Source organism: Pseudomonas sp. PS01301, from assembly GCF_029960215.1.
In the GTDB taxonomy this organism is placed as follows: Bacteria; Pseudomonadota; Gammaproteobacteria; order Pseudomonadales; family Pseudomonadaceae; genus Aquipseudomonas; species Aquipseudomonas coleopterorum.
The window spans coordinates 1-40,526 of record NZ_JASCPM010000043.1 but is presented as its reverse complement, the minus strand read 5'-3'; the positions used below and the strand labels follow the sequence as shown (position 1 = coordinate 40,526).

Here is a 40,526-nt window from a genome sequence, read left to right as displayed (position 1 = left end):
ATCTGCCCGATCATCGAGGCACTGATCAGAGAGTAATGCCTGGCGGGTGAGCTGGAGATCGGAAAGCCCCTTTACGGTGGGATTCAGAGCTTACGTTGGTTTTTGGTTCCATTGCTCCCCAAACCCCGTCTGCAGATCGAGCGCCTGGCCGGGGAAGGTAAGACGCCAGAAGAAATTGCTGCAGCAATGGATGGTGTATTGGGAGGTCAGGTGTCGCCTGATGACCGGCTTAAACACGTCTCACGTGTGCTGGACTCGCTAGGTGTTCCCGATCGCAGCATTTACGGTGCCGGTGAAGCCGCATTTGCTCAGTGGCGTCAGGATCGAGGCCAGTCGACTCAGGTATACGCATATGACATCAACTTGCAGAGCCCTAGCGAGCTGGTCCAGCGTGAAGCTCAGTACCGCCAGAGTTCAGGCATGAATTTGAGAGATGCGGATGTTCGAGCATCGAGCTTCCTCATGGATATGCGTGCTCAGGACAATGCCATGTGGTTGGTTGCAACCCAAGACTCAACACCCGAGGCTACAGCCATGCTGACGGCGTACCTGCAGAACGATGCGTATCGAGAGGCGTTCAAGAGCACCATCGACAGCCTATACGTCCAGTACCAGGACTCTCCCGAAACCATCGCGTCGTTGGACACTACCCTGGCCGATGTTGTCGAGATCGTTCACGAGGTCGAAACACGCGGAACTGTGCCGGCAGAGGCTGCTACCCAAACATCACCCCCTCAGACCACACCTGTCCAGGCGTCGGCATCCAAACCGGCGATTGACCGTAAACAAGTGAAAGGTGAACTCGTCGATCATGGTGCTGCGCCCTACCAGCATCAGGAAGGCAAACAACAGAGCTATTTCGTCACGCTCAAGACGGACGCCGGGGAGCGTACGGTGTGGGGGGTTGGCTTGGAATCGGCAATGCAGAATGCCGGGGCTCAACCAGGCGAACAGGTCAAGCTGGTAGACCATGGAACCGTGCCGGTAGTGATACAGGTAATCGCAGAAGACGGCAGTGTGAGTGACAAAACCACACAGCGCCGCGAGTGGACTGCCGAACGCATTTCGCCCGAGCGTGACGTAGCTCATGCCGGACCGACAGCAGACCATCCTGGCCAGAACCAGGAAGAGTCTGGCATGGCCATGTAGTGAGCCTTGGGTAGGCCGACCATCGAGCACAGGAGTGAACGAATTGTCGGAATCGTGCAGGAATCATTGCTCCGGCCTACCCTATTTTTGCTGTTTTTCTACATGAATTTGCTTTTTCATGCATCCGCGCTTAGTCTTGCCCCGTTCTTACCACAACGATTCGAGGGTGTGATGGCCGTGGATCTATCAGCAATGCGCAAGCTGTACCGCGACGGTGCCTTGAAGGCAGCTACTGTTGCTCCGGCTCCTATGGAGAACGGTGCCTGGGTACTTATGGTTGTTCATACTGATGGAACTCAAGACTACATGACTGTTGCCCGGTCTGACCGGCAGAAGATTTACAAGAGTCTAGAGTCGGTGCACGCAGATGCGAAGCGTGTGGGCTTCACTGAAGTTACAACTCAGGTAGGAGCACTGCAGGTGGCATAACTGGAATAGCAGAAACCAAAAAGCCCGGCTGGTAACCGGGCTTTTTGGAAAATCTGAACAGGTCTTTCTCTTTCGACGGCGAAAACCTGTTCAACACATCGATTGGTGAGCCGATTATGGCGATCACTCTGGCTTTGTGCAAGCCGAAAAAGAGTGGGGTCAAGCGGTTTACCGCTGAACGGCGGTCTTATGGATAAGTTTTTTTCAACCCCTTTTGTTTCACGCTGCGCATTTTCTGTTAGCCCTTTCGGCCAGGATGCCCAGTCATGAGTCGGCTCAAAGCCGTACGGCTCTCCCCTTCTGATCCTCACTCGGCGCTGCGCCGCACGGCTCGGGCTCTGCCTGACCAGTACGCTGCACCGCGTCACCTCACCGAGCAGCAGCTCAAAAACCCCCTTATTCGCAAAGCCTACGATCGCCTGGGTAACCTGGTGAGCTTTCGTGGCCAGTACCTGCGCCGCCTCGATGGCGTGAACGGCGATCGCCGGACCCGCCGTGAGAAGTTCGTGGCCATCGAGCGCATTGCCGAGCAGCTGCTGGTACGCCTCGACCTGGCCACCAGTGTCCTGGGCTACCTCGATCCTGCCAGTGGCAGCTACGTCCTCAATACCCAGTGCAACATCGCCAAAGACGCAGGCATTTCGGCGCCGGTGCTGTGTCGTTTGTTCAAGACCCTGGATGACGCCGGGTACGTTTATCGCCGCATCGAGCGCGTGCGCCTGGATGAAAAGGACGACAACGGTCTGCACCTGGTGCGCACGCGCGTGTTGATCCGCTTTACGAAGCTGTTCTGGAATGACCTAGGGTTGGGCTATGTCTTTGACCGCGTGCAGAAGGCAGCCAAGAAGCGTCGCGAGTCTGAATTGCTGGAGATCGGCCAGCGTCGGTTGTCTGAGATGGAGCGTTATTCCCTGGAATTGAAGCGGCGCCAGATGTCCCGTCAGCGATGGGAAGCAAAGGAAGAACGCGAAGCCGAGGGTAATGACGGCAATGCCCAGCGCAGTTCAAGTGGTGCGCCAGTCCGTAAGAAGGCCAGCGATGTCATGAGCGCGCTGGAGAGGCTGGGGGCCTCATTCGCCAAAAAAGCCCAGTAACACCTGCAACCCCTCTTTTTCTGCATCCGCTCACGCGGAGGCCTTGTCACGCCTGCAATTTGAGGTCGTGCGACACGCCTGTGAAGCGATCGGGAAGAAGCCCGGGAGAGCCCCTTTTTCTACCCAAATCAAACGTCAAAACGGCCCCTCCCGGGCGGGTAGTCAATGGCTTTGAAATTAGTGGAATTTTATACCCCAATCAGTATCCCCCTCCGGGAAAAGCAGGGATTTACGAGGGGTGAACCCCTCATAGAGCATTACAGCCTGCGCAATTCGTACCTACGGTACGGCGCAGACGTGTGACCTGAAAATACGGGTTAAACCCCGTCTAAGCGGCCCAGGGCGATAGAGCCGCCCTGCCCTGGCCTACGGCCACCCTGCGGGCGCTAAGACCCGGATAAATCGCCCCCAGGCGGCTTCGCCTCCTGCCGGCTCAACCGGGCGCGCGTGCGCGCAGAGTTAAGAATGTCTGCAGTGAACATGACTACGCTTCGTGCCTTCAATGAAGGCATGCGTTTTGGTGATCATCACTGCTTGACCCGGTGTGTAGGGAATGGAGCGTCCAAATGAATGTTGAAACACCTTAGCTCTAGTGAACGGGATTTTTTCGAGAAGCCGCGTGGTTTAATACCTTTCCGGCATATTGCCGTTGAGAAAGCAAATAGCTAAACTACCTAAACGTCGAACATTCATGCAGAGTTTCAAGGTTTTACTAAGTGCTTATTACTCGCGAGCCATCATGGAAGCGTACTCAAAGGAGTGTAAATGGACAGATTGTTTGGTTTCAGCACTGACGAAGGCTATGTTCCTTTAGCCATTGAAGGTGATGCGCCTGAGTCACAAAACATATTTACTGTCATAGTGGGTAAAAATGGAGTCGGGAAAAGTCGCTTGCTTTCGGCGATTGCGAGAGATAACGAGCGTCGTTATAACCCGGTACTTTTGAATTTAAAATATAGTAGATTAGACGGCTTATCCAAAGTGATTGCTGTATCTACCAGCCCGTTTGATAAGTTCCCAGTAAATAGAAGGACGTCTAGCTTTCACGATACGGCAACAAACTATAGATACGTTGGGATGCGTGGCGAGGGTCCTTTTGGAGCTTCAAATGCTGTGTCGCTATTATCCTCGGCGGCTAGAGGTTGGCTTGAAAAATTGTCTACCTTTAGTACTGCGGCTAATCTAGTTGAGGTGTTTAGCTCATTAAACTTTGAGCCATACGCTGAGTTTGTTTTTAAACCGGGTTATATTGGTAAATCAATAAATAAACCACAAGCCCGACCTTATGGAAGTGAAATATCCCACGAGATCGAAAATCTTTTCGATGTCCATAATATCAGCTTCGACGAAAGGTATTTGATTCAGTTAACAAGCTTTAATCAGCATGAGCGTGAAGATATATATAGCGCCATGGTTGAACTCCAGCGTTACGAAACTTCACGGAAAGCTGTTATGCTGGCTGTAGATTTCAATAGCGGCAGCTTTTTTACTGGGGAAGATCATAGTAATGGTGGGCTCGCGAAAGCAATTCTTACCCTTCAAAGTGCAGGCTTGATGAGGCTAATGGATGTTCGCCTGATCAAGAAGAACTACGGGCCGATGTCCCTAAAGCGTGCCAGTTCAGGAGAGCAATGCCTTCTTGTAATTATGCTTGGAATAGCGGGACATATTACTGACTTTTCGACAATTCTAATTGATGAGCCTGAGATAAGTCTGCACCCGAGGTGGCAAGAAGAGTTCATAAGAATGCTCATCAGCGCGTTCTCATCATACAGAGGCTGTCAATTCCTTATAGCTACTCACTCACCTCAAGTTATATCAAGACTCAAGAGGGAAGGATGTTATATAACATCATTGACGGATAATAAAATATTCAAAGGATCTGAGTTTAGTCATCGTTCAGCGGACTATCAGTTAGCAGAGTTGTTTGATGCACCTGGCATCATGAATGAATATATAGCGAGAATTGCGTTTAGCCTGCTGGCTAAAGTTAAAGCTGCTAAATTCGTAACGCTGGACAACGAGCGTGAACTAGAGCAGCTGAAAATACTTATTGAGAATGTTGACTCAGATGATCCAACCTTAGACTTGGTAAATTCTGTGATTCAGGTATGTGAAATCTATGCCAATAATTAATCAAAGTATAGCCTTCACTAGTCAATCTTTGGCTTTGATAGCACAAAAGAAAATGGATCCTGAGTTTAATCATACAAAATGGTCGGAGGATGATCTTAGGGCTTTGCGTGCGGAAATTCGGGGTTATTATAGACATATACAAAGACTTATTTGCGTTTACTGTCAAGAGCCCATTGGTGTTAGAGCTGCCGAAGCTGCACCAGTTGAGCACATAGTTCCAAAGTCTCAATATTTGGATTTTATTTTCGAGCCGAAAAATCTTTGTGTGATTTGTGCCGACTGTAATCATTTCAAAGGTAGTAATGAGGTTATGTTTGAACCTGTTGTACGTGGACCTCGGCGTAAAAGATATCCTACTGTTTCGAGCGCATTTCAAATAGTGCACCCGCATTTTGATGAGTATGATCTCCATATAATAAAAGCGAATCGCGTTTACGTTGATCTTACATCTAAGGGGCATTACACAATAGGGATCTGTAAGTTGAATAGATTTTTTCATTTCTTTGGTGCTTGCGATGAGTTCATAAATGATGCTGCTCTTGTTGAAGCCAATGATCTATTTTTTTCGACTGGATCTGTTGAAGTGAGTACACTTGTAAACGGCGATATAGATTAATCAACATCTATATTCCAAAGACATGATGCTGCTCTACGCGTTTTCCACGTCTTGACTCACCAGACCGCGGATGCAGGATTGGGAGTATCAAGATGGGCGCATCTCTGTTTTGTGCTTTCGACGAGGCATGCACTTTGGCCATCGGGCGGATTCACTGCTGAAAAGTGTTGATCGACCAGCACTTTTTGAAATACTGTGCATCCATACAGTGTAAGGAGCCGCCATGGCCAAGAAAGCCCCAGCGGCTCCTGCATCGCCCAAGCCATACGAGGTGCTTGCCATGCGGCTACAACGAGCAATCAACACGCCTGCAGCGCAGAAATCCAAATCTGCACTGCTGGAGCGCTTGCCCGGCGATCGGGATGAGGACTGGACGCAGATCCTGGAAGAGATCGGTGAAACCGACAACGTGACCGTGGCCCACCGCGACGATGGCAAGGTCCAGTTGTTCGGGACGGTGCCTCAAGAAGACTGAACAACCGATGTTCTCATCCCCGCCTGGTGCGGGATTTTTTTTACCCTCACATTGCGGTGCCATCATGCCCACGACCGTCCTAGCCCGAATCGACACCTCCCAGATCAGATTGCCTCTATACTCGCATCGAGTCCCGGCAGGGTTCCCATCACCTGCGGCCGATCATCTGGAGAAGCACATTTCCTTGGACGAGCTGTTCGACATCCGGGCACCGCACGTGTACCTGGTGAAGATCGAAGGCGAAAGCATGATGGGCGCCGGTATCTATGACGGCGACCTGGTGATTGTCGATAGAGGTCGCGAGCCACAGCATGGTGACATCGTTATTGCCGCCTTGAACGGTGAGCCCGTGTGCAAACGGCTTCATCATCGTGGCCGGCAAGTCATCTTGCAGTCGGAAAACAAGGCCTATCCGGCGCGTTACATTCTGGAAGGCGATGTAATGGAGGTATGGGGAGTCGTGCGCTACAGCGTGCGTGATCATGCCTACGCCTAAACAAGTGTTCGCCCTGGTGGACTGCAACTCGTTCTACGCCTCCTGTGAGCGTGTGTTTCGACCTGACCTGGCCAAGACCCCGATTGTCGTTCTATCGAACAACGATGGCTGCGTGATCGCGCGCAGCTACGATGCGAAACCCTTCGTCAAAATGGGCGCGCCCTACTTCCAGATCAAGGACATGCTGCACCGTGAAGGGATTGTGGCGTTCAGTAGCAATTACGCGCTGTATGGCCAAATTTCTGAGCGAGTGATGACCATCATCGAAAGCATGGTGGCTGACTCCGAGGTGTATAGCATCGACGAAATTTTTTGTGATCTGACTGGCCGACGTGAGGATCTGACCACGCTGGGCCGCTCGATCCGAGACAGGGTACTGCGCTGCACAGGAATTCCGGTCGGTGTGGGCATAGCGCATACCAAGACACTGGCCAAGCTGGCCAACCACACCGCCAAGCGGCTGCAGGCTCAGACTGGCGGTGTGGTGGACATTTGCGACCCGTACAAGCGTGACTGGGTGTTGCGTAATACTGCAGTCGGAGAAGTGTGGGGTGTTGGTCGACGGCTCAATGCGCACCTGGAGGCCATGGGCATCCAGTCTGCCATGGACCTGGCCAAGGCCGATAAGACGATGATCGGGCGGAAATTCAGTGTTGTCCTGGAGCGAACAGCGCGCGAGCTTACCGGCGTGTCGTGTATGGAGCTGGATGAGCCTGACCCACCGAAGCAGGAGATCTGCTGCAGTCGGATGTTTGGCAAGCGCATGAGCGAGGTTGGCCCGATCAAAGAGGCGGTGGCCACCTACACGGCTAGGGCTGCAGAGAAGCTTCGAGCCCAGGGCTCAGTATGCAAAAAGATGCGTGTGAGCGTGCGTACAGGCATGTTCAATCCAGACGAAGCGAAGTATGCCAACGGCGTTGTGATCGAGCTGCCCTACCCTACGAATGACACCCGGCTGATGACTAACGCTGCTACCCAAGCGGTGGATCACATATTTCGTCCAGGGTACCGCTACAGCAAAGCTGAAGTGATGCTGCTCGATCTGCGTCAGCCTGGTGAATACACGAGCGATCTTTTTGCCCTCACCCAACCGCAAACGTCCGATCAGCTGATGTCGGTCATGGACTCGATCAACAGTCGATGGGGACGCGGGACGTTGCGCACAGCGACCGTGCCGACCAAGCCTGATTGGGCCATGAGGCGCGATTTGATGAGCCAGAGCTATACCACGCGGGTTGACCAGCTATGGGTGGCCATGGCTCACTAACGAGCGTTAGCGCTCGCTATAACTTGTTAATCACTTCCTCATAAGTGATATCAACCCATGTGTACAAATTGCCAATCGTTTCGGATGGCAATGCTTTGACTGTCTCTATTCCGAGTACAAAACCGTAAGCACGCTCAGCTGCGATTTCAGCAGCTGAGACAGTGCGTGCTCTGCGCATTGTCAGGTCGAAACCTTCCAGCATTATGCGAACAGGATCTGGGAGTACGGGTAGTGGTTTCACGGTGATGCTCCTAGCAGTTCGGCAAGCAGAACCAATCTGCGACTCAGCTGCGAGGATGTAAACCAATGCATGAATCAGCAGACCAGGAACCCAAAATATTGCGAATGAATGCATAAAAATATGAAAGTATATGCAACACTTATGCTGCCTTTGCAACATAAGTGTTGCATAATGCCTTTACCGAAACAGCTAGGGGATTTTCCATGAAGTGTAGTGAGTTTCGGCGGCGGATGAAGGCCCGTGGAGTCGAGTTCCAAAGCACCAAGGGCAGTCATTTCAAGGTTTCTTTGGAATGGCAAATCCACCATCTTTCCGGACCATGGCGCTAAGGAAATTGCCGAAGGTCTATGAAAGACCATCATCAAGCAGCTGGGCCTCAAGGATTGAGGCTTGGCTTTTACCCAAAGAGGTGGCCATGAACGACTACACGCTTGAGATCCATCACGATGAGAAGGCTGGGGTCTGGCTCTCTTGTGTCGAAGTCCCGGAAATGCACGCATCAGGTGACACCCTAGCTGATGCCTTGCGTGACGCTGCAGACGCCATGGATGCAGCGCTTTCGATCTACGTCGACCAGCGTCGAGCAATCCCTGCTGGTCGATGGCAGGGTGATGCAGCGACCCGCCTGCACCTTTCTGCTCTGACTGCTGCAAAAGTGGCGTTGTGGAATGCGATGATCGAGGTAGGTGTAGGCCGCGGTGAATTGGCGGGGCGTTTGGGGTGCTCTCGGCAGGTGGTAGATCGGCTTGTCGATATTCTCCACACTTCGAAGATCGATCAGGTGGAACGTGGCTTGGCGGTCCTGGGAAAACGTATCAATGTGAGTGTTGAAGCAGCTGCGTGATGCCCAAGCTGCCCAAATCTTCAGCCAATGAAAGGAGTCAACTTGATGAAGTCGGAAGACTATGAAGATCAGGACTATGAAGATCAGCCCAGTTTGGGGCTGTATGTGCTGTGTATTGCGGCCATCTTGGCGGTGCTGTATTTCGCCAAAGATCCCGCAGAGTCGAAGCAAGCTGCAGAGCAGTTCTTGGAGAAGTGCGCGCAGCCGGTGGAAAGCCCATTTAAAGAGAACTTTGCGTGTGTCAGCGCGCGGGCCAATCGCAAATGAAAAAACAGAACACCCGGATTCACCGCAAGAGCTGACATGAAACGCCCATTGATCTTTTAAAGGAAAGAAAATGCTTGAAGACCGCAAACTATTTGAAGATTTTCACGCCGATCCTCAATTCGCCGACCTTCGTAAATTAAGAAGCCAACTTCAGCCAAGGATGAAGGCCTTTCAATCTAACATCCAAGCATTTCGAAGCGCGTCGGTCTCACTCGATATGAAAGCAGTCATACGAATGCGGGACTACATGTTGGAAATGTATCAGATTGAGCACGCGATGATCAGTGCATGCAAAGACTTACCGCCTGAGTTTGAAAAAGTGAAATTGCGCATCCTGGAAGATTTTGATACAACTGATGCAGCAGCCTACCTTGCAAAAATGAATAGCTGGTTGAGGTTGATCGAAGGTGGTCACTGAACGAATTCACAAATAACAGTGTTTTAGTAGCAACAAAACGTTCGATCACATAGGATAAAACTTACTGCTTTCCCTTCTATGTAGGTTAAGACTTAACAGTGAGAAGCATAAGGTGATAAAATGAAGGTTATTTCAGAAGCTAAGTCAGATAAGTTTCGCGGCCAGTATATTCCGTTGTTGCAATTAGGTTTTATTGCAATTGGCATGGCTGCATCGTTTTGGTTATTATACCTTCTGTATGTTTTTTTTGCTTTTGACGGAATTCATCCTATCAATATAGTTTTTCGTTACCTCGGTGCCACGCCTGTTGTGGGTTTGAATATTCCGGACTTCATGGAGCTTAGTATCTATGATCTAACTCCTGTAATAATAAGTGCTGTGAGTGCCGTGGGGATTTATCTCGGGATGGCAGGGATAATTGCTGGGCTAACCTATAAACTTATATCGGATTATGCCAAATAGAATTTAGTGCTTACTCTTAACGTGATTGGTAGGGATATAGAACCATTGGTGCTTTTCTTAATTAACCTAGTAGTGCTCCACGCACCGACGAATTGAGCAGCATGCTTTATCAATTGCTCCAATACTGCGCAAGTGAGTGCGCAGTGCAGTTTTGGACCATTGGTTAAAGATATGAAATGTTTAGGTGACACATAAGCTTGATTGGACTAGTTATGCTATACTGCGCAAGCCGATGTGGTGGCTGATCACGCAGCTAATCACCTCACTACCAAATGATCGGAGAAGCGCCATGCGGTCCAAAATCACCCAGAAGGCTCGTCAAGCCGCAGTCAATAATGCTCTCGCAAATCAACGTCTGGAAGGCCTTGAGCCAGAAGCGAAGGTGGTAGAGGATCTGCAACGATTTGCGCGTGGGGAGTGCGATATCGGTGTCGTGTTGAGTGACTTCAAAGCAAGGATCGCCCGTGGCGAAGTATTCTGATAGCGGCAAAGATCCTTATGCCTATCCCGATTGTGACGTTCTTCGCAATCGCTTTGGAATCAAAGATCAGGGTCAACTCGATACTCTGGAATCTTCGTTTGCTGCCATACGTGCTGCTGAATTAGAGGTTGACCCTGTCGCTGGCTCATTTGATTTTAACCACTTACGAGAGACTCATCGCCGTCTGTTCGCTGATGTTTACGATTGGGCAGGTCAACTTAGGCAGGTAGATATATCTAAGGGAGATACACGCTTCGCCAATGCGGGTTACCTTGAAAGTGCCGGTCAAAAGCTTTTCCTGCAACTGGCTGAAGAAAAACAACTTCGTGGTCTACCACCTGATGAATTAAGCCAGCGATTGGGTGAGTATCTCGGTGAGATCAATGTCTTACACCCGTTTCGCGAAGGCAATGGGCGAACGCAACGCGAGTTTATCGGGCAACTAGCAAGAGAAAATGGATACCGAGTTAATTGGGACGGTATCAGTCAGAACGATATGGTTAATGCATCGATCGAAGCCTACCATGGAAGCTCTGAAAATTTGGGGAAGCTTATTCGAGCTAACCTTACCGATCTTGATGTTGAGAACGCAGTCAGAGACTCTGATTTTGCAGAGCCTTCACTATCACAGCAGCTAAAATCCCAAGCCGCTGTACTGAATGTTGAAGTAGAGCCTTCATTAGAGGATCAACTTGGAGCACAAGAAATCTCAGTGAATTCCAAAAACAAGGGCTATTTGGAAGAAGATGCGGATGAGCAAGGTATGGATATGTAAGTGCGCACAGGTCGTTATATAATATTCCAATAATTGTCCTTCTACCCTAAGCATTCCTTTTTTTATTACGACTCGCTACTGTAGTTTATAACTAGGTTTGCCCTCAAGCCGGTCCTGGCTGCAGTTGCAGATTTAGTCTTGCTGATGTTAACATGTTCAACTAATCCTTCACCTTGCTGATGCAAGTCTTATTGGCTATGCACGCCTTGACTTTTAAGTATTTGATTGAGAAAGTCGTAGTAACGAAGGTTATTTTAGCTATGATCTAATATTGTAGAGGTCTACTATGAATAAAGCGTTTTTAGATTATCTTAAGCTAAGTGTAGAAGATAAAAATAAATCAGATAAAGAAAGTATAGACATACCCGCACTGGTCCAGTTTGCAGATGATTTCCTACGACAAATAGTCGACAGTTTTAATAGAACATACTATGTCCCGCAGAATGGCCAACTTTCTTTACAATGGAGTACCGAATCTAGATGTGCAGCTTGGATCAATGCTGCCAAAGATAGCAGTGCCCCATTCCACACAATTTATATAACATATGAACTTCTAATCCAGCTGGCAGCTGATGGTTATGCTTTTACTAGGTATGCGATTCAATGGTTGAATCGACCGTTTCATGATGTCTTTTGGGAAAGTAAGGGTATAGAAAAAAATGGTATTGGTATATTTCCCCTTGGTATCGATCCACTTCAGAATAAAAGATTTCTGATGATGAATAGCTTGCACTGGATTGTATCGCATGAAATAGCTCATTCGTTGCAGTCACACGCAGCTGTTAGATCGGGGGTCCCTCATCAAGCTTGGATGGGGCCTTCACATGTTTCAGAAAGCCCAGAAGGGAAAGAACCATGCTCAGATGTAGAGGCTGAAATATTCCAGTGCACTGAATTAGCAGCTGATTTTGAAGCGTTGAGAGTACTTTTTATTACTCTGGTGACTAGTAAGCGTGCGCATTGTAAAGAAAATTCTATACAAGAAGATTCGCTTACAAAAAATGATATCTGGACGTTATTTCTAAGTATTGCATTGGTTTTTTTGAGATTCCACCATTTCGATGGCAAAAGATTTGATGGGATTGTTAAGGGTCATCATCCCCATCCATCTATACGTTACCTACTATTATCACAGTCGCTTATTGGTTTGATTGTTAAGACGGATTTAAAGGAGCTAGCGGGTTTAAATTTCAGTGAAGAAGAAATGTTCGAGGTCATGACTGGTACCTTTTGGGTAGCTCTTATATTTTGGGCTGAAAGATATGAAACAGATTACGAAGTGATAAGCTTTGGTGAGGTAGTAACTGATCCTGAAACTATTGAGGTAAAACGCTATTTATCTAAAATAGTCAGTCGGTGGGATGAACTCAGGCCTATAATAAGAAACATATACAAAAATGATTTTCTACTAATGGAATTTAACATATTTGCTCGGCGAGTCAGTGGAATCCCTTTACCTCAAGACGAGCAAGATGGCCATCATGAGATCTAATCTCCTATCTCCTATCTCCTATCTCCTATCTCCTATCTCCTATCTCCTATCTCCTATCTCCTATCTCCTATCTCCTATCTCCTATCTCCTATCTCCTATCTGCTAGGACTATGCGCTATGCGCGCTTCTACGTGAATTGAGGGATGCTAAGCACGACCAAGCCGCTGTGTTTTTTCGTACGAGCGCGGTGTTTTGGTGTATCCGAATCAGTACCTCACTTTATACGTAGGAGAATCTTCTGGCCGGTTCTGCCGCCGGTCGTAGATCCGGGTCGTGCTGATGTTGGCATGCCCCAGCCAGACCTCCACCTTGGCGATGTCGGTTTCGTGCTCCAAAGCATTGGTGGCCGCTGTAGCCCGCAGGCCATGGACACCCAGTTCCTCAACCTGGATGCTGGCCTTTTTGGCGTACGCCTCGACCAGTGTGTAGATGCCATTGGCCGTGACGCCCAGGCCTTTCGCCCAGTGCCGCAATGGAACGAACAACGGCGCCTTTGGGTTGGCCAGCCCATGCCCCGAGCGTTCCAGGTACGCATGAATGCGGTCCGCCGCCACAGGATGCACCGGGAGGTACCGCACCTTGCCGCCTTTACCGTGCACCATGAGGTGTCGAATGCCTCGCCGTTCCACCAGGTGATTGACCTGCAGCTGCGCGGCTTCTTCCCTACGTAGGCCGTGGTACAGCAACACAGCCAGGATCGCCCGGTCGCGCAGGCCTTTCAGGGTTGTATCATCCGGCGCATCGAGCAGTGCCTTGGCCTGGTAATCGCCCAGGGCCGGTGTCTTGCCTTCATTGGTTTCGATCCGGGGCCGTTTGACGCCATGCACCGGATTGCCACCGGCCACCACGTTGCTGTCCAGGAGATGATCGAACAGGCTGGCCAATGCCGCTAGCTTGCGGCGAACGGTAGCCCCGGTCAGACCGCGCCCTTCCAGATCTGCGCACCAGGCCAATACGTGCGACCGGGTGACCTGGCGAAAGTCATCGGCGCTGGCCAGTCCTATAAAGGAAGAGAAATCTGTCAGGTCATTTTGACAGGCACAGCGCGTGCCTGGGTTGTCGATGTTGGCAAACCATTCCACAGCAGCTGGTACCGCTGCCAAATGACCGATCCAGGTCAGGAACCGATGGGATTGTAGTTGGGTTGATGTACACAAGAACCGTGAGTAGCATTGCTGTCAATCAGCATCTAGGGGACGCCTGTATCGCCTATTGTAGTTGTTTTGGCTGAACCCTCGCACAGCAGCTCTATGGATTGACAGAAAATTTAGAGCCACTTTCTGAGATCTTGATTCGCCGTGAGCATGTGCTCGGACTATTGATCCGGTCCAATTCGGGGTATTCTGCAATGCAGTCTGAAAGGCTAGCAAAAACGTATGGCGTTTCCAAGCTGCGTCGTTACGTGACTCCATGAGTACCTGGATGCCTTGCACAAAGGCATGCAAAATAAAAGGATGTGAGGCAGCATGCTAATTACGAAGTTAAAATTGAAGAATTGGCGAAACTTTAGGGGCCTGGAAATTCCCCTTCATCATCGAACATATATAATCGGATCGAATGCTTCCGGAAAGTCCAATTTGTTGGACGTTTTCAGATTTCTTCGTGACATCTGCAAGCCTGCTGGTGGAGGACTGCAGAAAGCTATTGAAGATCGCGGTGGTATAAAAAAACTCCGGTGCTTGCAGGCTAGATCTGACATTGAAATTAAGATCGATATAGAAATCTCTGAAGAACCCGGTGGGCCTCCAATCTGGGAGTACTCTCTAGGTTTTAAACCAGAGGGAACCGGGGCTCAGCGGTTGTTTGTTACTCAGGAGATAGCTAAATTTAATGGCGTTACAGTCTTAAATCGTCCGGATAGGTTTGATAAAAAAGACACAGTACGGTTGACGCAGACAGCGCTTGAACAGATCAACGCCAACAAAGATTTCCGTGAGATTGCTGATTTTTTTGGAAGTACAACTTACTTGCATTTAGTACCTCAGCTGCTCAAATTTTCAGAAATGTCAGGAAGAATTTTAGAAGATGACCCATTTGGTCAGGGGCTGCTACAGCGTATTGCCAAAACTCCAAGCCGGTCCAGAGATGCAAAACTACGAAGAATTCAAGCAGCCTTAGAGAAAGCAGTACCTCAGTTTAGTGAGCTTAAGTTTGAGCTCGATAAGGTGAATGGCCAGCCTCACTTAATGGCATCTTATCAACATTGGAGAAATTATGGAGCGTGGCAAAGAGAAGATCAATTCTCAGATGGCACCTTGCGTTTGATTGGCCTTTTATGGATGCTTCAAGAAAACAATACGCTATTGCTACTTGAAGAGCCTGAGCTTTCGCTGAATGATGCTATCGTGGCACATATCCCATTAATGATAGACAGGATATTGCGTAAGCAAAAGGCACTCAGCAGACAGGTCATAATTACTACACACAGTGAAGCTCTTTTAAGGAACCCGTTAGAGGGTAATTCGATACTTCTTCTAGAAGCAGGGGCCGACGGTACTACAGCCCGAATTGCTAACAATTTTGAGCTGGAACTGATGAATGCTGGAATGACCCCTGCAGAGGTTATGCTACCCAAGGCGCGGCCCAGTAATATAGATCAGTTAGGACTTTTGTAATGCATGGACACATTGTGATCGTGGGAGAGGACCAACTATGTTGTGTTCTAGCTGAAAAGCTGGTCTTATTTCTGAATAGAGATACTACCATTCATACAACCGTTGCAAACGGGTGTGGTCCCTTTAAAGCAATGATTGAAAAGTTTAATTCCGTTGCGAAGTCAGTAACGCCTGTGTTCATGCTGGCCGATGCTGACCAAGCACCTTGCGTTGTGACCCAAGTAAGGGCTTGGATGCCATCTCATCCATCATCAAGATTCACCCTACGATTAGCAGTCAGAGAGGCGGAGGCTTGGGTTCTTGCAGATCATGAGGGATGGTCCTCTTTTGCTCAGTCGAGCCAGGCTCTGATGAGGCGTGACCCGGACTCCATTACAGATCCTAAGCAGGAGCTTCTACGATTGATACGTAAGTCTAAGCGCAGAGATCTAAGAATTGAAATGCTACCTGGGAAAGGTAGTTCCAATCAAGTAGGCTTAGGATACAATATTCATTTGACTGAGTTTGTTAGGGACCATTGGTCTGCTGAAAGAGCTTCCGAACGATCACCAAGCCTTTTGCGAGCTATTCCTAAAATTGCAAATCTTTTGTGACTTCTTAATTTAAATAATTCACAGTGGTTTGGATCGGTTTTATCTAAATTGGAGTGCGAGCTTGAGAGTTTCATTAGATACGAATATCCTACATCAAGAAGGGTATAATTCTCAGTCAATGAGGCTGCTACAGCGAGTTATCGCTGCAGGAGCTCTTGAACTGGTCCTGAGTCAGATCGTAATCCGTGAATATGAGACTAAAAGACTCGCCGATTTTTTATCTAAGCATCAAAGTGCCAAAGACAGTCTTCGGGAAATTTCTAAGATTTTTGGTAGGTCGGGACAAGAGATTCCAGAATTAGTTAGTCTGGATTCGCAGCTTTCCGAAGTATTACCTGAGCTTAGGGCGCGCTTAGACCATGCTGCTAAGACTTGGATGGAAGAATTTAAAGTCCAAGTCTTGGAACCTCATTCGTGTATATATAGTAAGGTCTGGGATGATTATTTTCAGGGCAAAGGTGCTTTTAAAAAGATTAAAAACCGTGACGACATACCTGATGCGGTTATAGGTCTTTCGCTGGAGAAGCTTCTCGATGATGGAATGCCGTTGATCTTTGTATGTAAAGACGGAAATCTTAAAGACTATGTAAAAAGCTTTCCAAAAGTTCTTGTCTTTAATGATTTGCCAGAACTGGTACGCAGCACTGAATTCGAAAGTATTCTTAGTGAGTTAGACGCACTTGATAATATAATCGAAGAATTCAAGAAGGTAATAGGCTCCGAAACATTTCTCGCGAATGCAATGAGTTATTTTTCAGCAAAGGATTCGGATTTTGACTATTCGTATTGGGAAGACGGAATGATCGAAAATCACGACGAGTTACCATTGCATGCATGGCGTGGGGTTAGCGTAGATGGACCGGTGGCGTCCAGTGTAAAGAATGTGAGATTTAGCACAGTTTCATGCGTCAATGCACGGCATTATGTTGTTACAGTGACGTTTGAAGCTTACTTTCCAGTTCGCTTCGTAGGTGACTATGCAGATTGGATACATGCTCCTGATGATGTCAAAAGAAGAGTTGAAGTCCTCTCGGCTAATGGTGATGGTGCATGTGAATTCATGACAAATAAATATGCAACGGCAGTTGGTGAGATTGTTGTGCATCTGCTTGAAAGCTTAGAGCCAAAAAGTGTTCTTATTCACTCGAAATATATTGGAAGTGAGAACTCACCGCTGGATGTTGAATTTGTCCCCAATAAAATTATTTTGTAAACAGGGTTGTCAGTGTGCTATCAGCATCCCTATTCATTTTTTCTCAAAAAAAACGCACACTTCGTGAGCAGTTGGTTTAATACTTCACTTTGTAAGTCGGAGAGTCCTCCGGCCGGTTCTGCCGCCGATCGTAGATCTTGGTCGTGCTGATATTGGCATGACCCAGCCAGGCCTGCACCTTGGCGATGTCGGCTTCATGCTCTAAGGCATTGGTTGCCGCTGTTGCACGTAGACCGTGGACCCCCAGGCCGTCTACCTTGATGCCGGCCTTTTCCGCGTATGTCTCGACCAGCGTGTAGATGCCATTGGCCGTGACGCCCAGGCCTTTCGCCCAGTGCCGCAATGGCACAAACAGCGCGGCTTTTGGGTTGGCCAGCGCATGCCCCGAGCGTTCCAGGTACGCATGAATCCGATCCGCTGCTACAGGATGCACCGGGAGGTACCGCACCTTGCCGCCTTTGCCGTGCACCATGAGGTGTCGAATGCCTCGACGTTCGACCAGGTGATTGACCTGCAGCTGCGCAGCTTCTTCCCGGCGCAGGCCGTGGTACAGCAACACGGCCAGGATGGCCCGATCGCGCAGGCCTTTCAGCGACGTCTCATCCGGCGCATCGAGCAGTGCCTTGGCCTGGTGATCGCCCAGGGCCGGTGTCTTGCCTTCATTGGTTTCGATCCGTGGACGTTTGACGCCATGCACCGGATTGCCTCCGGCCACTGCGTTGCTGTCCAGAAGGTGATCGAACAGGCTGGCCAGCGCGGCGAGCTTGCGGCGAATGGTAGCCCCTGCCAGGCCGCGCCCTTCTAGATCCGCACGCCAGGCTAAGACATGCGATCGGGTGACCTGGCGAAAGTCATCGGCGCTGGCCAGCCCTATAAAGGAAGAGAAATCCGTTAGGTCATTTTGATAGGCACGGCGCGTGCGTGGGTTGTCTATGTTGGCAAACCATTCGACTGCAGCTGGTACTGCAGCCAACTGCTGAAACTCGACCGCTGTCAGCCGCCTCTCCCCTTCTCGCAGCTGAACAGAGTTGTTATGAGCGTTTGTCATCTCTGTGGTCATCTTGGGAATCCTCCACGTATTTTGGTCATCGCTGTTACGCCCTGACGCCTATTCGTCCACCTTACCCGAAAACCGTCCATTACTGTTGATAACGTATTTTATCACCAGTAATTGACCGAAAGCCTTCGCATGCCTCGAAAGTCATAAATCAACCTAATTTGCTGTTTCAGTATTGACAAGAAGGGAAAAAAAGAGTCGTTCCTGAATCGTGCAGAATCCTAAAAGAATGTGTATATTCGTATATGTGAATATACGTATCCACTAGGAGTGCTCATGGATCTGCTACCGGCGACCGTCTTCAAATGTCTTGGCGACGAAACGCGCACACGCATCATGCTCATGCTCGCTGACCAAGACGAGCTCTGTGTTTGCGAGCTGATTTGGGCGCTGGATGATAGCCAGCCGAAAATCTCTCGGCATTTAGCCCAACTTCGTAATTGCGGGTTATTAGCGGACCGCCGTCAGGGACAGTGGATTTATTACCGCTTGCATCCACAGTTGCCCGAATGGGTTATGCAAGTGCTCCAGATAACACGCAGTGCTAATCAGTCCTGGATTGATCAAGACGTAAGCCGTCTTGCATCAATGGAAGGTCGTCCGGTCCGTCAGGCCGCGTGCTGCTGATTTCGCTGGAGCGTCTCCATATGGTTGCTGCAATCACAATATTCGCTTTGACACTTATGTTGGTCATCTGGCAGCCGAAGGGCTTAGGCGTAGGCTGGAGCGCCGCCGGCGGCGCAGTACTGGCTTTGCTTACGGGTGTGGTTGGTTTAGGCGACGTACCCACGGTATGGGCCATCGTGTGGAATGCAACGGCCACTTTTATCGCCGTCATCTTCATTAGCTTGTTACTGGATGAGGCCGGATTCTTTGAGTGGGCTGCCTTGCACATGGCCCGGTTGGGCCAAGGCAAAGGCATCCGGTTGTTCATCCTGATGATCCTGCTGGGCGCCGCTGTTTCGGCCCTGTTTGCAAACGATGGCGCTGCGTTGATCCTGACCCCCATCGTCATTGCCATGCTCACAGCCTTGCGCTTTAGCCCGGCGTCCACCCTGGCCTTTGTCATGGCTGCAGGTTTCATCGCGGATACCGCGAGCCTACCGATGGTGGTGTCCAACCTAGTCAATATCGTGTCAGCGGATTTTTTCCAAATAGGCTTCGCTGAATATGCTTCGGTGATGTGGTCCGTGAACATAGTCAGCGTGATGGCGACCTTGTTCATGCTGTGGCTGTGCTATCGGCGCGACATCCCTACTACCTATGATCCACAGCAGCTTCATGCGCCTGAGACTGTAATCCGTGACAAGGCTACCTTCGTCGCCGGCTGGTGGGTCTTGGCATTACTGCTTGTCGGCCTGTTCGCGCTGGAGCCGATGGGGATCCCCATCAGTGCGGTGGCAGCCAGCTGCGCACTCATCCTTCTGGGGATCGCCGGCAAAGGTCGCGTTATTTCTACCCGTACGGTTATCAAAAATGCACCGTGGCAGGTCGTGGTGTTTTCGCTAGGGATGTACCTGGTGGTTTATGGGCTGCGCAACGCAGGGCTGACTGACGCTCTCACGTCTCTGCTCAATATCTTCGCAGAACAGGGCCTGTGGACTGCAACTATGGGTACCGGTGTGGTGGCCGCATTGCTGTCGTCTGTTATGAACAACATGCCCAGCGTGCTTATCGGTGCCCTATCGATTCAGGACAGTCAGGCCACAGGCGTGGTCCATCAGGCCATGGTGTACGCCAACATCATCGGCTGCGACTTGGGCCCCAAGATCACTCCGATCGGTAGCCTGGCCACGTTGCTGTGGCTCCACGTACTGGCTCAAAAACACATCCGCATCACGTGGGGATACTACTTCAAAGTTGGCAGCCTGCTGACCATCCCTGTTCTGCTTATTACCCTGGCCGCACTCGCTTTGCGGCTCAGCATCCAAGCCTAGGAGCCACCGATGAAAATCCTTTTCATGTGTACCGCTAATAGCTGTCGGAGCGTGCTTTCTGAGGCGCTGTTCAACCACTTGGCCCCTGAAGGCGTCACAGCAGTGAGCTCCGGCAGCTTTCCGAGCGGACGACTCAATGCACAGGCGGTCAGTACCCTCCAAGCGCTCGGCATTGATACGTCAGTGCTACATAGCAAGGGCTCGGAGAGCTTCCAGGACAATCCGCCTGACGTTGTGATCACCGTCTGTGACAAGGCTGGAGGCGAGCCCTGCCCTGTCTATTTTGGCCCTGCTATCAAGAGTCATTGGGGGTTGTCTGATCCCTCGGATATCGTTGGCAGCGATGAGGAAAAGCAGGCAGCCTTTGATGGTACCGTGGCAACTATCCGGAACCGATTTACGGCCTTCTTTGCTTTGGATTTGGATGCGCTCAGTTCAGCAGAGCTCAAGCATGCGTTGGACAGGATTGGAGCGCTGTAATGATCGAGCCTACATCCGAATATCCGGAAGACTTTCCCAGCCTGGACCTAACCCTGCTCGATGTGCCTACGCCTGAGAAGCTTAGCCAGGGTATGCAGCCCGATCACAAGCCTCGCATCCTGTTGCTTTATGGATCCACCCGTGAGCGCTCGTTCAGTCGGTTGCTGACCCAAGAGGCAGCGCAACTCCTAAACCTCATGGGCGCAGAGACGGCCATCTTCGACCCTTCAGGTCTGCCGTTACCTGATGATGCACCGGTGGAACATCCAAAAGTGCAGGAACTGCGCGACCTGGTGTTGTGGTCCGAGGGTCAGGTGTGGTGTTCGCCGGAACGGCATGGATCGATGTCGGCCGTGTTCAAGGCGCAGATCGATTGGATACCTTTGGCGTTGGGCGCACTGCGACCCTCGCAAGGCAAGACGTTGGCTGTGATGCAGGTATGTGGTGGATCCCAGTCATTCAATACGGTCAATCAACTTCGTATCCTGGGCCGCTGGATGCGTATGGTCACGATCCCGAATCAATCCTCGGTACCCAAAGCCTTCCTTGAGTTTGACGAAGCCGGGCGCATGAAGCCGTCTGCCTACTACGATCGGGTAGTGGACGTTATGGAGGAACTGGTGAAATTCACGTTGTTGGTACGAGGTCGAGAGACTTACCTGGTAGACCGCTATTCGGAACGCAAGGAGGTGAAATGACCCCCAAATGTTGGACAGGGTTGGTTTCAAGCAACGAGCACTGGTCTGAACGGGAACTAGAGAGGTGGCCTATGCGAGATCGCCTCACGCAAGGTATCAAACGATGCTTCGCTAGGACTCACCAACGCAAAGTTGTAGCCCTGTCCTGACCAATAGTCAGCCGTAACATCGCTTTCCCTACGAGATCCGTGGCCAACGTCGCGCTGGCTGTTGGGATGCCGCACATAGAAGATCACTTGGCGCCCTTTCGTATCCCGGTAGAGCACCATCGCGGCGGCGCCGGTGTCCGTGGCCATGAGACGACCACCCACTGGGATCAAGCCGAAGCGCTCCAGGTTAGGGAGGGCGGGCGCCTGCACAAATGTCCTTTCAAGCCAATGCTGAATCGCACCGTCCTGGCCGGTTACATCGACTGGCGGCCGCCCCTCGGCGCTCGCAAATAGTCGATAAGCCTCCACGGCATCCGCCATTGGAACGTGCGCCCGCCGCAGCATCGATTCCCGTGCCTGCCACCCTAAGCCGCTACCCAGGCCTAACGTCAGCACTAGCGAAGCGAGATAAGTCATACGTCTTTTACGTCTGGCGACTATCCGGTGTCGCACGACTGCTGGCATAAGGTGTGTCGGTAAAGGCTCAAGCACGGGAGAAAAAACCAGCCGTAGCCGACGATTCTGCTCGCGGATATCAGCTACCCGTGCGGCATCTTCCGGATGGGTTGCAAGATAGCGCATCACCTCCTCGTGCCGCAGCGCATCCAACTGATTGTCGGCATAAGCCATCAACTCTTCAGGAGTAGGAGGTCGATACATCATTTCAATACTCGCAAAGCGGCGGTAGCCAAAGGACTTTCGTGGATCTGTCTCAAGGCCGCGCGTGCCCGCGCCAAACGAGACATGACGGTTCCCAGTGGAATGCCAAGCGCCTGTGATACATCGCGATAGCTCATGCCTTCCACCGCGACCAACAGCAGCAGGGCACGCTGTTCGTCATTGAGTCTCTCAAGATTCGTCAACGCTTCTTGATCCAGATAGATCGTCTCAGCCGAAGGCTCAACCGGGACCTCTTGGAATCCCAGCCACTCCAACAGACGACCATAGCGGCGCTCACGACGTCGGCCATCAACGAATTGGCGGTACAGGATGGTGAACAGCCAGGCTCGCACATCACCGGCGGGACAGCGCGTGTTCCCATGCGTAAGCGCCCGTTCTAGACAACTCTGGACCAAGTCATCGGCGCTGGCTTCGTGACGAGTAAGCGATCTTGCGAAGCGACGCAGAGACGGTAGTAGCTGAGAAAGCATGGCGTCATCAAGCATGGACATTCCCCTGGTATCGCTGACAGACGCTTGAGCTGACCTTTTATTCCCCACAATTTTTATTTTTGTAGGTATGGAATAACCCAGACCGTACAAACGTCTGCATTGGAAACTCACCAGTCTGCTGGAGCGCCACGTGTTTTCAGTCAAACACCCGTTGTTGGCAGTCACCCTTCTGGTGCTCGTGCTTCCCATTGCCTGGGCCGAACCTGATAGCAGCGCCGCCACGGCGCAGGCCGACAACCGTCAGGCCATGGATCAGATGATGGCCGCGATGCACAAGCCCAGCAGTGGCAACGTAGACCGCGACTTTGTGACCCAGATGACGGCACATCACCAGGGTGCGATCGAAATGGCACGGATCCAATTGCGGTATGGCCATAACGAACGCCTACGCCGTCTGGCCCAAGAGATCATTGTCACCCAACAACAGGAAATCGCCGTCATGCAGCAGGCGCTTTCTGAATTGCCCGCCTCTCCAACTCGGTAATCCTCATGCCTCGATTGTCGCTCACCCCGCTCGCCGCTGTGTTGTTAGTAATCTCCTGCACCGCTTCAGCCGGTCAAGTTCCGCGTGCTGCTGCACAACCGGACATCACGATTAGTTCCCAAGACCGTGTGTATACGGCGGAGCAGTTCTCCAACACGGTATCGGTGATTGATCCCAGCACGGAAAAATTGCTCGGCGTCATCACCCTAGGCGACAGCCAACCCAAGAACTTGAGTCCTTTGTACAAGGGCGAGCTACTGGTGCATGGCTTGGGATTTTCGCCAGATGGGCGAACCTTGGCCGTCGTAGCGATAGGCTCGAACTCCGTGTCCTTCATCGACACCGCCAACAACCAGGTGAAGGGTAAAACCTATCTGGGTCGCGCGCCTCATGAAGCCTTTTTCACCCCTGACGGCAAAGAGCTCTGGGTCACGGTACGGGGCGAGGACTATATCGCCGTGATCGACCCGGTGACTTTCAAAGAGAAGACGCGAATTGGCGTACCGCCAGGCCCCGGCATGCAGATCTTCTCCCCTGATGGCCGCTATGGCTACGTCTGCTCCTCGTTCACTCCGGAAACCGTAGTGGTTTCGGTTGCCGAGCATCGAATTGTTGGCCGCGTCGCTCAGGCGAGTCCCTTCTGCCCCAACATCGCTGCGTCTGCAGATGGCCAACAGGTCTGGCTCACCCTAAAAGATGTCGGTAAGACCCAGGTGTTCGCAGCCAAACCGCCGTTCAGCTTGATTAAGACGCTTGATACTGGCGCGATCACTAATCACGTCAACTTGGTTCGCAATGCCCGCGGAAGCTTCGCCTATGTAACGGTAGGCGGAGAAAATCGAGTCAAGGTCTTCCGAACCGATGATTTCAGCCAAGTCGCCAGCATTCCTGTTGGCGCTTTGCCCCACGGTCTCTGGCCGTCAGGAGATGGCACGCGGTTGTACGTGGGACTAGAGAATGCTGACAGTGTGGCCGTCATCAATACGCTGACCAATAGCGTTGAAACCACTGTACCCGTGGGGCAGGCGCCCCAGGCTTTGGTCTACGTTCCCCGCGCCGCTACCCAGGGCGCTGGGCTGGCAAATCTTAAGCCGTTAGGGAGCGCCGCCAAGAGTATTCAGATCGCCCTGGCTCCGCCGGGTCAACACGAACGTCATACCACTCAGGTGACACTTTTCGACCAGGGCTTGACTCAGGTCCTGCAGGCCTCGGTTACGGGCCTGGTGGCCAAGCAGCCCTATGTACTAGCGTTGGCTCGTCATGCAGACGGTAGCGGCGCTCTTGAGTCTCTCGCCGCTTTTCAAACCAATCCCGCCGGCGCAGCTATCGTGAATGCGGTAGGACCGATACGCCAACTGGTTCAGCAATCCCAGGCGGATGAACAGCGCTACCTCGTCATCGCACCTGGTGCAGCCGATGCGCCAGGTGCTCCCGTGCAAGTGCAAGTGCTCCAATCGAAATACTAATAACCAATAACCATCGAGGTCCAGCATGCTCAGACAAGTGTTGATTGCCACTGCCATTTTCTCCATGACAGGGCTGGCCGTGGCGGCCACGCCCGCCAAGGTTGGCGACACCACCTTGGGTAAGGTGCTTGTGGATGAAAAGGGTATGACGCTTTACACCTTCACCAAGGACAGCGAGGGTAAGTCCGCCTGCAACGGCCCGTGCGCCAAGAACTGGCCGCCGCTGATGGCACCGGCAGGGGCCAAGAGCGGTGACGGCTATACCGTAGTACAGCGTGAGGATGGTAGCCAGCAATGGGCCTATAAGGGGCAGCCACTCTATACCTGGGTAAAGGACAGCAAGCCCGGTGAAACGACCGGTGAAGGTGTCAATCAAGTCTGGCACGTCGCGAAGCCTTGATCGTGGAGCAGTCCCTGCGGACAGCGGGGACTGCTTATCTATTTAGTAGATTACTTTTTATATCATATTCAATTTTTCAGATAATCGAGCCGGGCTAGACTGTTTGCATTCCTCAGCGGAGCTCACCTCATGACATTAAAGGATGCTATAGCCCTGCGCACCGGCGGCAAGCCGCTCAGCCAGCTCAAGCAGCCGCTCGAAGTCGTTCGCCAGTTCACCCCCAACTGGTTTGCGGCAACGATGGGCACCGGTATTTTGGCAATCGCCTTAGCGAGTTTTCCCGCGTCGGTACCCGGCTTGCGTCTGATCGCCGAAGGACTGTGGCTGTTCAACATTTTGCTTTTCGTTCTATTCAGCGGCTTGTATGCCGCTCGCTGGATCTTGTTCTACAACGAAGCCAAGCAAATTTTTGCCCACTCCACCGTATCGATGTTCTTCGGCACCATTCCGATGGGGTTGGCAACAATCATCAACGGAATGCTGATCTTTGGGCTGCCACGATGGGGTGAGGTGGCTGTCACGATTGCCACCGGACTTTGGTGGGTCGATGCGGCCATGGCACTGGTTTGCGGAGTAGCGATTCCGTACCTGATGTTTACTCGTCAGCAGCACAGCATCGATCAAATGACGGCGGTATGGTTGCTACCTGTGGTAGCCGCCGAAGTGGCCGCTGCCAGTGGCGGGCTGTTGGCACCGCACCTAGCCGATGGCGGGCACCAATTCACCGTGCTGGTGACCAGCTATGTGCTTTGGGCCTATTCGGTACCTGTCGCCCTAAGTGTCCTCGTGATCCTGCTATTGCGGATGGCACTGCACAAGCTGCCTCACGAGAACATGGCTGCATCGAGCTGGTTATCGCTTGGCCCCATTGGTACAGGTGCGTTGGGTCTGCTCGTGATGGGCAGCGACGCGCCGGTCATCTTCGCTGCTCACGGTATGGCCGGAATTGGCGCCGTCGCGCAGGGGCTAGGCGTAATTGGCGGGATCCTACTATGGGGACTCGGCTTGTGGTGGATGAGCCTTGCCATACTGATCACGCTGAAGTACGCGCGCCACGGCATCCCTTTCAACCTGGGATGGTGGGGTTTTACTTTTCCACTGGGCGTCTATGCCGTCACGACGCTACGTTTGGGAAGCACGCTTGGGTCAGGTTTCCTTACCGTCTTCGGTGCCTTTTTGGTCGTCGCCTTGACTGCTCTGTGGGCGGTGGTCGCGGGACGCACCCTAGCCGGTGCCTACCGCGGGACGCTGTTCGTCTCGCCTTGCATTGCTCATCTGCAACCACGCAAATGAGGTCGATTAGGTGGCGCCTCGCTGAGCAACGCTACCAAGCTAGGACCATCAGCCCACTCTCTACGACGAGTGAGCTGATGAGTCCGCAAATGGGGCTCAGTGAAAGCCATCCCTTGATGCCGTTGGTTACCGCGGCCGCCTTAACCGATTCAAAGGTGCGTCAGCTCAGGACGAGGATGACTCTGTCTCTTGGGAAGGGCGGTGGCGTCCTACCGTGCCAATCTCGGCAGGCGTCTTGATGTAGAACAGTGCCAAGTCTTCCGATTCGAGGCGTTGAAACAGCATGTCGTGTTGAATTTGAGTCAGCGCCATCGTTACCTGGATGGGCTGATCGGCAAGCTCAAAAAATGAGCGGAGTGGCGTTTTCCATCTTGGCCAAAGCCTTCAGCCGCCACTGACAACGTTGCGCCACTTAGGTGAAGCTCTTTAGCAAGATCCAGAAGCCAATCTCCAATCTGCTGATGTTCATGGCGACGATTTTGTTCGGTATAGAACGTAACGAGATAGTCGTTCATGCTATTGCCTTTAGCGTGGGTGCAGCAGGTTGATGGTCAAGATACCCAGGGCTGTCATGCACAGGGACCCCACGACATGAACGCTGATTGCAGTCAGCGCCATGAGCAGCCTTCCTTGCTGGATTAGCATCAGTGTCTCAGCAGAAAACGTCGAGAAGGTGGTTAAGCCGCCGCAAAATCCGGTGATCAGAAACAGCCGCCATTCAGGCGCAATCCCGGGCCAAGCAGCGAAGATGACGGGCGTACAGTTGCAGCCACTGGTCGACGCGCTGCGCGACGTGGTACTCGGGCAGCAGGTCATTCATGCCGATGAAACACCCGTGCAGATGCTCATGCCGGGAACGAAGAAGACTCACCGTTCCTATGTATGGGCCTATGCCACCAGCCAGTTCTCGGACGCGGCAGCGGTGGTGTACGACTTCAGTCTCAGCCGTGCCGGAGAGCATGCTCGCAATTTTCTGCAAGACTGGAAAGGCAAACTGGTCTGTGATGATTTTGGCGGCTACAAAGCCAGCTTCGAACTTGGCGTGACCGAAATCGGCTGCATGGCCCATGCGCGGCGTAAGTTCTTTGAACTGCACGCCACGAACAAAAGCACGCTGGCTGAGCAGGCCCTGCGTTATATCCAGTTGTTGTACGAAATCGAGAGCGAAGTCCGCGATCTTGAGCCGGATGCGCGACGCCGAATACGGCAAGAAAAAGCCATCCCTGTGATGGAAAAGCTGCATGCCTGGATGATTGCCCAGCGCGATCTTGTGCCCGAGGGCTCAGCCATCAGCAAAGCACTCGATTACAGCCTGAAACGCTGGACAGCGCTGTCGCGCTACCTCGATGACGGAGCTGTACCCATAGACAACAACTGGGCAGAGAACCAGATCCGACCATGGGCTCTTGGGCGTAAGAACTGGCTCTTTGCGGGCTCATTGCGCAGCGGTAAACGTGCGGCTGCAATTATGAGCTTGATCCAGACGGCACGGCTCAATGGACATGATCCGTATGCGTACCTAAAGGACGTGCTCACCCGCCTGCCAACACAGCGGGCGAGTGAGATTACTGAGCTACTTCCGCATAAGTGGGTTCACTCTAACAGTCCAGATTCTCTAGTGAGACATCAGCCTCTTTGGAACGTAGGCAGCTACTGACTTGCGGATTTCTTCCCTAGCCTCATCTGCGCTACCCCATCGCCCCATCTTTACCCACTTACCCGGTTCCAACGCCTTATAGTTTTCGAAGAAGTGCTGGATCTGCGCGAGGAGTAATGCAGGCAGGTCTGAGCACTCCTTAACGTCGCTGTACATAGAGCTGAGTTTTTCATGAGGCACTGCGATCACCTTGGCATCCGCTCCAGCTTCGTCCGTCATGTACATCACACCAACCGGGCGACTACGAATGACAACGCCAGGTGATACCGGGTAAGGACAAATCACTAGGACGTCGAGAGGATCGCCGTCATCGCTCAGTGTATTTGGAATGAACCCGTAGTTGGCCGGGTAGAACATCGGCGTGCTGAGGAAGCGGTCAACGAAGATCTGTCCGCTTGGCTTGTCCACCTCGTACTTGATCGGCGAGTGGTTTGCAGGGATCTCAATAACGGTGAAGAAGTCATCGGGAATCGCTTTACCAGCTGAAATGTCCGTATAGCTCATGTTCATAGCTCCGAAGTTGTAGACGGGGCTGCGCTGGAAGGCGCTTTTCCAAGTGTGCCCATCTCGATTGGCGTTTTTGTGAAAAACACCGAAATTTCCTCACAGTCCAGTCGCTTGAATAATAACTCTGACTCCTCCTCCGTCATTGCCAAGCGAATCTCGGTAGGTTGATCAGCCAGCTCAAAAAAGTGCGATGAGTGAAGTTTTCCAGTGTGTCCAAAACCTTCGATTCCGGTGCATAGCGTGGCACCGCGCAGCCCCATTTCCTTAGCTATGTCGACGATCCATTCGCCGAGCATCTTTCCTTGATAACGACGGTTTTGTTGGGTGAAGAAAACGACCATATAGCCTTTCATTTCAATTTCCTCAGCGAGTACCAATCATTTGGTAGGAAAGTAGTCCGGCAGCGGTCATCGCTAACGAACCTACAACGTGCAATGAAATTGAGCCGAGCGCCCACAGCAATCTTCCTTCTTGGATGAGGGCAACTGTTTCGGCTGAAAAGGTGGAAAAGGTGGTAAGTCCCCCACAAAAGCCCGTGATTATCAGCAAGCGCCATTCTGGACTTAAGGAGGGAGATGCGGCCAAGAGCGCGATGGCTAGGCCAATGATGTATCCCCCGACCATGTTCGCCACTACAGTGCCTGGGGGAATAGTCGGGAACAGAGCGTTGAGCTTCATACCCAAGAGCCAGCGCAACCAGGCACCAAGTGATGCGCCGATGGCGATGACAAAGAGTGATTTCAGCATGACTGCAAATCTCCTCGAAGCTGGTAGGGCCGAGGAGGTGCTGATAACCGCAGATTGCGATAGAGAGTTAATACGGAATTTTGAGTCAATTTCCTGTCCTAGATTCGCGGACAGGGGGCACACCTACGCACCCTGTCCAGGGTTCACGTAGGCATCATCAGCACGGGGCGGTTGTGAGGAGGAATGCCATCTCCTTAGAAGCAACATATCACTCGCGCGATTGTCACGTAAATAGTGCTTCGCAATCGTTGACGCGAGCACGGTTTCCCCTCGACGCCTAGAGACTAGATGAATATTCAAGATACCCGCAGACATCGTCTGTACTCCCAGCCTGCTGGTATTCTGAACAAGTGGGTAGACGCCCGGAGCCTGGGAGCTAGACGACTGCCGTACTTTGATCCGCTGGATGGTGGGGTCGATGCGTCTGTTCTGATATTGCTGGAATCTCCGGCCAGGGATTGCTCGTGGCCACGCTTCTTTTCCCGCGACAACACAGGGCCCTCCCAGCGCAACCTGAAGCGCTTCCTTGAACAGGCGTGCCTCGCGCGTGAGCAGACCATTTTGTGGAATATCTATCCGTGGCTGCCGAAGCTGGACAGTCCTGCCGAAGCGATCACCCGCTCGAAAATCACAGAGGGCGTCACACTGCTGAAAGAGGTAATGGATCTGCTCCCGTGCCTGCGCGTCGTGGTCTTGGCTGGACGCGTGGCTCAAAGAGCGGCACCCGAAATCGAGCATCATCGCCCCGAGGTCAGGCTGTTCGCCATGCCGCACCCAAGCCCGCTTTCGGTGTGTCAGCATCCTGATGTCGCTAAAGACATTGTCGCCACGCTGGCCCGGGCGGCGAACGTGGCGAGTGTCTGATCGTTAGCGACTGGCGCGTTTGGCGTTCAGCGACGCGATACAAGGCGATACAAATAGATTGCCACGGTATGCACCGGCAGCGGTTTTGGTCGCAACCACCAGCCACATGATGGCCAACATCATCACCAGGATAATGCCCAGCACATCAAAAAAGGCCAAGTTCAGCGTCGCGCCGAGCTTCAGCGTGGTCACCGCATATACCCCCAGCGGGAATGTGAAGCCCCACCAGCCAAGATTGAAGGGTATGCCGCCCTTGGCATAACGCGCGGTGATCAACAGCGCCAACAGCATCCACCACAAGCCCAAGCCCCAGAACAGGACACCCGATACTACCCCGATACCCCCGGCCACCACGCCGGCGCCTGACATGCCGTGGGCAGCGAAGATTGCCGGTGCATCGTTACCAATGACCAACATGCCCAGAGCGCCCGTGCCAATTGGCCCCAGCGATAACCAAGACGACGCCGCCATGCTCTCATGGGGCAATTTATGAAGTGCCAGACGCAGTACCAGAATAACCAGTATGCTTAAGGCAACTGGAACCGAGTAGGCCCACAAGACGTAGCTGGTGATCAGCATCGTGAACTGAGCACTGGTATCAGCCAGATGCGGTGCGATGGTACCGCCGCTCGCCGCTGCCACTTCCGCCGCTACCACAGGAAGCAGCCATACAGCAGTCATCTGATCGATGCTGTGCTCCTGCCGGGTAAACATCATGAACGGGATCAGCACCCCACACGCCAGTGCCATGGCGACGTCCAGCCACCAGAGCGCATGGGCCAAGGGGATCACACCGTCTCCCCAGTTCGGCAGGCCGTACTGAACCAAGCCGTTGATGATCGTTGCCAGGCCCATCGGTATCGTGCCGAAAAACATCGAAACCGTGGAATGCCCAAAGATCTGTTTGGCCTCATCGAAGAAGAACACCCAGCGGGCGGCGTACATCAGGGTAAAGACGGTAAACAGCAGGATATTGAACAGCCAAAGCGCCTCCCCAATACCTGTAAGCAGCATACTGTGACCCGGCAACTGCCCCAGGGCCAAGGCCAGAATGCCGGTGCCCATCGTTGCGGCAAACCAGTTAGGCGTGAACTGTCGAATCGCTTCCTTGGGATTGGAAAGCGCCGAGAGCGGCTGGCCGCCCTGCATGACCTTGATAAGGCTGATCTCGCGCATAAAACCTCCGAATGATTGCGATGCGGCAACAGGTTCAGAATAGCGGCATGCATCTATCTGGAAAAACGGATATTTTGAATATGGCATACCTATTTTCAAGGTAAGAAAGTGAAGCTCACACTTCGGCAACTCCACATCTTCCGCGCTATCGCCCAGCTGGGTTCAACCACCCAAGCCAGCGCAACCCTCGCTCTTTCGCAGTCAGCCACCAGCGCAGCACTCCAAGAACTCGAAGGCGCATTGGATATTCGACTCTTCGACCGCGTCGGCAAACGCCTGGTGCTCAACGAAAACGGCCAGGCACTATTGCCCAAGGCTATCCGCCTGCTGGAGGCTGCACTGGAGATCGAGGGTGGTTTTCGGACTGACGTGGTCGCGCGGCTGCGGGTAGGTTGCAGCACGACGATTGGCAACTACATCATGCCGCTGCTGATGCAACACATGGCCGAGCGTGCCGGCGGGACACAGATCGATGTCATCCTGGGCAACAGCGCAGAGATCGCCCGGCAGGCGGCACAATTGTCAATTGACGTTGGCCTGGTCGAGGGGCCGAGCCATCAGCCCACTCTGGCCGTGCAGCCCTGGTGTGAAGACGAGTTGATCATTGTCGCAGCGGCAGATGACCCTCTGGCACACAAGGGGCGGCTTTCGCTTAGTGACCTGCAAGAAGCGCGCTGGCTGGTACGCGAAGAGGGATCGGGTACGGCTGAAGAGGTTCAGCGCTGGCTTTTTCCACACCTGGGTGCCTGGCGCAATGCCCGGCAGATTGGCAGTTCAGAAGCTATCAAGCGGATGGTCTCGGCTGGCGTCAGAATCAGTTGCCTTTCCTATTGGGTGGTTGGAGATCTCATCGCCGAGGGGAGCCTGATCTCGTTGAACCACATGATTCCTGAGCACAAACGGCAGTTGCACGCGATTTATCACAGAGACAAGTTTATCTCCCGCTCTCTTGAAACCTTTTTCAGTGTGATCAAGGATTTCGCGTCGGCCAATGCGAGATGACGGTCAGACCACGCGATGCCCTCATCAAAATGGAAGACGTGTTCACCAGCCGCTTACTAGTAACGGGCAAAGCTACCGTTCGTCGGCAAATAGGCGGATTCCGCCTAATCAGGGTTACTTCTAGGCGGAATCCGCCTATAATGGCTTCGTTGGTGGCATGCAGAGAGCCACTCGACTTCGAGCAGGCTGGTCATGCCTCCACGGAGAACGAGATGAAACTAGCTGCGATAGCGACCATCCGGACGGACTTTCCAGACGCGCATTTTTGGATCGTTCGACGGGGCTCTGCAGATCGATGTGGCGAGCCGGTTCGAGTGTTCAATCCAGAGCACATCGGAATTCGGATTGATCGGATCGACCTGCTGTTACCTGACTACTTGTTTTACGCCCTGGTACACGTACATCAAACAGGGCATTGGAAGCAGTTAGCTACAGGAACATTGAGTCTGGTCAATATCCGTGTTTCAGACGTTCGAAGTATCGAGCTGTCGCCACGGTAAGGAAAGGGGCCGCAAGGCCCCCTACTTTTCAATACCAAGGACCATTCATGAAAATCGACATACCGTTACCATCAATCAGCGAGCAGCAAAAAATTGTGTACAAGGCCGCCACCGAGGCCGGTATCGATCAGCTGCGGGCTAACCTCGATGCGCCATACATCCCTGGTCCCGCAGGTTTCGACGAGAGCCAGTTCCCGCGTGCGCATCTCTTGCGTGAGGATGAAGGGTGGGAGCCGCCGGCACCTGAAATGGTGGAGGCTTTCTTACGGCATTTTCAGACAGTTTTTCCAGATTTCGACACAGATATGAAGCTGGCCAGGCTCTTGGGACTTCGTGGCCAATCAGCTGACAGGCGTATCAGGGAGTACAAAGCAGGAACCTACAAGGTGCCATACGGCGTCTGGAATCGATTCTTGGTCCTCACAGGCCGGGTTCCCCAAGACGTCATTCCGGTTTTAGCTTTCATCGTTTGAGATGCGTAGTGAAAGGATGCCGGGGTACGGCTGCAACCGCCCCCAGCGTGGAACACACCAACCAGGTATGGAATAAATATGTCCCGTCAGGAATGTATCACAAACGTGCACGCCCTTATGGCTGTACCACTTCGAGATCTGGCTCATCCTGATCATCTCCCGTTGCTGCTGGAATTTGCAGGCAACGCTGCCCCAGCCTGTGTAGCTCAAGCCCTTTTGCGTTTCACTGCGGCGCAGTGCTTGGCAGCACTGGCAGCTATCGCCTTGATAGCGTGCGATATCGCGTGCTACTGGGCGTTAGAGTCCTGTTCGATATCGATAGATAGCTTGCGTTATCACATGCTATGCATAGGCTGAGTAATCGCTTAATATCACGGGATAGCGTACGATATCGTACGTGAACCTTAGCGAGGTGCTTGATACGATAACGTTCGATATCATGCGATAGCGTAGTCTAGTTTACGTGGTGAACTGACCATTTTAGCCCCGGTACTTAGTACCAGGTGCAGGAGATCCAGATGCCTACAGTACCTTTCATATGCCCTAAGGGCGGGGTAGGAAAGACAACAACGTGTCTGACGGTCGCGCTACAACTGGCCAAAAATGGCGCAGCTGTAACGATCATCGATGCGGACCCAAATACTCCAATGACCGTCTGGGCACAGGGGGGATTTTGTCCTCCCAATCTGCATATCGTGTCCGGCGTGACTGAGAACAACATCGCAAGCAAGATCCGGGAGGCAGCACAGAAGGACCCTTTCGTTTTTGTGGATCTGGAAGGGACGGCCGCGAAGATCGTCGTCCATGCTCTGCAAGAATCGGATTTTGTGATTGTCCCTATGCGAGGATCTTATCTGGACGCTGTTGAGGCTTCCAAAGCGATGGAACTGATACATGACCAGGAATTGTCAGTAAGACGCCATGCCCCAGGCTATAAGCTACCCTATGCTGTTCTGTTTACTGGAACCCCAGCAGCCTACTCCACCAGGACCACATCGAGTCTGCGCAGTAGCTTGATTGATCAGGGCGTAACAGTGTTCAAATCTGAAATGTGTGAGCGTGATGCTTTCCGAGCTTTATTCACATTCAAGAGGTCTTTGGAAGAAATGGACCCAGCCCAGGTACCCGGTCTGGATACCGCTCTGATGAACGCGGAAGGGGTAGCCGCAGAGGTGCTTTCGATACTGGACAGAGAGCTAACATCATGACTGACACAGATCGCCCCAATCCTTTTGCACAGCTGGGAAGATTCAAGCCGAAAGAATCCGACGTTAACACGGCGATATCGTCCGATATCGATGCGATAGCGAGCGCTAGCAAGTGGCCTTCGCGTGAAGCGTCGGTTGATAAACCGGTCCATGCCAGACGGCCTTTTGGCACATCTGCCGAGCCTCCAAAGGTCCAGTTCAATATTCGAGTCGATGACGCAGATAAAGAACGTTTCTACCGCATAGCAGAGGAAAGAGGCATACAGAAACTAGGTGTGCTGTTTAAACAGTGCTTGGATGCGCTAGAGAAGGCAGATCGCGACTCAGTAGAAAATCAATAGTTGTAATTGTAAAAAGCAAATGGCCTCATTTCTGAGGCCTTTTTTTTGACTATAAATGTACGTAGTTGATTGTTATACGTTTTTATCCATAAGCGATATGACGATCTTGCTCAGCTCTAGATTTTGGATGTATTGAAACTCTAAGAAAGCTGCAGGATGCATTTTGGTGTCGAGCTGGTATGTATCCCAACCTTGATATCCTGTGCCTTGTAACTCTATGCGTGATTTTGAAAACATCGGTTTCCCGAGTGCCACATGCACATCTTTGCAGGTGTATAGGTTATCTAACGGTGCGGGTAAGGCGCCTTGATAAGCCCTTTGACCATTGTTCATTTTGTCGAGGTTTATGTATATCATTTCTAAGACTTCCGTGTCTGCCCAAAATATCAGTTCAAGTCCTGGTGCCAAAGTCAGCTCTAACGTTTCATCTTCTTCATCAGCTTGCAAGAGAGGAAGATCATCAATTATTTCATTAGATATTAGCGCTTCGTAAGGATAACCAAGGTTCCTGATTAGTTTTTCTACATTTTTAAGATTCATGTTTCTCAGGCCTAGAGATCCCGTTGCTGTCATTAGGGGGCTGACAGATACCCAAAGATCCTATTCTAGCCAAGTTTAGCTCAATAAGCTGGCTTAGGTTTACCGGCTCGCAGGGGAGGCCAGTTTGGCGATCTGGATAAGCCTTTCGAGAACCGCCTGATCGTTGATGTTGTAGACCAATTCGACCAGGTCTGTTCGGAGTTCGATGACTTTTTGTCGTTTGATATCAACTGAGCACGGTAGGAAATCCATTGGTGACACATTGAAATGCTCGGCCATTCGCACCAGCTGCTCGCCGTCAGGAGCGTACTCACCGCGCTCATAACGGCCCAGCGTAGTGACCTCGCAATCCAGAACCTCCGCGAGAGCAGCCTGGGTGATCCCCATGGCCTTGCGGTGTGCCTTGATGCGCGATCCGATCAGTTTGCGAATGGCGGAGGACATTTTTCTTCCTGAAAACCTACTAGTTTCAGCCCTTTACGGAGGATTGGAACGGCAAAATTGCATATTGGGTAAAAATGATTGATAATTTTGTTGCGAGTCCATAAAATTGCGAGATGTCATTGTGCCATTGCAATTTTGTTGTCGGTATCTATAATCGGCGCCCCCGGAGAAAGGGGGGCACGGCTCACAAAGGCAAAGCTTGGAAGGATGCGCAGACGGCGCGTTTGTGGCGGCGCGTGCCCATTGATAGGAGTAAACGGATGTTAAGATGGTACCTAATCACCCATAACCTGCACGCCTTCCAGATGGTCACCGCTCGCGCCTCAGCGTTAGGTGTTGAGACCTTTGCCCCCAGCAAGATCAAGGTCACAAGGCGGGCCGACTGTAACGGCGTACGTACCACCCAAACCCAGCTTTTCCCAGGCTACCTGTTCATACGTTTGGACCCCGAACAGGTTCACACATCTGTCATTGCTGAGATCCCTGGTGTTCGCGAATTCGTGAGATTCGGTGGCGATATCTGCACGGTTTCCAACTCCTTGATTGAAACGCTGCGGCAATCCTTGCTTTTGCGTACAGATGAGAAGGTGACTCAGCTTGAGCTTCGCAACGTTTCGGCAGAGGTGTTAGAGAAGCTTCAAGCAATCACCATGATGAAATGTAAGCTTGCACGCCAAACTGCTTTCTTTGACCTATTGAAACAAGACACCGACATTGCCTCTAAGCTAAAGCATTCGCGCATTGTTTCTGTAATCGATCGTCCATACGTGAACGAACTGATTCGCTAAGTCTGTAATTAACCGTAAAACCTAATTAACACGCTATGGGTATCCGCCATGGCGTGATTTCGCTTGTCAGGAGATTCTATGTTGGCCAGTAAAGGGTCGCGACCCAAAATCGGAAGTCAGACTGACACCAAGACCATGTATATCGGATCTGAGCGTTTCAAATCGCTTTCGGACGCTGCTATCAAGGTGAGCTTCAAAGGTGGCAAGCAGGTTACTGCATCTCAAATGGGCCAGTATGTGTTGGACAATTTTCTTGCGGACGCCAGTGAAAAACTCTTAAAGGAAATTATTGAAACATAGGTGGCCATATGGCAATTATGCTAGCAAATACCTTTCTAGCTCTTGCTCTCCAATGCGCTCCCTCGATACACCCCGCCACGCTTACCCCGATCGTTAAAACCGAATCCTCCTTCAACCCCTACGCAATCGGTGTGGTAGGCAAGGCTTTGCCGCGTCAACCGCAAAGTCGGGATGAAGCAGTTACGGCGGTCAAAAAGCTGGTGGAGGAGGGTGCCAATTTCAGCATTGGGCTGGGCCAGATCAACCGGCAACATTTCGACGTCAGCAAACCCGAGCTGGTGTTCGATCCCTGTACCAACCTGCGTATGACCGCCAAATTGCTGGAGGGCTGCTACGCCAATGCGAAGCAGGGCAATGGCTCCCAGCAGGACGCTCTGCACAAAACCATCTCCTGCTACTACAGCGGCAATACCAAGCGCGGATTCAAGACTGAGCCCCAGTTTGGCGGCACCAGTCATGTGCAGCGCGTACTTGCCAATGCGAACAGTACAGAGATCAAAGTGCCCGCCCTGAATCCTTCCATCGCTGCAGATTCACCTGGTGCGCCCGCGCCTGCGGCAGATGCACTGATCCCCAGCTACGAAAGCTGGGACGTGCTACGTCAATACCCGCGTTTCATAACGCCATCACCCAAAAAATCCGCACCTGTCTCCAAGCAGCAGGATGCTTCCATTGATGATACGGAGAGTCTTGATGACCAATAAAAACTTGCAGCGCTTTGCACTGATCGCGCTGTGCTGCATGCCCGCTGTAGCCATGGCCGACTGGCAGTCTACGTTGCAGACCTATGGGACAAATATTCGCCTGGCCCTCTATGGACTGGGCGGCACGTTGGGCCTGGCCTGCCTCATGTGGTCTGGTATCCAATGGCAGATTGCGCGCTCCACCGGCGATCGCTCGCATACCTTCATGGACTACTTGCAACAGGTTGGTGTGCTGGTTGTTGTTGGCGGCACCATGGTGTTGGGTGCAGCAGCCTGGCAAGTGTTTGGATCAGGTGCCCCCCAGTGATGAGTTGCTTCAAAGGAGCTTGCCATGGCTACCAGTAAGGCGCTCAAGCAACTGGTCTTCGAAAGCTACAACGGTATGAATCGGCCCGCGATGTACTGGGGCATTCCGATTATGCCAATGGTCGTCTTGTTCATGGGCGGGCTCATTCTGGGTATTGGTGGCACCGCCCTGCTTTCCTGGGTTTGGGGGTTGGTGTTCGTAGCTCCTTTCCTGATCACGCTTCTGGCTTTGCGCTTCTTGTGTGCAATGGATGGCCAGTATCTGCGACGTGTGCGTTTTGCTCGGCGGCGGATCGCCCTGAATCTCAAGTACGGCAAGCAGCTGCTGCTTACCCCTTCGAACCCAAATTGGAGCCGTTTTTATGGCCACCGTTTCTCACAACAACGTTATGCCAGTCGAGGAGAGGATTCCTCTTCTGAGATACCCCGTTGACGAGCACATCTACACCCTTGAAGGCGACCGTGTCGTTAGCGTGATTCGCCTCAAAGGCATCTCGCACGAAACCCGCGATGATGACGAACTGATTGACTTCTTCCACCAGCTAAACCGCTATTTCGTTGCACTGGGCAAGAAAGAAGGGAAGAACCTGATGATCCAAACCTGGATCACCAAGACCCGCATCGAGCTCAACACCGAATACGCTATGCCCTTGCCTGCCTTGCAGGATTTCGTTGATGCCTACACCGCGCCTTTCCGCGATGGCACCTTTCTCCAGGTGGGGTACAGCCTGGCGTTGATCCTCAAATATCGCGACCTGGACGAAGGCATCAGACGCATGCGCGAGCTGTTAACCATCTCCAAGACCATGCTCAACCGCTACGATCCGGCGTTCCTGGCACTGGAAGAAAACGAGCATGGTGCTTTGTACTCGCAGATCGGTCGCTTCTTTAGCCTGCTGATCAACGGCCATGATCAGGATGTCCTGGTCAGCGATACCCGCTTGGGTGACGCCATGATCGACAGCGTCACCAGCTTTGATCAATACGACTTCATCGAGAATCGACCTAACCGAGGTGGTCAGCGTTTTGCGACCACCTACGATTTGCGTGATTACCCAGGTGGTGGTTCCTATCCTGGGATGTGGGATGAAGCCATTGAGCAGCAGTTTGAGTTCACGTTGGTTCAGTCCTTTCTGTTTGAGGATCGCAACCAAGCCAAGATCAGCTTTAAGAAGCACGTTTCTGACCTTGGTTCGGTGGAGGGTGACTCTAAGCAGACCCAGGAGCTGGAAAAAGCCATCCAAGACATCACCATGGGTGAGAAGGCGTTTGGTCGCTACCACGCCTCGCTTTTGGTCTGGGGCAAGACGCCGGATGAGGCCATCGACAACGGCGCCAAGATGGAATCGGTATTTACGGTGCATGACGCAACGTTCGTACGCTCCACCATGAGCAACATCGACACCTGTGCGACGCAGTTCCCTGGCGTCACCGAAGCCATGTATCCGATGATCAAGTCTACTGAGAATCTGGCATGTTCCTTTTCGTTGCATGCCGGGGATGTAAGCCGGAACCCCAGAAATTTCCGTCACCCTAGTTGGGTGGGCTCAACACTCGTGTCACCAGCTACCTTCTGGAGAATCGAGCTCGGCCATCCCTCCCTGGACGGGCATCGCTCGACGATGTTCAACGGCTCCCTCACGGGGCCGTCGTTTTGTGGGGGCTATTCCATCCACAAGTCGTCGAGGTTCTTGAAGTTCCAGAGCGTCGGGTCTTCGGGGCCAGTGATACTGTCCTTGCAACTCGTGGCCGCCAGGTCGATGGTCTGCATCGGGATCGGCTCTCTCGAGCGTAGCGAGAAGAACACGCGAACCTTGGGAGTCAGCAGTGATTCCATTCCCGGCTCAACGACAACGGCCAGACGCTGAGAGGACAGGCGAACCAAGGAGCCGACGGGGTAGATGCCCACGGCCTTGACGAAGGCGTGGAAGATGCGTTTGTCGAAATGGCCCTCCCACTTGGCCATCTGCCGCATCGCCGCGGACGGGTCCCACGGCTTTTTGTAGGCTCGCTCCGACGTCACGGCATCATAGACGTCGCAGATTGCGCCCATGCGGGCCAGGAGTGAAATGGCGTCACCGGCCAAGCGATCCGGGTAGCCGGTTCCGTCGATCTTCTCGTGATGGTGCAGGGCAATGTCCACCACCCCGGGCTCGGCCCCGCCTGCGCGCAGCATCTTTGCGCCCTCCACAGGGTGGCGCTTCATGATGGCGAACTCGGCATCGGTGAGCTTGCCTGGTTTGTTAAGCACTTCCAGCGGCATCGCGGCCTTGCCTAGGTCGTGCATCAGTCCGCCGATGCCAGCCAGGCGCGTTTGCTCCTCGTCTAGATCGAGATGCCGGGCCAGCGATAGCATCAGGGCGCAGACGGCAACCGAGTGCAGGTAGGTGTAATCGTCGTGCGTTTTGATGCGTGCGACGCTGATGAGGGCATGAGGTTGGCGCAGCACCGAGGCAGCGATTTCTCCGACCAGCGGCAACGTCGTGCTTGGGTCGACGGCCTTGCCAAGCCGGGCTTCCTGGAACATGTCCATGACTTGGGACTTGGCCGCAAGACAGAGTTTCCGTGCATAACACATTTCGCTCTCCATTGAGGTTGCGCCGTCACTTTTCTTGCTTAGTGGACTAGACGGCAGAGATTGCTCCTCCGACAATTCTCTGGGCTCTGGGCTCTGGGCTCTGGGCTCTGGGCTCTGGGCTCTGGGCTCTCTGGGCTCTCTGGGCTCTCTGGGTCGACTTGGCTTTTGGGCAAGTCGGGCCCGGCCGCCCCG

47 protein-coding genes, 5 pseudogenes and 1 riboswitch are annotated in these 40,526 nt (G+C 52.4%); of the genes and pseudogenes, 38 read left to right on the top strand and 14 right to left on the bottom strand.

Annotated features, from left to right (window positions below):
- Nucleotides 1-102: 102 nt before the first annotated feature.
- From QMX89_RS18810 to umuC, 8 genes are all read left to right on the top strand, one after another.
- On the top strand, nt 103-1,149 hold the full coding sequence (locus tag QMX89_RS18810) for a hypothetical protein (protein WP_282349368.1): 1,047 nt from the start codon (nt 103-105) through the stop codon (nt 1,147-1,149).
- A gap of 54 nt (nt 1,150-1,203) precedes the next feature.
- Nucleotides 1,204-1,578: a plasmid replication protein RepB gene (locus QMX89_RS18805; protein WP_282349367.1), complete on the top strand. Its 375-nt coding sequence runs from the start codon at nt 1,204-1,206 to the stop codon at nt 1,576-1,578.
- A gap of 338 nt (nt 1,579-1,916) precedes the next feature.
- On the top strand, nt 1,917-2,672 hold the full coding sequence (locus QMX89_RS18800) for a hypothetical protein (RefSeq protein WP_282349370.1): 756 nt from the start codon (nt 1,917-1,919) through the stop codon (nt 2,670-2,672).
- 765 nt (nt 2,673-3,437) lie between these two features.
- Nucleotides 3,438-4,808 carry an ATP-binding protein gene (locus QMX89_RS18795; RefSeq protein ID WP_282349366.1) on the top strand — a complete coding sequence of 457 codons (1,371 nt, stop codon included), beginning with the start codon at nt 3,438-3,440 and terminating at the stop codon, nt 4,806-4,808.
- On the top strand, nt 4,795-5,424 hold the full coding sequence (locus tag QMX89_RS18790; protein ID WP_282349365.1) for an HNH endonuclease: 630 nt from the start codon (nt 4,795-4,797) through the stop codon (nt 5,422-5,424). The genes QMX89_RS18795 and QMX89_RS18790 overlap by 14 nt, the downstream gene beginning before the upstream one ends.
- Nucleotides 5,425-5,647: 223 nt before the next feature.
- Nucleotides 5,648-5,899, top strand: a complete 252-nt coding sequence (locus tag QMX89_RS18785) for a DUF1654 domain-containing protein (RefSeq protein ID WP_282349364.1) — start codon at nt 5,648-5,650, stop codon at nt 5,897-5,899.
- Between the two features lie 64 nt (nt 5,900-5,963).
- On the top strand, nt 5,964-6,395 hold the full coding sequence (locus QMX89_RS18780; RefSeq protein WP_282349363.1) for a S24 family peptidase: 432 nt from the start codon (nt 5,964-5,966) through the stop codon (nt 6,393-6,395).
- The gene (gene umuC, locus QMX89_RS18775) at nt 6,382-7,662 is read left to right on the top strand and encodes a translesion error-prone DNA polymerase V subunit UmuC (RefSeq protein WP_282349362.1); all 1,281 of its coding nucleotides are present in this window, start codon (nt 6,382-6,384) and stop codon (nt 7,660-7,662) included. The genes QMX89_RS18780 and umuC overlap by 14 nt, the downstream gene beginning before the upstream one ends.
- Before the next feature lie 16 nt (nt 7,663-7,678).
- On the opposite strand, the gene QMX89_RS18770 is transcribed toward umuC, so the two are convergent.
- Nucleotides 7,679-7,903, bottom strand: coding sequence for a hypothetical protein (locus tag QMX89_RS18770; RefSeq protein ID WP_282349360.1), 225 nt, complete (start codon nt 7,901-7,903; stop codon nt 7,679-7,681).
- Nucleotides 7,904-8,106: 203 nt separating this feature from the next.
- Between QMX89_RS18770 and QMX89_RS18765 the strand changes: the two are divergent.
- The 8 genes and pseudogenes from QMX89_RS18765 to QMX89_RS18730 all read left to right on the top strand — a co-directional run bounded on the left by QMX89_RS18765 (nt 8,107) and on the right by QMX89_RS18730 (nt 12,642).
- A pseudogene (locus QMX89_RS18765) lies at nt 8,107-8,254 on the top strand (type II toxin-antitoxin system HicA family toxin).
- A 64-nt stretch (nt 8,255-8,318) separates the two neighbouring features.
- On the top strand, nt 8,319-8,747 hold the full coding sequence (locus QMX89_RS18760; RefSeq protein ID WP_282349359.1) for a type II toxin-antitoxin system HicB family antitoxin: 429 nt from the start codon (nt 8,319-8,321) through the stop codon (nt 8,745-8,747).
- A 45-nt stretch (nt 8,748-8,792) separates the two neighbouring features.
- On the top strand, nt 8,793-9,014 hold the full coding sequence (locus QMX89_RS18755) for a hypothetical protein (RefSeq protein ID WP_282349358.1): 222 nt from the start codon (nt 8,793-8,795) through the stop codon (nt 9,012-9,014).
- 70 nt (nt 9,015-9,084) lie between these two features.
- The gene (locus tag QMX89_RS18750) at nt 9,085-9,432 is read left to right on the top strand and encodes a hypothetical protein (RefSeq protein WP_282349357.1); all 348 of its coding nucleotides are present in this window, start codon (nt 9,085-9,087) and stop codon (nt 9,430-9,432) included.
- Between the two features lie 120 nt (nt 9,433-9,552).
- Entirely contained in the window at nt 9,553-9,894 is a 342-nt protein-coding gene (locus tag QMX89_RS18745) for a hypothetical protein (RefSeq protein ID WP_282349356.1), read from the top strand.
- Nucleotides 9,895-10,183: 289 nt separating this feature from the next.
- Nucleotides 10,184-10,375, top strand: coding sequence for an antitoxin VbhA family protein (locus QMX89_RS18740; RefSeq protein ID WP_282349355.1), 192 nt, complete (start codon nt 10,184-10,186; stop codon nt 10,373-10,375).
- A complete protein-coding gene (locus QMX89_RS18735) occupies nt 10,359-11,150 on the top strand; it encodes a putative adenosine monophosphate-protein transferase Fic (protein ID WP_282349354.1) in 792 nt (263 codons plus the stop codon). Before QMX89_RS18740 ends, QMX89_RS18735 begins: the two co-directional genes overlap by 17 nt.
- A 286-nt stretch (nt 11,151-11,436) precedes the next feature.
- Complete coding sequence (locus QMX89_RS18730; RefSeq protein WP_282349353.1) at nt 11,437-12,642, top strand: hypothetical protein; 1,206 nt, start codon at nt 11,437-11,439, stop codon at nt 12,640-12,642.
- Nucleotides 12,643-12,848: 206 nt separating this feature from the next.
- On the opposite strand, the gene QMX89_RS18725 is transcribed toward QMX89_RS18730, so the two are convergent.
- Complete coding sequence (locus QMX89_RS18725) at nt 12,849-13,799, bottom strand: tyrosine-type recombinase/integrase (protein WP_282349352.1); 951 nt, start codon at nt 13,797-13,799, stop codon at nt 12,849-12,851.
- Nucleotides 13,800-14,108: 309 nt separating this feature from the next.
- Between QMX89_RS18725 and QMX89_RS18720 the strand changes: the two genes are divergently transcribed.
- Together QMX89_RS18720 and QMX89_RS18715 are read left to right on the top strand one after the other, a co-directional pair.
- Nucleotides 14,109-15,257 (top strand): ATP-binding protein, encoded by a 1,149-nt coding sequence (locus QMX89_RS18720; RefSeq protein ID WP_282349350.1) that lies wholly within the window; start codon nt 14,109-14,111, stop codon nt 15,255-15,257.
- A gap of 654 nt (nt 15,258-15,911) precedes the next feature.
- Nucleotides 15,912-17,063, top strand: a complete 1,152-nt coding sequence (locus QMX89_RS18715; RefSeq protein WP_282349349.1) for a PIN domain-containing protein — start codon at nt 15,912-15,914, stop codon at nt 17,061-17,063.
- A 76-nt stretch (nt 17,064-17,139) separates the two neighbouring features.
- Here QMX89_RS18715 and QMX89_RS18710 read toward each other — a convergent pair whose 3' ends face one another.
- Nucleotides 17,140-18,123 (bottom strand): tyrosine-type recombinase/integrase, encoded by a 984-nt coding sequence (locus QMX89_RS18710; RefSeq protein ID WP_282349347.1) that lies wholly within the window; start codon nt 18,121-18,123, stop codon nt 17,140-17,142.
- A gap of 273 nt (nt 18,124-18,396) precedes the next feature.
- Between QMX89_RS18710 and QMX89_RS18705 the strand changes: the two genes are divergently transcribed.
- From QMX89_RS18705 to arsH, 4 genes are read left to right on the top strand one after another with little or no spacing between them, the layout of a single operon-like run.
- Nucleotides 18,397-18,747: a metalloregulator ArsR/SmtB family transcription factor gene (locus QMX89_RS18705; RefSeq protein ID WP_109514200.1), complete on the top strand. Its 351-nt coding sequence runs from the start codon at nt 18,397-18,399 to the stop codon at nt 18,745-18,747.
- Nucleotides 18,748-18,767: 20 nt separating this feature from the next.
- On the top strand, nt 18,768-20,057 hold the full coding sequence (locus QMX89_RS18700) for an arsenic transporter (protein ID WP_282349345.1): 1,290 nt from the start codon (nt 18,768-18,770) through the stop codon (nt 20,055-20,057).
- 9 nt (nt 20,058-20,066) lie between these two features.
- Complete coding sequence (locus QMX89_RS18695) at nt 20,067-20,537, top strand: arsenate reductase ArsC (protein ID WP_109514202.1); 471 nt, start codon at nt 20,067-20,069, stop codon at nt 20,535-20,537.
- Nucleotides 20,537-21,235 (top strand): arsenical resistance protein ArsH, encoded by a 699-nt coding sequence (gene arsH / locus QMX89_RS18690; RefSeq protein ID WP_109514203.1) that lies wholly within the window; start codon nt 20,537-20,539, stop codon nt 21,233-21,235. The genes QMX89_RS18695 and arsH overlap by 1 nt, the downstream gene beginning before the upstream one ends.
- 56 nt (nt 21,236-21,291) lie before the next feature.
- Here the strand turns inward: arsH and QMX89_RS18685 are convergent, their stop codons facing one another.
- Both QMX89_RS18685 and QMX89_RS18680 read right to left on the bottom strand, forming a co-directional pair.
- A complete protein-coding gene (locus tag QMX89_RS18685; protein ID WP_282349344.1) occupies nt 21,292-22,014 on the bottom strand; it encodes an anti-sigma factor in 723 nt (240 codons plus the stop codon).
- A gap of 29 nt (nt 22,015-22,043) precedes the next feature.
- The gene (locus tag QMX89_RS18680; protein ID WP_027597937.1) at nt 22,044-22,556 is read right to left on the bottom strand and encodes an RNA polymerase sigma factor; all 513 of its coding nucleotides are present in this window, start codon (nt 22,554-22,556) and stop codon (nt 22,044-22,046) included.
- Nucleotides 22,557-22,686: 130 nt separating this feature from the next.
- Between QMX89_RS18680 and QMX89_RS18675 the strand changes: the two genes are divergently transcribed.
- The 4 genes from QMX89_RS18675 to QMX89_RS18660 all read left to right on the top strand — a co-directional run bounded on the left by QMX89_RS18675 (nt 22,687) and on the right by QMX89_RS18660 (nt 26,199).
- Nucleotides 22,687-23,040, top strand: coding sequence for a DUF305 domain-containing protein (locus QMX89_RS18675; RefSeq protein ID WP_051398701.1), 354 nt, complete (start codon nt 22,687-22,689; stop codon nt 23,038-23,040).
- A 5-nt stretch (nt 23,041-23,045) separates the two neighbouring features.
- Nucleotides 23,046-24,506: a YncE family protein gene (locus tag QMX89_RS18670; RefSeq protein WP_037007585.1), complete on the top strand. Its 1,461-nt coding sequence runs from the start codon at nt 23,046-23,048 to the stop codon at nt 24,504-24,506.
- A gap of 25 nt (nt 24,507-24,531) precedes the next feature.
- Entirely contained in the window at nt 24,532-24,906 is a 375-nt protein-coding gene (locus QMX89_RS18665) for a hypothetical protein (RefSeq protein WP_027597935.1), read from the top strand.
- A 129-nt stretch (nt 24,907-25,035) separates the two neighbouring features.
- Complete coding sequence (locus QMX89_RS18660; RefSeq protein ID WP_027597934.1) at nt 25,036-26,199, top strand: TDT family transporter; 1,164 nt, start codon at nt 25,036-25,038, stop codon at nt 26,197-26,199.
- Nucleotides 26,200-26,364: 165 nt separating this feature from the next.
- Here QMX89_RS18660 and QMX89_RS18655 read toward each other — a convergent pair.
- Nucleotides 26,365-26,714 (bottom strand): annotated as a pseudogene (locus QMX89_RS18655) (DUF190 domain-containing protein).
- Between the two features lie 10 nt (nt 26,715-26,724).
- A pseudogene (locus QMX89_RS18650) lies at nt 26,725-26,946 on the bottom strand (CrcB family protein); the annotation flags it as partial.
- Nucleotides 26,947-26,950: 4 nt separating this feature from the next.
- Here QMX89_RS18650 and QMX89_RS18645 point away from each other — a divergent pair.
- Nucleotides 26,951-27,856: pseudogene (locus tag QMX89_RS18645) on the top strand (IS66 family transposase); the annotation flags it as partial.
- Here the strand turns inward: QMX89_RS18645 and ppa are convergent.
- From ppa to crcB, 3 genes are read right to left on the bottom strand one after another with little or no spacing between them, the layout of a single operon-like run.
- Nucleotides 27,815-28,360: an inorganic diphosphatase gene (ppa, locus tag QMX89_RS18640; protein ID WP_028697115.1), complete on the bottom strand. Its 546-nt coding sequence runs from the start codon at nt 28,358-28,360 to the stop codon at nt 27,815-27,817. The pseudogene QMX89_RS18645 and the gene ppa overlap by 42 nt on opposite strands.
- 2 nt (nt 28,361-28,362) lie before the next feature.
- Nucleotides 28,363-28,716: a DUF190 domain-containing protein gene (locus tag QMX89_RS18635; RefSeq protein ID WP_028697116.1), complete on the bottom strand. Its 354-nt coding sequence runs from the start codon at nt 28,714-28,716 to the stop codon at nt 28,363-28,365.
- A 10-nt stretch (nt 28,717-28,726) separates the two neighbouring features.
- Nucleotides 28,727-29,110: a fluoride efflux transporter CrcB gene (crcB, locus tag QMX89_RS18630; protein WP_028697117.1), complete on the bottom strand. Its 384-nt coding sequence runs from the start codon at nt 29,108-29,110 to the stop codon at nt 28,727-28,729.
- A gap of 141 nt (nt 29,111-29,251) precedes the next feature.
- Nucleotides 29,252-29,313: riboswitch (Fluoride riboswitch) on the bottom strand.
- A gap of 85 nt (nt 29,314-29,398) precedes the next feature.
- Here crcB and QMX89_RS18625 point away from each other — a divergent pair.
- A complete protein-coding gene (locus QMX89_RS18625) occupies nt 29,399-29,974 on the top strand; it encodes a uracil-DNA glycosylase (RefSeq protein WP_282349340.1) in 576 nt (191 codons plus the stop codon).
- 3 nt (nt 29,975-29,977) lie between these two features.
- Here the strand turns inward: QMX89_RS18625 and QMX89_RS18620 are convergent, their stop codons facing one another.
- Nucleotides 29,978-31,150: a TDT family transporter gene (locus QMX89_RS18620; RefSeq protein ID WP_028697119.1), complete on the bottom strand. Its 1,173-nt coding sequence runs from the start codon at nt 31,148-31,150 to the stop codon at nt 29,978-29,980.
- 108 nt (nt 31,151-31,258) lie between these two features.
- Between QMX89_RS18620 and QMX89_RS18615 the strand changes: the two genes are divergently transcribed.
- From QMX89_RS18615 to QMX89_RS18600, 4 genes are all read left to right on the top strand, one after another.
- Nucleotides 31,259-32,152 carry a LysR family transcriptional regulator gene (locus QMX89_RS18615; RefSeq protein WP_282349339.1) on the top strand — a complete coding sequence of 298 codons (894 nt, stop codon included), beginning with the start codon at nt 31,259-31,261 and terminating at the stop codon, nt 32,150-32,152.
- Between the two features lie 547 nt (nt 32,153-32,699).
- On the top strand, nt 32,700-33,125 hold the full coding sequence (locus QMX89_RS18610; protein ID WP_282349338.1) for a hypothetical protein: 426 nt from the start codon (nt 32,700-32,702) through the stop codon (nt 33,123-33,125).
- 518 nt (nt 33,126-33,643) lie between these two features.
- On the top strand, nt 33,644-34,333 hold the full coding sequence (locus tag QMX89_RS18605) for a ParA family protein (RefSeq protein ID WP_282349337.1): 690 nt from the start codon (nt 33,644-33,646) through the stop codon (nt 34,331-34,333).
- Complete coding sequence (locus QMX89_RS18600) at nt 34,330-34,674, top strand: stability/partitioning determinant (RefSeq protein WP_282349336.1); 345 nt, start codon at nt 34,330-34,332, stop codon at nt 34,672-34,674. The genes QMX89_RS18605 and QMX89_RS18600 overlap by 4 nt, the downstream gene beginning before the upstream one ends.
- Before the next feature lie 72 nt (nt 34,675-34,746).
- Here the strand turns inward: QMX89_RS18600 and QMX89_RS18595 are convergent, their stop codons facing one another.
- Nucleotides 34,747-35,214 carry a DUF6392 family protein gene (locus QMX89_RS18595; protein ID WP_282349335.1) on the bottom strand — a complete coding sequence of 156 codons (468 nt, stop codon included), beginning with the start codon at nt 35,212-35,214 and terminating at the stop codon, nt 34,747-34,749.
- A 99-nt stretch (nt 35,215-35,313) separates the two neighbouring features.
- The gene (locus QMX89_RS18590) at nt 35,314-35,658 is read right to left on the bottom strand and encodes a helix-turn-helix transcriptional regulator (RefSeq protein ID WP_282349333.1); all 345 of its coding nucleotides are present in this window, start codon (nt 35,656-35,658) and stop codon (nt 35,314-35,316) included.
- A 260-nt stretch (nt 35,659-35,918) separates the two neighbouring features.
- Between QMX89_RS18590 and QMX89_RS18585 the strand changes: the two genes are divergently transcribed.
- From QMX89_RS18585 to QMX89_RS18560, 6 genes and pseudogenes are all read left to right on the top strand, one after another.
- The gene (locus QMX89_RS18585) at nt 35,919-36,446 is read left to right on the top strand and encodes a transcription termination/antitermination NusG family protein (RefSeq protein ID WP_282349332.1); all 528 of its coding nucleotides are present in this window, start codon (nt 35,919-35,921) and stop codon (nt 36,444-36,446) included.
- Between the two features lie 78 nt (nt 36,447-36,524).
- Nucleotides 36,525-36,746 (top strand): hypothetical protein, encoded by a 222-nt coding sequence (locus QMX89_RS18580; protein ID WP_282349331.1) that lies wholly within the window; start codon nt 36,525-36,527, stop codon nt 36,744-36,746.
- A 14-nt stretch (nt 36,747-36,760) separates the two neighbouring features.
- A complete protein-coding gene (locus QMX89_RS18575) occupies nt 36,761-37,450 on the top strand; it encodes a lytic transglycosylase domain-containing protein (protein WP_282349369.1) in 690 nt (229 codons plus the stop codon).
- Nucleotides 37,440-37,757, top strand: a complete 318-nt coding sequence (locus tag QMX89_RS18570) for a conjugal transfer protein (protein WP_282349330.1) — start codon at nt 37,440-37,442, stop codon at nt 37,755-37,757. The genes QMX89_RS18575 and QMX89_RS18570 overlap by 11 nt, the downstream gene beginning before the upstream one ends.
- Nucleotides 37,758-37,781: 24 nt before the next feature.
- Nucleotides 37,782-38,189 (top strand): VirB3 family type IV secretion system protein, encoded by a 408-nt coding sequence (locus QMX89_RS18565; protein ID WP_282349329.1) that lies wholly within the window; start codon nt 37,782-37,784, stop codon nt 38,187-38,189.
- Nucleotides 38,119-39,252: pseudogene (locus tag QMX89_RS18560) on the top strand (conjugal transfer protein); the annotation flags it as partial. The gene QMX89_RS18565 and the pseudogene QMX89_RS18560, both read left to right, overlap by 71 nt.
- A gap of 167 nt (nt 39,253-39,419) precedes the next feature.
- Here the strand turns inward: QMX89_RS18560 and QMX89_RS18555 are convergent.
- A complete protein-coding gene (locus QMX89_RS18555; protein WP_223198360.1) occupies nt 39,420-40,289 on the bottom strand; it encodes an HD-GYP domain-containing protein in 870 nt (289 codons plus the stop codon).
- Nucleotides 40,290-40,526 lie beyond the last annotated feature (237 nt).

Bases quoted from the DNA above. Each gene is read 5' to 3' on its own strand.
- QMX89_RS18795 (WP_282349366.1), top strand. From the start codon at position 3,438: ATGGACAGATTGTTTGGTTTCAGCACTGACGAAGGCTATGTTCCTTTA.
- QMX89_RS18790 (WP_282349365.1), top strand. From the start codon at position 4,795: ATGCCAATAATTAATCAAAGTATAGCCTTCACTAGTCAATCTTTGGCT.
- QMX89_RS18785 (WP_282349364.1), top strand. From the start codon at position 5,648: ATGGCCAAGAAAGCCCCAGCGGCTCCTGCATCGCCCAAGCCATACGAG.
- QMX89_RS18780 (WP_282349363.1), top strand. From the start codon at position 5,964: ATGCCCACGACCGTCCTAGCCCGAATCGACACCTCCCAGATCAGATTG.
- umuC (WP_282349362.1), top strand. From the start codon at position 6,382: ATGCCTACGCCTAAACAAGTGTTCGCCCTGGTGGACTGCAACTCGTTC.
- QMX89_RS18760 (WP_282349359.1), top strand. From the start codon at position 8,319: ATGAACGACTACACGCTTGAGATCCATCACGATGAGAAGGCTGGGGTC.
- QMX89_RS18755 (WP_282349358.1), top strand. From the start codon at position 8,793: ATGAAGTCGGAAGACTATGAAGATCAGGACTATGAAGATCAGCCCAGT.
- QMX89_RS18750 (WP_282349357.1), top strand. From the start codon at position 9,085: ATGCTTGAAGACCGCAAACTATTTGAAGATTTTCACGCCGATCCTCAA.
- QMX89_RS18745 (WP_282349356.1), top strand. From the start codon at position 9,553: ATGAAGGTTATTTCAGAAGCTAAGTCAGATAAGTTTCGCGGCCAGTAT.
- QMX89_RS18740 (WP_282349355.1), top strand. From the start codon at position 10,184: ATGCGGTCCAAAATCACCCAGAAGGCTCGTCAAGCCGCAGTCAATAAT.
- QMX89_RS18730 (WP_282349353.1), top strand. From the start codon at position 11,437: ATGAATAAAGCGTTTTTAGATTATCTTAAGCTAAGTGTAGAAGATAAA.
- QMX89_RS18720 (WP_282349350.1), top strand. From the start codon at position 14,109: ATGCTAATTACGAAGTTAAAATTGAAGAATTGGCGAAACTTTAGGGGC.
- QMX89_RS18710 (WP_282349347.1), bottom strand. From the start codon at position 18,123: ATGACCACAGAGATGACAAACGCTCATAACAACTCTGTTCAGCTGCGA.
- QMX89_RS18705 (WP_109514200.1), top strand. From the start codon at position 18,397: ATGGATCTGCTACCGGCGACCGTCTTCAAATGTCTTGGCGACGAAACG.
- QMX89_RS18700 (WP_282349345.1), top strand. From the start codon at position 18,768: ATGGTTGCTGCAATCACAATATTCGCTTTGACACTTATGTTGGTCATC.
- QMX89_RS18695 (WP_109514202.1), top strand. From the start codon at position 20,067: ATGAAAATCCTTTTCATGTGTACCGCTAATAGCTGTCGGAGCGTGCTT.
- arsH (WP_109514203.1), top strand. From the start codon at position 20,537: ATGATCGAGCCTACATCCGAATATCCGGAAGACTTTCCCAGCCTGGAC.
- QMX89_RS18685 (WP_282349344.1), bottom strand. From the start codon at position 22,014: ATGGCTTATGCCGACAATCAGTTGGATGCGCTGCGGCACGAGGAGGTG.
- QMX89_RS18680 (WP_027597937.1), bottom strand. From the start codon at position 22,556: ATGTCCATGCTTGATGACGCCATGCTTTCTCAGCTACTACCGTCTCTG.
- QMX89_RS18670 (WP_037007585.1), top strand. From the start codon at position 23,046: ATGCCTCGATTGTCGCTCACCCCGCTCGCCGCTGTGTTGTTAGTAATC.
- QMX89_RS18665 (WP_027597935.1), top strand. From the start codon at position 24,532: ATGCTCAGACAAGTGTTGATTGCCACTGCCATTTTCTCCATGACAGGG.
- QMX89_RS18660 (WP_027597934.1), top strand. From the start codon at position 25,036: ATGACATTAAAGGATGCTATAGCCCTGCGCACCGGCGGCAAGCCGCTC.
- ppa (WP_028697115.1), bottom strand. From the start codon at position 28,360: ATGAGCTATACGGACATTTCAGCTGGTAAAGCGATTCCCGATGACTTC.
- QMX89_RS18635 (WP_028697116.1), bottom strand. From the start codon at position 28,716: ATGAAAGGCTATATGGTCGTTTTCTTCACCCAACAAAACCGTCGTTAT.
- crcB (WP_028697117.1), bottom strand. From the start codon at position 29,110: ATGCTGAAATCACTCTTTGTCATCGCCATCGGCGCATCACTTGGTGCC.
- QMX89_RS18625 (WP_282349340.1), top strand. From the start codon at position 29,399: ATGAATATTCAAGATACCCGCAGACATCGTCTGTACTCCCAGCCTGCT.
- QMX89_RS18620 (WP_028697119.1), bottom strand. From the start codon at position 31,150: ATGCGCGAGATCAGCCTTATCAAGGTCATGCAGGGCGGCCAGCCGCTC.
- QMX89_RS18610 (WP_282349338.1), top strand. From the start codon at position 32,700: ATGAAAATCGACATACCGTTACCATCAATCAGCGAGCAGCAAAAAATT.
- QMX89_RS18605 (WP_282349337.1), top strand. From the start codon at position 33,644: ATGCCTACAGTACCTTTCATATGCCCTAAGGGCGGGGTAGGAAAGACA.
- QMX89_RS18600 (WP_282349336.1), top strand. From the start codon at position 34,330: ATGACTGACACAGATCGCCCCAATCCTTTTGCACAGCTGGGAAGATTC.
- QMX89_RS18595 (WP_282349335.1), bottom strand. From the start codon at position 35,214: ATGAATCTTAAAAATGTAGAAAAACTAATCAGGAACCTTGGTTATCCT.
- QMX89_RS18590 (WP_282349333.1), bottom strand. From the start codon at position 35,658: ATGTCCTCCGCCATTCGCAAACTGATCGGATCGCGCATCAAGGCACAC.
- QMX89_RS18585 (WP_282349332.1), top strand. From the start codon at position 35,919: ATGTTAAGATGGTACCTAATCACCCATAACCTGCACGCCTTCCAGATG.
- QMX89_RS18580 (WP_282349331.1), top strand. From the start codon at position 36,525: ATGTTGGCCAGTAAAGGGTCGCGACCCAAAATCGGAAGTCAGACTGAC.
- QMX89_RS18570 (WP_282349330.1), top strand. From the start codon at position 37,440: ATGACCAATAAAAACTTGCAGCGCTTTGCACTGATCGCGCTGTGCTGC.
- QMX89_RS18565 (WP_282349329.1), top strand. From the start codon at position 37,782: ATGGCTACCAGTAAGGCGCTCAAGCAACTGGTCTTCGAAAGCTACAAC.
- QMX89_RS18555 (WP_223198360.1), bottom strand. From the start codon at position 40,289: ATGGACATGTTCCAGGAAGCCCGGCTTGGCAAGGCCGTCGACCCAAGC.